The organism is Sinobaca sp. H24 (assembly GCF_023845525.1).
The window spans coordinates 1-53172 of the sequence record NZ_JALBWT010000038.1 but is presented as its reverse complement, the minus strand read 5'-3'; the positions used below and the strand labels follow the sequence as shown (position 1 = coordinate 53172).

52 protein-coding genes and 4 pseudogenes are annotated in these 53172 nt (G+C 49.8%); 46 read left to right on the top strand and 10 right to left on the bottom strand.

Features of this window, described 5'->3' with window-relative positions:
* Positions 1-257 precede the first annotated feature (257 nt).
* Both MMY81_RS28110 and MMY81_RS28105 read left to right on the top strand, forming a co-directional pair.
* Positions 258-575 carry a four-helix bundle copper-binding protein gene (locus tag MMY81_RS28110; protein ID WP_252315407.1) on the top strand — a complete coding sequence of 106 codons (318 nt, stop codon included), beginning with the start codon at positions 258-260 and terminating at the stop codon, positions 573-575.
* Between the two features lie 141 nt (positions 576-716).
* Positions 717-2717, top strand: a complete 2001-nt coding sequence (locus MMY81_RS28105; protein WP_252315406.1) for a copper-translocating P-type ATPase — start codon at positions 717-719, stop codon at positions 2715-2717.
* Between the two features lie 282 nt (positions 2718-2999).
* Here the strand turns inward: MMY81_RS28105 and MMY81_RS28100 are convergent, their stop codons facing one another.
* The gene (locus MMY81_RS28100; protein WP_252315405.1) at positions 3000-4076 is read right to left on the bottom strand and encodes a DUF418 domain-containing protein; all 1077 of its coding nucleotides are present in this window, start codon (positions 4074-4076) and stop codon (positions 3000-3002) included.
* A 198-nt stretch (positions 4077-4274) separates the two neighbouring features.
* A complete protein-coding gene (locus MMY81_RS28095) occupies positions 4275-5981 on the bottom strand; it encodes a gamma-glutamyltransferase family protein (RefSeq protein WP_252315404.1) in 1707 nt (568 codons plus the stop codon).
* Positions 5982-6185: 204 nt separating this feature from the next.
* Between MMY81_RS28095 and MMY81_RS28090 the strand changes: the two genes are divergently transcribed.
* The 4 genes from MMY81_RS28090 to MMY81_RS28075 are packed head-to-tail and all read left to right on the top strand — an operon-like array spanning position 6186 to position 7632.
* Positions 6186-6416, top strand: coding sequence for a hypothetical protein (locus tag MMY81_RS28090; RefSeq protein ID WP_252315403.1), 231 nt, complete (start codon positions 6186-6188; stop codon positions 6414-6416).
* A 1-nt stretch (position 6417) separates the two neighbouring features.
* The gene (locus MMY81_RS28085) at positions 6418-6660 is read left to right on the top strand and encodes a glycine/sarcosine/betaine reductase selenoprotein B family protein (RefSeq protein WP_252315402.1); all 243 of its coding nucleotides are present in this window, start codon (positions 6418-6420) and stop codon (positions 6658-6660) included.
* 39 nt (positions 6661-6699) lie between these two features.
* Positions 6700-6924: a hypothetical protein gene (locus MMY81_RS28080; protein WP_252315401.1), complete on the top strand. Its 225-nt coding sequence runs from the start codon at positions 6700-6702 to the stop codon at positions 6922-6924.
* A 48-nt stretch (positions 6925-6972) separates the two neighbouring features.
* Positions 6973-7632 carry a haloacid dehalogenase type II gene (locus MMY81_RS28075; protein WP_252315400.1) on the top strand — a complete coding sequence of 220 codons (660 nt, stop codon included), beginning with the start codon at positions 6973-6975 and terminating at the stop codon, positions 7630-7632.
* A gap of 33 nt (positions 7633-7665) precedes the next feature.
* On the opposite strand, the gene MMY81_RS28070 is transcribed toward MMY81_RS28075, so the two are convergent.
* Positions 7666-7971, bottom strand: coding sequence for a hypothetical protein (locus MMY81_RS28070; protein ID WP_252315399.1), 306 nt, complete (start codon positions 7969-7971; stop codon positions 7666-7668).
* A gap of 196 nt (positions 7972-8167) precedes the next feature.
* Here MMY81_RS28070 and MMY81_RS28065 point away from each other — a divergent pair, with 196 nt between their 5' ends.
* Positions 8168-8638, top strand: coding sequence for a GNAT family N-acetyltransferase (locus MMY81_RS28065; protein WP_252315398.1), 471 nt, complete (start codon positions 8168-8170; stop codon positions 8636-8638).
* A 12-nt stretch (positions 8639-8650) separates the two neighbouring features.
* Here the strand turns inward: MMY81_RS28065 and MMY81_RS28060 are convergent, their stop codons facing one another.
* Positions 8651-9079 carry a DMT family transporter gene (locus MMY81_RS28060; RefSeq protein WP_252315397.1) on the bottom strand — a complete coding sequence of 143 codons (429 nt, stop codon included), beginning with the start codon at positions 9077-9079 and terminating at the stop codon, positions 8651-8653.
* 119 nt (positions 9080-9198) lie between these two features.
* Here MMY81_RS28060 and MMY81_RS28055 point away from each other — a divergent pair, with 119 nt between their 5' ends.
* The 3 genes and pseudogenes from MMY81_RS28055 to MMY81_RS28045 all read left to right on the top strand — a co-directional run bounded on the left by MMY81_RS28055 (position 9199) and on the right by MMY81_RS28045 (position 11217).
* Positions 9199-10065, top strand: coding sequence for a LysR family transcriptional regulator (locus tag MMY81_RS28055; protein ID WP_252315396.1), 867 nt, complete (start codon positions 9199-9201; stop codon positions 10063-10065).
* A gap of 383 nt (positions 10066-10448) precedes the next feature.
* A pseudogene (locus MMY81_RS28050) lies at positions 10449-10993 on the top strand (DUF1697 domain-containing protein).
* 83 nt (positions 10994-11076) lie between these two features.
* On the top strand, positions 11077-11217 hold the full coding sequence (locus MMY81_RS28045) for a hypothetical protein (RefSeq protein ID WP_170146809.1): 141 nt from the start codon (positions 11077-11079) through the stop codon (positions 11215-11217).
* A gap of 195 nt (positions 11218-11412) precedes the next feature.
* On the opposite strand, the gene MMY81_RS28040 is transcribed toward MMY81_RS28045, so the two are convergent.
* A complete protein-coding gene (locus MMY81_RS28040; protein ID WP_252315395.1) occupies positions 11413-11709 on the bottom strand; it encodes a substrate-binding domain-containing protein in 297 nt (98 codons plus the stop codon).
* Positions 11710-11756: 47 nt separating this feature from the next.
* The gene (locus MMY81_RS28035; RefSeq protein ID WP_252315394.1) at positions 11757-12347 is read right to left on the bottom strand and encodes a LacI family DNA-binding transcriptional regulator; all 591 of its coding nucleotides are present in this window, start codon (positions 12345-12347) and stop codon (positions 11757-11759) included.
* A gap of 280 nt (positions 12348-12627) precedes the next feature.
* Between MMY81_RS28035 and MMY81_RS28030 the strand changes: the two genes are divergently transcribed.
* From MMY81_RS28030 to MMY81_RS27895, 30 genes and pseudogenes are all read left to right on the top strand, one after another.
* Positions 12628-13905: an ABC transporter substrate-binding protein gene (locus MMY81_RS28030; RefSeq protein WP_252315393.1), complete on the top strand. Its 1278-nt coding sequence runs from the start codon at positions 12628-12630 to the stop codon at positions 13903-13905.
* A gap of 45 nt (positions 13906-13950) precedes the next feature.
* Positions 13951-14811, top strand: a complete 861-nt coding sequence (locus tag MMY81_RS28025; RefSeq protein WP_252315392.1) for a carbohydrate ABC transporter permease — start codon at positions 13951-13953, stop codon at positions 14809-14811.
* Positions 14811-15638 carry a carbohydrate ABC transporter permease gene (locus MMY81_RS28020; RefSeq protein WP_252315391.1) on the top strand — a complete coding sequence of 276 codons (828 nt, stop codon included), beginning with the start codon at positions 14811-14813 and terminating at the stop codon, positions 15636-15638. The genes MMY81_RS28025 and MMY81_RS28020 overlap by 1 nt, the downstream gene beginning before the upstream one ends.
* 13 nt (positions 15639-15651) lie before the next feature.
* On the top strand, positions 15652-17142 hold the full coding sequence (locus MMY81_RS28015; protein WP_252315390.1) for a glycoside hydrolase family 32 protein: 1491 nt from the start codon (positions 15652-15654) through the stop codon (positions 17140-17142).
* 24 nt (positions 17143-17166) lie between these two features.
* Positions 17167-18846 (top strand): glycoside hydrolase family 13 protein, encoded by a 1680-nt coding sequence (locus MMY81_RS28010; RefSeq protein WP_252315389.1) that lies wholly within the window; start codon positions 17167-17169, stop codon positions 18844-18846.
* A 215-nt stretch (positions 18847-19061) separates the two neighbouring features.
* Positions 19062-19343, top strand: a complete 282-nt coding sequence (locus MMY81_RS28005; RefSeq protein WP_252315388.1) for a hypothetical protein — start codon at positions 19062-19064, stop codon at positions 19341-19343.
* Positions 19240-19482 carry an MHYT domain-containing protein gene (locus MMY81_RS35950; protein ID WP_374562963.1) on the top strand — a complete coding sequence of 81 codons (243 nt, stop codon included), beginning with the start codon at positions 19240-19242 and terminating at the stop codon, positions 19480-19482. The genes MMY81_RS28005 and MMY81_RS35950 overlap by 104 nt, the downstream gene beginning before the upstream one ends.
* Positions 19412-21490, top strand: a complete 2079-nt coding sequence (locus MMY81_RS28000; protein WP_374562961.1) for a putative bifunctional diguanylate cyclase/phosphodiesterase — start codon at positions 19412-19414, stop codon at positions 21488-21490. The genes MMY81_RS35950 and MMY81_RS28000 overlap by 71 nt, the downstream gene beginning before the upstream one ends.
* A 183-nt stretch (positions 21491-21673) precedes the next feature.
* On the top strand, positions 21674-22867 hold the full coding sequence (locus MMY81_RS27995) for a cation:proton antiporter (RefSeq protein WP_252315386.1): 1194 nt from the start codon (positions 21674-21676) through the stop codon (positions 22865-22867).
* 206 nt (positions 22868-23073) lie between these two features.
* Positions 23074-23784 (top strand): FadR/GntR family transcriptional regulator, encoded by a 711-nt coding sequence (locus tag MMY81_RS27990; protein ID WP_252315385.1) that lies wholly within the window; start codon positions 23074-23076, stop codon positions 23782-23784.
* 14 nt (positions 23785-23798) lie between these two features.
* Positions 23799-25043 (top strand): L-2-hydroxyglutarate oxidase, encoded by a 1245-nt coding sequence (gene lhgO, locus MMY81_RS27985; protein WP_252315384.1) that lies wholly within the window; start codon positions 23799-23801, stop codon positions 25041-25043.
* Positions 25000-26405 (top strand): annotated as a pseudogene (locus tag MMY81_RS27980) (FAD-binding oxidoreductase). Before lhgO ends, MMY81_RS27980 begins: the two are co-directional and overlap by 44 nt.
* Entirely contained in the window at positions 26398-27696 is a 1299-nt protein-coding gene (locus tag MMY81_RS27975) for a (Fe-S)-binding protein (protein WP_252315383.1), read from the top strand. The pseudogene MMY81_RS27980 and the gene MMY81_RS27975 overlap by 8 nt, the downstream one beginning before the upstream one ends.
* Positions 27697-27979: 283 nt before the next feature.
* Positions 27980-29171 (top strand): annotated as a pseudogene (locus MMY81_RS27970) (acyl-CoA dehydrogenase family protein).
* A 35-nt stretch (positions 29172-29206) separates the two neighbouring features.
* Entirely contained in the window at positions 29207-31207 is a 2001-nt protein-coding gene (locus MMY81_RS27965; RefSeq protein ID WP_252315382.1) for a TRAP transporter permease, read from the top strand.
* A gap of 40 nt (positions 31208-31247) precedes the next feature.
* Complete coding sequence (locus MMY81_RS27960; protein ID WP_252315381.1) at positions 31248-32333, top strand: TAXI family TRAP transporter solute-binding subunit; 1086 nt, start codon at positions 31248-31250, stop codon at positions 32331-32333.
* 87 nt (positions 32334-32420) lie between these two features.
* On the top strand, positions 32421-32840 hold the full coding sequence (locus MMY81_RS27955; protein WP_252315380.1) for an FAS1-like dehydratase domain-containing protein: 420 nt from the start codon (positions 32421-32423) through the stop codon (positions 32838-32840).
* Positions 32837-33226, top strand: a complete 390-nt coding sequence (locus MMY81_RS27950) for a MaoC/PaaZ C-terminal domain-containing protein (protein ID WP_252315379.1) — start codon at positions 32837-32839, stop codon at positions 33224-33226. The genes MMY81_RS27955 and MMY81_RS27950 overlap by 4 nt, the downstream gene beginning before the upstream one ends.
* 18 nt (positions 33227-33244) lie before the next feature.
* A complete protein-coding gene (locus tag MMY81_RS27945) occupies positions 33245-34999 on the top strand; it encodes an IlvD/Edd family dehydratase (protein ID WP_252315378.1) in 1755 nt (584 codons plus the stop codon).
* Positions 34999-36261 carry a hypothetical protein gene (locus MMY81_RS27940; protein WP_252315377.1) on the top strand — a complete coding sequence of 421 codons (1263 nt, stop codon included), beginning with the start codon at positions 34999-35001 and terminating at the stop codon, positions 36259-36261. The genes MMY81_RS27945 and MMY81_RS27940 overlap by 1 nt, the downstream gene beginning before the upstream one ends.
* Positions 36258-36389, top strand: coding sequence for a hypothetical protein (locus MMY81_RS33530; protein WP_256498018.1), 132 nt, complete (start codon positions 36258-36260; stop codon positions 36387-36389). The genes MMY81_RS27940 and MMY81_RS33530 overlap by 4 nt, the downstream gene beginning before the upstream one ends.
* A gap of 127 nt (positions 36390-36516) precedes the next feature.
* A complete protein-coding gene (locus MMY81_RS27935; protein ID WP_252315376.1) occupies positions 36517-36732 on the top strand; it encodes a hypothetical protein in 216 nt (71 codons plus the stop codon).
* A gap of 176 nt (positions 36733-36908) precedes the next feature.
* Entirely contained in the window at positions 36909-37049 is a 141-nt protein-coding gene (locus tag MMY81_RS27930) for a hypothetical protein (protein WP_252315375.1), read from the top strand.
* Positions 37036-37203, top strand: a complete 168-nt coding sequence (locus MMY81_RS27925) for a hypothetical protein (protein WP_252315374.1) — start codon at positions 37036-37038, stop codon at positions 37201-37203. The genes MMY81_RS27930 and MMY81_RS27925 overlap by 14 nt, the downstream gene beginning before the upstream one ends.
* Positions 37204-37303: 100 nt before the next feature.
* Positions 37304-38287, top strand: coding sequence for a DUF2088 domain-containing protein (locus MMY81_RS27920; RefSeq protein ID WP_252315373.1), 984 nt, complete (start codon positions 37304-37306; stop codon positions 38285-38287).
* Between the two features lie 12 nt (positions 38288-38299).
* A complete protein-coding gene (locus MMY81_RS27915; protein WP_308215514.1) occupies positions 38300-39178 on the top strand; it encodes a fumarylacetoacetate hydrolase family protein in 879 nt (292 codons plus the stop codon).
* A gap of 23 nt (positions 39179-39201) precedes the next feature.
* The gene (locus MMY81_RS27910; protein WP_120191699.1) at positions 39202-39993 is read left to right on the top strand and encodes an SDR family oxidoreductase; all 792 of its coding nucleotides are present in this window, start codon (positions 39202-39204) and stop codon (positions 39991-39993) included.
* A 24-nt stretch (positions 39994-40017) separates the two neighbouring features.
* Positions 40018-41202 (top strand): CaiB/BaiF CoA transferase family protein, encoded by a 1185-nt coding sequence (locus MMY81_RS27905; protein ID WP_252315372.1) that lies wholly within the window; start codon positions 40018-40020, stop codon positions 41200-41202.
* A gap of 25 nt (positions 41203-41227) precedes the next feature.
* Positions 41228-41857: a fumarylacetoacetate hydrolase family protein gene (locus MMY81_RS27900; protein WP_252315371.1), complete on the top strand. Its 630-nt coding sequence runs from the start codon at positions 41228-41230 to the stop codon at positions 41855-41857.
* A gap of 27 nt (positions 41858-41884) precedes the next feature.
* Positions 41885-42784 carry a dihydrodipicolinate synthase family protein gene (locus MMY81_RS27895; RefSeq protein WP_252315370.1) on the top strand — a complete coding sequence of 300 codons (900 nt, stop codon included), beginning with the start codon at positions 41885-41887 and terminating at the stop codon, positions 42782-42784.
* A gap of 242 nt (positions 42785-43026) precedes the next feature.
* On the opposite strand, the gene MMY81_RS27890 is transcribed toward MMY81_RS27895, so the two are convergent.
* From MMY81_RS27890 to MMY81_RS27880, 3 genes are all read right to left on the bottom strand, one after another.
* Entirely contained in the window at positions 43027-44172 is a 1146-nt protein-coding gene (locus tag MMY81_RS27890) for a mandelate racemase/muconate lactonizing enzyme family protein (protein WP_252315369.1), read from the bottom strand.
* A 69-nt stretch (positions 44173-44241) separates the two neighbouring features.
* Complete coding sequence (locus MMY81_RS27885) at positions 44242-45297, bottom strand: Ldh family oxidoreductase (protein ID WP_252315368.1); 1056 nt, start codon at positions 45295-45297, stop codon at positions 44242-44244.
* A gap of 21 nt (positions 45298-45318) precedes the next feature.
* Positions 45319-45981, bottom strand: a complete 663-nt coding sequence (locus MMY81_RS27880; protein WP_252315367.1) for a GntR family transcriptional regulator — start codon at positions 45979-45981, stop codon at positions 45319-45321.
* Between the two features lie 284 nt (positions 45982-46265).
* On the opposite strand from MMY81_RS27880, the gene MMY81_RS27875 reads away from it, so the two are divergent.
* Together MMY81_RS27875 and glaH are read left to right on the top strand one after the other, a co-directional pair.
* Positions 46266-46595: a DUF3870 domain-containing protein gene (locus tag MMY81_RS27875; protein ID WP_252315366.1), complete on the top strand. Its 330-nt coding sequence runs from the start codon at positions 46266-46268 to the stop codon at positions 46593-46595.
* A 265-nt stretch (positions 46596-46860) separates the two neighbouring features.
* Positions 46861-47793: a glutarate dioxygenase GlaH gene (gene glaH, locus MMY81_RS27870; RefSeq protein ID WP_252315365.1), complete on the top strand. Its 933-nt coding sequence runs from the start codon at positions 46861-46863 to the stop codon at positions 47791-47793.
* 83 nt (positions 47794-47876) lie between these two features.
* Here glaH and MMY81_RS27865 read toward each other — a convergent pair whose 3' ends face one another.
* The gene (locus tag MMY81_RS27865; protein WP_252315364.1) at positions 47877-49694 is read right to left on the bottom strand and encodes a putative bifunctional diguanylate cyclase/phosphodiesterase; all 1818 of its coding nucleotides are present in this window, start codon (positions 49692-49694) and stop codon (positions 47877-47879) included.
* Between the two features lie 230 nt (positions 49695-49924).
* Here MMY81_RS27865 and MMY81_RS27860 point away from each other — a divergent pair, with 230 nt between their 5' ends.
* From MMY81_RS27860 to MMY81_RS27845, 4 genes and pseudogenes are all read left to right on the top strand, one after another.
* The gene (locus MMY81_RS27860; RefSeq protein WP_252315363.1) at positions 49925-50272 is read left to right on the top strand and encodes a hypothetical protein; all 348 of its coding nucleotides are present in this window, start codon (positions 49925-49927) and stop codon (positions 50270-50272) included.
* Between the two features lie 54 nt (positions 50273-50326).
* Complete coding sequence (locus MMY81_RS27855; protein WP_252315362.1) at positions 50327-51718, top strand: aldehyde dehydrogenase; 1392 nt, start codon at positions 50327-50329, stop codon at positions 51716-51718.
* 288 nt (positions 51719-52006) lie between these two features.
* On the top strand, positions 52007-52780 hold the full coding sequence (locus tag MMY81_RS27850; RefSeq protein ID WP_252315361.1) for a tyrosine-protein phosphatase: 774 nt from the start codon (positions 52007-52009) through the stop codon (positions 52778-52780).
* Between the two features lie 243 nt (positions 52781-53023).
* Positions 53024-53172 (top strand): annotated as a pseudogene (locus tag MMY81_RS27845) (aminotransferase DegT); the annotation flags it as partial.

Below are 53172 nucleotides of genomic sequence, written 5' to 3'. Positions count from 1 at the left end.
ATCCACGAGTTGCCGCATGTTTGCTTCATCATCCACTATTAAAATAGAAGTCTCCACTAGTTTCGGCCTCCTTTACTGTAAATACTCCTTACATTTTAGCAGGGGTGTATGGTTTTTGTGTGAAGTTCCGCTTTTATTACTCTCTAAATAGAAGGAGAAAAACAAAAAATATCCATATCTACATATTTTCTTCACAATTAAAGGGTATGGCTGTTATGTACCCTAAAAAATAATCATCATAAAAGGAGGAAACGAACATGAATCACGAAAATCTTATTAATGCACTTCACGAATGCATGACAGCCTGCAACCATTGCTTTGACGCGTGCCTGAACGAAGAAGATCCGGGAATGATGAGTGAATGTATCCGCCTGGATAGAGAATGTGCGGATATATGCGGCTATCTTGAACAGGCGATTGCCAGAAACAGCCCGTTTGTAAAAGAGCTGGCTGCCGTTTGTGCGACCATCTGCGAAGCCTGCGGAAAAGAATGCGAGAAGCACGATCATGACCACTGCCAGGAATGTGCCAAAGCATGCTTTGCATGTGCAGAAGCCTGCCGCCAGACAGCTTAATAAAGAAAAGCAAAGCCTGAACGCTCGTAAGAAGCTTCAGGCTTTTTTTAATGATATCAAAACAACGGTTGAAAATATACCTATATGGGGTATATAATACACATACAGTGTAAGGGTATATATTTAAAGGAGGGCTGTTAAATGGAACACGAACATCAGCATGATCAGGAGCACAGCGATTCTGCACAGGGTCATTCCCATCATGGACACGGGGAGGATTTTAAGAAACGCTTTTATATTTCACTAATTATTACTATTCCCATCCTCTTACTGTCGCCGTTGATTCAAACGTTTATAGGCGTCGACTGGCGTTTTACAGGGGATATGTATGTGTTGTTTGTGTTAGCGAGTATCGTCTTTTTTTACGGCGGATGGCCTTTCTTAAAAGGCACGATAGAAGAACTCAAGCAGAAAAATCCCGGCATGATGACGTTGATTGCACTTGCCATTTCGGTAGCTTATTTTTACAGCACGGCGGTTGTATTCGGAATCGGAACCGGCGGCCACAATATGTACTGGGAAGTCTCGACGCTTATTGTAATCATGCTGCTGGGCCACTGGATTGAAATGCGCTCCGTTATGGGCGCATCGAGCGCCCTCGAGGAATTAGTGAAATTTATGCCCTCTGAAGCTCATTTGGTGCAGGAGAATGGAGAACTTAAGGAAGTCGAGATCTCTGCATTAACTGCCGGCCAGAGCGTTCTCGTTAAACCCGGTGAAAAAGTACCGGTGGACGGCGTGATACGCAAGGGAGAATCAGAGGTGGATGAATCCAGCTTAACCGGAGAGTCCGTACCTGTGAACAAAACGGTGGATGATACGATTATCGGCGGGTCAATTAATGGGGAAGGATCTCTTACCGTTGAGGTGGAAAAAACAGGCGAAGACAGCTATTTGTCCCAGGTGGTTACGATGGTGCAGGAAGCACAGGAATCCAAGTCCCGCACGCAGAATCTGGCCAACCGTGCTGCGAAGTTTTTGTTCTACGCAGCTCTTGCCGCGGGTGCCATTACTTTAACGCTGTGGCTTGCCTTTGGCTTTTCCGTTAATTTCGCGATTGAGCGGATGGTTACGGTAATGGTTATTGCCTGTCCGCATGCCTTAGGTCTGGCTGCTCCTCTCGTGACGGCTGTTTCCACAAGCCTTTCAGCAAAAAAGGGGCTGTTGATACGCAACCGCACCAACTTCGAAGAAGGACGTCATGTGGATGCAGTTGTATTTGATAAAACAGGTACGCTGACTAAAGGGGAATTTGCCATTACCGACTTTATAGCGGTAAACGGGGAAAAGAATGAGTTATTAAAACTGGCGGCATCTGTTGAAGCAGAGTCCGCTCATCCGATTGCCCAGGGAATCGTGCGCGCGGCCCAGGAAGAACAGATCACGATCGCATCGCCTTCCTCGTTTTCCTCTCTTACCGGACAGGGACTCGAAGGAACGGTGGACGGTAAAAATGTGAAAGTAGTCAGCCCCGGCTATATAAAAGAAAAGCAGATCTCCATGGATGAAAAAACATTCAGCGGTCTGTCCGATCAGGGGAAAACCGTTGTATTTCTGTTAGTGGATGAAGAGCCCGCAGCCATGATCGCCCTTGCCGACCAGGTACGGGAGAGCTCAAAGCAGGCGGTAGCTGAACTGCAGAAAATGGGTGTTCAGTCGATTATGCTGACGGGAGACAACCAGAAAGTTGCTTCCTGGATCGGTGGTCAGATCGGCTTGGACCAAGTGTTTGCGGAAGTACTTCCGCACGAAAAAGCAGAGAAAATTAAAGAACTGCAGAAGGATGGCTTGAAAGTAGCCATGACAGGAGACGGAGTCAATGACGCTCCGGCTCTTGCCAACGCAGATCTCGGCATTGCGATTGGCGCCGGAACGGACGTAGCGGTGGAATCTGCCGATGTAATACTGGTGAAAAGCGATCCGCACGACGTAGTTGCGCTCTTAAAGCTGTCCCGCTCCACCTACCGCAAGATGATCCAGAATCTATGGTGGGCGGCAGGCTATAATATTATCGCGCTGCCTTTAGCGGCCGGAGCGCTCTATGCGTTCGGCATCCTATTAAGCCCGGCTGTCGGAGCCGTATTAATGTCGATAAGCACCGTTATTGTAGCCATTAATGCAAAACTGCTGAAAGCAGAGTAATATGGCAGGTATAGAAATGGAGATATTTCTAACCTTATTTTGTAGATTTTATGCTGCGTTATAACTAGAATAAAAGAAGCCAAACAAACACCCTCGTAATCCTTTTAAAAGGAATACGAGGGTGTTTTTACATTGCTGTAACCAGGCGGAGACTCGAACAGACCAGCCATAGGTGAAGATAAAGAGAGTGCCCTTCTCTTCTTTAGCTTAAGGCTCGGCCTGCCGAAAGCTTCCGCCTGGAACTGCCCCTATCTTTTTATCCAAGTAGAGAGTTTAGCTCGTTTAAGAGCGTCTGCGGAGCAGAGGGACCCACTTGCCGTAAGTACCCATTCTCCAGACCCACTCAAACGGTCCGTAATAAAAGTATTTTAACCATAAAGGGCTCACAAGCAGCTGAAGACCGAACAACAGCAGCCCAATAGTCAGAGCAAATGCATAACTCGGAGCGGTCCAGATGCCAAGTTCGATAAAGATCGTCCGGCCGCTGTCCTGAAACAGGCTCACCATAATAAGCGACTGCATTAAATAGTGGGTGAAGGTGAGTTTTCCGACGGCGGCAAAAGGAAAAAGGATTCCCTTTCTGCTGCCGGTACCAAGCAGAAACAAAGCCATATCGAGTCCAATAGTGACGAGAAACGAATAAAAATCATCCAGAGAATGAAAGAAAAAAGAATTCACATTAAAATAGATGCCGGCTTTTCCTATCAGTCCGAGCACAAGGAGCCCGAAGCTGATCATCCATTTCTGCTGCCGTCCGCTCCATTCCCTTAGAAAGACGCCGCTTCGGTAGGCATACATGCCGAAAAAGAAATAGCCGAGATGATCAATCATGGAAGAAAATTCAAGCAATAAATAATCTATTCCGAAAGGATAGGATGATGCATTAACGGCATCCTTAAGCCAGCTGTCCGGCGACAAATGAAAAGCAGTATAGTAGGTCAGCAGATCAATGCCGGTCGAATACCCGAGCCAGAAGAAAAATCCCAGCCCAAGCAGCCACTTGGCCGGAAGCCTGAGGCACAGCAGCAGAACAAATCCTGCTGCGGCGTACAAAAGTAAAATATCGCCCGCCCATACAAAAAAACCGTGCAGGGCCCCGATGAAAAACAACAGCCCCATCCGTCGTATCAGCGTAGGGTAAGGATTAAAATCTTTAGCGCGCAGCCTATCATAAATAAGCACGAGGCTGATGCCGAACATAAATGCAAATAAAGGCCTGGCGCTGTCTTCGAGAACAACGGCCAGAACAGCCTGCAGCGCGCTGTTTATCGTAAATGGCCCGGCCTCTGCCACCGAGGCAAGACCGGGAATATTCACTAAAAAAATAGCAAATAAAGCCACTCCGCGTATTTGGTCCAATATGTCTATTCTCTTTGTCTGCCGGGCAGGGAGCGTCACGGGAAAAACCTTCTTTCTGAAAAGGGAAACTTCTTGTGCGTTGCGCGTAAAAGGTAGTTGAAAGAACCCTTATATAGGATAAAAGAAAGATGTGAAGAAACGATGAAGATCTTTTTTCAATTTGCATACAATCAGGTAACAGCGAACAGCCCGGCCTGTTTAATCATTAACGGTAACCTGAAAGTCCGCTTCGCGCCGGGTATCCCGGGCGCCTGAAAGTTCCCCGGTTTCCCTGTCCAGTGCCAAAGCCTGGATGGAACCGAAATAAAGGGGAGTAGGCGGTTCCTCGATCCCGCTGTATCCGATAGAAAGCAGTTCTTCCCGCTGCTCTGCGCCGGGGGCTTCTTCCATAATAAGTGCGCTGTCATCGAGATGAAAACGCGGAGATTCGACGGCATCCTCCAGGCTTGTTCCGTCAGAGGCCCAGTCGGCGATCACCTGCGTCAGCATGATCGGAATCCGTTCGCCTCCCGGGCTTCCAATCCCAAGTACCGGTCCTTCCTCATCTGCTACGAGCATAGGAGAGGACCATGTGACGGAGCGGCGCCCCGGCTCCGGTTCATTCATGCTGTTTTCGCCGATGCTGAACCGGTCCATCTGGTTATTCAGAAAAAATCCGTCCGCATATTCTCCGGATCCCCAGAAATTTGTGAGCGTATTGGTCATCGAAACAAACGTGCCATCCTCGTCCACGACCGTAATATGGGTAGTATTGGGATCCCCTCCCGCATAGGAAGAAGGCTGTCCGGAAGCCAGGCTGTCACTGGAAATATCCTCAGCCAGATCAGCGTTCTGTTCTGGATCCGTTAACTCGTCCACCGGTACGTCAACGAAATTAGGATCACCGTAGTCTGTTTCAATAAACTGGGAGGTCAGCCTCCAGGACATAGCGGTATCATGGACAAATTCCGTGCTGTCGCGTTCCGCTTCAGCGCTTCCCCGTTCTTCGAGAATCTGCAGCATTTGAATAACGCTGATGCCCGGCAGCGGCGGGGCGGCTCCGATGACGTCATATCCTGCAAACGTTCCGATTGACGGCTCATGGCTGCCTACTTCAAAATCTGCAAGGGAAGTGGCATCCAGTCCTTCTATCTGCTCGGCCAGTGATTCTCCGGCCGTTCCTTCATAAAATGTACTGCTCCCGTTATCCCGGATATCCCGAAGCGTCTCTGCCAGTTCGGCCTGTTCCACCGTGCTGCCTGCTTCTAAAGGAACGCCATTTGGATAGAGATGAGGGAGCTGACTGATGGGCAGACTGTCTGCTCCTGACTGCAGCTGATCGGCCAAAAGGTCTGAAACTTCGGAACTGTCGGCGAGTGCAACTGCCGGGTCAAGCAGATCCTCCCATTCGGCGTTCCCGTAGTCTGCATGAAATTCATTCATTCCGGCCGTGAAACCGGGAACTCCTATGTCAGAAGAAGGAATGCCGGTTTCAGGTACGACTTCCCGGTAATCATAAGCCTGAGGCTCTTCTCCCTGTTCATGGATTAATACCGAACCGCCGCCGCCGATACCAGAAGCAAATGGTTCCACTACCGATACAGCATAAGCTGCTGCAATAGCGGCGTCCGCTGCGTTTCCGCCCTGTTCGAGAACTTCCATGCCGGCATCAACCGCATCCGGATGGCCGGCGCTTACCCCGTAAGCCGAAGGAGTATCAGGCTCACTCGTTTCTTCTTCGGGCTGCTCCTCATTTTCGTCTGTTTCGTTCTCCTCTTCGGAGGAAGGGCTTTCATTTCCGCTCTCTTCTTCCGGCGCGCATCCGCTGATCAGAAAAGCGGACAGAAGAGCCGCAGCGGGTACGAAAGGCCGGACAGGGGAGCCCGTTCTTTTTCTGGAAAAAAGTATCTTATGTTTATAGAGCATTCATCATTCTCCTTTCCTATTTTAACTGGCTGGTACCTTGTTTCAACGTGATAGGAATAAAATAATGCCTGAAATATCTATGTGCTTTGTGACGGATCTATCTACAGTCTACCGTTTATCGGAATAGTATGCACTTTTTAAATGTTAGTTGATTGATGCTGGAGGGAATAGAAAGAGAATGCTGAAAAGAGAGGAGCCGTATAGATGATTAAAAAAACAGAACAAGTCGTGCAGGAAAAATGGGTGCCTTCTTTTCAATTCGAAGAACACTATGATCGTCCGTTTACGGCTTTAAAAAAACCTGTGTCCGAATCCAAAGGGGTGCTTATCTCCACCGGCGGATTTTACCCGCGCGGAGCCTCGCCGTTTCAGGACAACTACGGACTGGGCGACCCGTCCCTACCGGGAGATTGCCATCCAGGAGGATCCGCATGATTTGTCGATTTCGCATCAGCACTATGATCATACAAATGCCAAAGCAGATCCCAACGTGGGCTTTCCGATTGAACGTCTGCAGGAGATGACGGCAAACAAGGAGATCGGATTCCTTGCAGCTTTCCATTACAGCTTTATGGGATATGTACCGATTGCCCATACCTTGAAAACAATGGTTCTTCCCGGCCTGATCAGGCGTTTAAAACAGGAAGAGGTTGATTTCGCAGTACTCTCTCCGTCCTGACCTGTCTGTCAACAGACGGCCGGTCTGGTCGCCCGCGAATTGGAAAAGGCAGGCATTGCTACCGTATCGCTGTGCCTGTCTAAAGAAATAGCCGAACAGCTGAATATTCCACGTGCGCTCTACAATCGCTTTCCATTTGGAAGCCCCGTGGGACAGCCGAATAACAAGGAGCAGCACCACCAGGTGCTGCAGGCAGCCCTGCAGCTGCTCGAAGAAGCAGAAGAAGGCGGCACTGTCAGAGAATCAGGCATTAAATATAAATAATAGTCCTTTTTTAGAGAGTAAGAACAAGATAGACAAAGGAGAGAGACGATGAGCGAAACATTCGTATTTGACGTATACGGCACGCTGTTTGATGTGACCTCGATCGGGAAAGCCTGTGACACGCATTTTCCGGAAAAAGGAGAAGCAATCAGCGCCACGTGGCGGCAGAAGCAGATTCAATATACCTTCCTGCGCCAGGCGATGGGGAAATACGTCCCGTTTTCCGAGGTAACAAGGGATGCCCTGCGTTTTGCGGCAGACGAACAGGACTGCAGGCTCGATCAGCAAACAGAAGACAAACTGCTGGAAGCCTATCAGTCGCTCACGTTATTCCCGGAGAGCCGGGACGTGCTGAAGCAGCTTAAAGAAAAGGGCCATACGTTAATTGTGTTCAGCAACGGGGACCCGGTGATGCTGGAGCCGCTGTTAAAGGGTGCACAGATTGATACGTACCTGGATCATGTGTTGAGTATCGACACGGTGAAGCAGTATAAGCCGACGCCGGCAGCGTACAATCTGATTCTCGACACGATTGATGAACCGAGACAGGAAATTACGTTTTTATCCAGCAACGGTTGGGACATCAGCGGCGCGAAAGCCTTTGGGTTCAACACGGCCTGGATTAACCGCAGCGGACAGCCGGTGGAAGGCCTCCACCAGCCGCCCCATCATGAATACGATACGCTCGAGCCTTTAATAGAATGGTAATACCGGCTCCCTGAAAAATTCAGGGAGCTTTTTTTATGACTGCAGGTACGCCAGCCGTGCCAAAATTTCTTCTTCATTAACAGCGGCGGAGGGATTAAGAATGTGGCCGTTATAGAAAAGCGTATTTGGATGAGCCTTCGTCAAAAATCGATGGAGTGCCTGGAACAAGCCAAGGGAGGAAAATCGCCAGTGGCGGAGAAAGTAAATAAGAATAGCCGAAGTGTTGCGTGGATCTAAATACGTGATCGACACAGAGTCTCCATAAGTCTCGTAAATGGCCCGGTATACGGATCCGAGCTGTTCCATGCTTACGCGGACGTCCTGAAATGTATCTGTCATATTGATGAACCCGTCATCAGCAAGACCTCCGCATCAGTCCCCTCCTATCTGCGGGCTGGTACGGATGATATCATTATTTCTTTTTTCATGGATAACCCTCCTTTTCTTTCTTTGTTATCTATTATAAAAGAAAACAATACGTAATGACGTAAGTTATCTTACATTTCTGAAAAATAATCAGGAGGAATGAGATGTCATGGAAATCAAGGATCTGGAATTCCATCATCTGTGCGCCGACAGCATCGGGCTCGATCAGATGAGGCAGGTAAATGAGCTGTACGCCGTGGCATTTGCGGAAGAGGAAATGTATCGGCATCACCGGCCGTCGGATGAATACCTGCTGAAGCAGCTGAAAAAGGATCATGTTATCGTCTGTACGGTTGTTACGGAAGGAAAGGTAATCGCTGCGCTCACCGCCTATGTGTTCGACAAGCTCGAGCGGGAAACGACAGAAGTGTATGTGTATGATCTAGCGGTGGACGAAAGTTACCGCCGGAAGAAAGCCGCCACCCGCCTGCTCCGGTTTCTTTTCCAGGAAGCGGAGAAGTTCAACGTATCTGCCATCTTTATTCAGGCGGACAAAGAAGATAAGCCGGCCATAGCGCTGTATGAAACCATGGGGATAAAAGAAGACGTGTTTCACTTTGATATTTATACGAAGCCATAAGGATAACTTGGCTTAACGGTAAAAAAGCCATAAAGCAGAAAATATGAATGCCAGACCGGTTAATCGGGACATATCAATAGGTATTTTAGGCGTGCCAAATGCCCCAAAATGATCCAACAGTAGTGCCAGCAGCAGCTGGCCGGCGATACCTGCGGTAATAGCTGCCGATGTACCGATTCGTGGAACCGACAATATAATACAGAAAATATAAAAAGCACCGAGGGCGCCGATTAACCATTTCCATAAAGAGATGGATGGCATGGAGAAGGAAAAGCCTCCCTGTGAGAGAACAGCAGCTAATAAAAACAAAGTTCCAACAAAATAGGCTAAAAAAGCCGTCTCGACGCCTCCTAACTTATTGCTTATCTCTCCATTAACTCCTGCTTGAAGGGCAAGTGCGGCTCCTCCCAAGAAGCTTAAAATAATAAATAGCCAGGACATATTCATTTTCTCCTTTTCTTTAATAATTGTCTTTCTTTTTATCATAGTTGATATAATAGATCATGAGAAATGATTATAAATTATCTATATATATCACTTTTAATGATGGGAGAAAAATAATGGAATTACGGGATTTAAAAATATTTCATTCAGTCGCACAGACGAAAAATCTTTCTCAGACGGCGAAAGCGCTCGGATACGTACAGTCCAACGTAACGGCAAGAATTCAGCGTCTGGAAGAAGAGTTTCAAACGCAGCTGTTATACCGTACTCCGAAAGGCGCTTATTTAACCCCTGCGGGTTCCAGGCTTTTGGAGTATGCGCAGCAATTTCTTCAGTTGGAGCAGGAGGTACACCAGTATGTTTCTAATCGAACAGATATAGAAGGCAGTATCACGATTGGTTCGATTGAGTCCGCGGCTTCAACTTATTTACCAGGTATCCTTCAGCAGTTAATGAAACAATATCCGAAGCTGCATATTAATTTAGAAATTAGTGAAACAAAACATTTAATTCAAAAAACGGTGAATTATCAACTTGATGGTGCTTTTATCGCTGGGGAGTACGATCGCCCGGAAATGCATGTAGTCCCAATGGTGGAAGAGCAGCTGATGCTGGTTACAAAGCGCACGACCTCTCCCATCGACATGTTACAAACAGAAAAATCCGCTTTGCTGCTCGTTTTAAAGGATGGATGTGTATACCGGAAAAAGCTGCTGGAGTGGCTTACTATAAACGAGTATCATTCTTGGAATATAATGGAATGCCCCAGTCTGGATACTATTATCGAGCTTACAAAAGCCGGGATGGGAGTGTCATTATTATCTGAATCTTATCTAAATCGTAGAAACATCGATCAGAATTTAACGCTTTATCCACTGGAGGCGCCTTACCACATGGCGGAAACAAAGTTCATTTTTCGAAAAGACAACCTGCAGAAGCGTGCACTGGATAAAGTATCGGCTGTCCTGCCATTTTGCACCTGAGACCAGGGAACTTTCCTGCTAAACAGCAAAAAGACCGGTCTGATTAGGCCGGCCTTCTTTTTGCTCTCTGAAAACTAACATTCTTTTATGTGTGTCTCCGATGTAGATATGTCTTGTTAGGCTTTCGGCTTCCAATGCTTTTCGCTGCCGATATAAGCTTCTGCGGTGTGTAAGGAATCATAAGGTGCGGTTTCTTTTTTGGTCCAGAATCGGTAAAGAGCCATAAGAAATTTCACTATAAAACCCCCTTTGTATTAAAATGTGAAGCATAGTCTTTACCTTAGGGGATAATAATAAAGTCTGCAATTAGCTTGTAAGATAATGTACTGTAAATAATATGTATTTAAAATGCATATTAAATAAAAACGGAAATGAGGATGAGTATGGTTTACGTCGCGCTTCTAAGAGGGATTAACGTAGGCGGTAAAAATAAAGTGGACATGAAAATGCTGAAGCAGACGTTTGAAAATGCCGGAATGACTGATGTAGTAACGTACATTAACACGGGCAATATCATTTTTTCGCACCATAACCTCTCAAAAGAAGAACTGCCCGTGTGCTGGAAGAAGCCATCTATAAGGATTTTGAATTGCACATTAGAGTAGTCATCCGCAGCATCGATGAGATCAAACAGATCATGGACGCGGTCCCGGACACATGGCAGAACGACAAACATATGAAAAGCGACGTGCTGTTTTTATGGGATGAAATCGATGAAGAGTCGATTCTGGAACAGCTGGTGATTAAACCAGCAGTGGATACAGTAAAATATGTGCCGGGAGCCGTACTCTGGTCGGTGGCTAAAAAAGACGTAACGAAAAGTGGATTATCGAGGATCGTGGGAACGAAGTTATACAAGCAGATGACGGTACGAAACGTGAACACGGCCCGTAAAATATACGAACTCATGCAGACAGGGCAGAGATAAAGCACAGACTGGCTATTTGAATGAAAGCATATTAGAATAGACCTAAGACACAAAAGGTTTTTTAGAAGGGAAGCGCGGTATAAATGGCATTAAAAGATAAATTCGACCAGCTGAAAGGTAAAGCTATGGAAAAAGGAAAACTTCACTGGGAGGAAAACAAAGACCAGTATAAAGAGAAAGGCCGGCATTTGAAAGATACGATACAAAAGAAAATGTCCAAATAAGGCGATGCTGAAAGCGGAGCTGTATCCACATTTATTTTTGAAGCCATCCTCCTTTCAGCAGTGAAATACGAAAATAAACGAAGAACCCCGCATTCCTTTTAATGGAATGCGGGTTGATTTTTTATGTAAAAACATCCGCTTACGTCGTATTTCCCTTTATTAATTCAATATCTACAATCATATTGTCTATTTCCTTCATCCTTTTTTTTGTTCAATCTGGGTAATCAATGTGGAACAGAGTAATTTTCCAATGCGGTCCATCGGCTGGCTTATGGTAGTTAATTTAGGGTCCTGAAGCATCTTTGTGAAACTGTGATAATCATAGCCGACAATTTTTAACTGTTCCGGCACATTGATGGAGTGGCGTACCGCATACATATAGAGGGCGTAAGCTATCAGATCATTACTGCAGAAAACACCGTCATACTTATCGAGTATAGGAGCTACTTCGTTTTCGATAAACGCATAGTTGTCTTCAAACGTTGCCTTCACGTGGGCGCCTTCTATAAAATGCCAATCTATCTGCTTGTTCAGACAGGCTAATTGAGAAGCATCTTTCTGCGGTTGGCAAGCATGTCATATTTCATCGGGCCGGATATATGCAGCACGCTCGATACGCCTTTTTCTATCAGGTGGTTCGTAGCAAGCTCTCCTCCCTTGAAGTTATCGCTTGCCACATAGGGTATGTCCGGAGAAATAATCCGATCAAAGGAAATAATAGGCATGTCCGCACTCGTATAATCTTCCACTTCGAGGTTGTGGCTGCACATAATAATGCCATCGACTCTGTTCTGTCTCAGCATGCTTATATAATTCGCTTCTTTCTGCTTATCCTGAAGAGAATTGCAGACGAGAATTTTGTAGTTTTTTTTACTGGCATAATCTTCGATCCAGTTTATCATTTCGGAAAACAGCGGATGGCTCAAATCCGGCACAATCACGCCAATCACGAAAGATTGATTCTTTAAAAGGGCCCGGGCTATCTGGTTGGGCTGGTAATCGAGTGCCTTCATAGCTTCCTCTACTTTTGTCCTCGTTGTTTTGCCGATATATCCTTTATTGTTCATTACTCTGGAAACAGTGGTTACCGATACGCCAGAATGTTTGGCTACATCTTTAATACTTGCCATTGTGCTCTCTCACACTCCATTTTCGAATATCCGCCTATTTATCATTGTAAATTATAATGATTTGTTGTGTATTATATGTTAAACGTTTTCATATGAATATATTATATATAATACGGCATGAAACCCTTTATTAAAAGAGTTTTATCTAGTTTTAGATCAGTAAATAAAATATGATAACGGTTTTATGTGTAATTTTATGAAAACGATTGACATATTATTTATCTAACGTATAATTCAATTTGAAAGCACTTACAAAATAATGTAATAAGGAGTGTGGGAGATGAGAAAAGCAGCACTGAGTGTTATGACTCTTTCTATGCTGGGGTTAGCAGGATGTTCCTTTGAATCCTTTAGCGCCGATGATGATAGAACCCAAATAGAAATTATGAGCGGAAAAGTGGAAATTAACGATCAATTCGAAGCTTTGGCGGACAAATACGAAGAAGAAAATCCGGACGTCGACATCAGGATTATAAGTGTAGGGGGCGGATCCGATTATATTGGCACCTTAAAATCAAGGTTTGCCTCCGGAGATGCGCCGGACGTATTCAGCGCTTTTGGTCCGGTGGAGCTTGAACAATTTGATGCCTACTTAACAGATTTATCGGATATGGAATCAGCTGAAACAGCTTTGGACGGTACGCTTGAAGATGTAACGTATGGAGACAACATTTATGGACTCCCATTTAACTTAGAAGGATATGGTCTGATCTACAATAAGGAGATTTTCGAGCAGGCGGGTGTGGATGCGGAAAGCATTCAATCATATGAAGACCTGGAAGCGGCGGTGCAGACAATTGACAGTCAAAAAGAAGAGCTTGGTATTGAAGCGGCATTTGCTTATCCAGGAAGGGAAGCATGGGTGACGGGCGGTCATTTAGCCAACGCATTTTTAGCACCGGAATTTAACGAAAGCTCAAAGGAGGCATGGGAGTCGGATACTGTGGAATTTGAGCGGGGAGACGAATTTAAACGGATGTTTGACCTGCAGACGGATTATTCAATTAAACCGGTACTTAGTATTAACTACTCTCAACAGGTAGAGCAGTACTTTGCCCAGGGAGATGTAGCGATGATTCAACAGGGAAATTGGGTGTATCCTTCTCTTGCCCAGTCGGACGAAGAATTTGCGAATGAAGGAATTGACATGATGCCTATTCCGGTAGAAGGACGGGAGGGAGATATGCCGGTAGGTGTACCAAACTATTGGGCCGTTAACAATGATAATGATGATGAAACCATTCAAGAGGCTAAAGATTTTCTGGATTGGATGAACAATTCTGAAACAGGAAAAGAGACGGTGCTCAATGAATTTAATTTTGTCCCTGCTTATGAAGGATACGATACTTCAGAAATTTCAGATCCTCTTTCGCAAAAAGTAAATGAACATTTTGAAGAGGATAACGTAATAAATTGGGTGACGTCGGGATATCCAAGCGCATTTGATTCTTATCTTGGTTCTCAGGCGCAGAGGTATCTAAGTGAGGACTATACATGGGAAGAAGTATTACAGGCAGCAAGAGATGAATGGGAGAGAAAAAAGGAGTCACAGCGGTAGCACCAGCTTTCATAAATAAAGAGAAAGATCGAAAGGAGCAATCATATGAATAATCGCAGTATATCCTATTGGTTATTTTTGGCACCTGTATTAATTGCCCTGGGATTGGTTGTAGTAACACCATTTATGTACGGGTTTGGCCTTTCTTTTACAAATTGGAACGGGGTTTCTATCGGCCAGTTTGTCGGCATGCAGAATTATATTGACCTGTTCCGGGACGGGGAATTCCGAAACGCGTTCTGGTTTACGGTGCTTTTTGCAGTGGTAACGGTAATACTGCTTAACGTGTTTGGTCTTGGTCTTGCCCTGCTTGTCACGCAGAGCTTAAAAAGCAGTAATCTGCTGCGGGCCGTTTTTTTCATGCCTAACTTAATTGGCGGGCTGATTCTCGGGTTTATCTGGCAGTTTATTTTTGTGAATGCCTTCAGCCAGGCGGGCACCCTATTGAATATAGAAGGACTTCAGGGCTGGCTTTCCACAACGGGTACAGGTTTTTGGGGACTGGTAATCCTGACAGCCTGGCAGATGGCCGGATACATAATGGTCATTTATATAGCATTTCTACAGAGCATTCCCGGAGATGTGGTGGAAGCAGCCAAGATCGATGGGGCCGGCTCGTGGCAGCGGTTCAAAAGTATTATCTTTCCACTGCTTGCCCCGGCTTTTACAGTAAGCATGTTTATCACGCTCTCAGCCGGCTTTAAAATCTACGACCAGAATCTTTCTTTAACGAACGGCGGTCCTTTTGATTCTACCCAAATGCTGGCAATGGATATCGTGCGTACCGCATTTGTCGATAATGAGATGGCCTATGCGCAGGGAAAAGCCGTTGTGTTTTTCCTGATCGTAACGGCTATTGCATTGGCACAGGTTTTCTATAATAAGCGCCGGGAGGTTGAAATGTAATGAAATTAACAAAAGCAGAAAAACGACGTCTGCTCCCTTTAGAAATTTTAGGTATTGTGCTGGGAATTCTTTGGCTGATTCCTTTTTATCTTATGCTGACGAATGCATTCAAAAATCCAGATGAAATATTTGCGGGTGTGATGGGGCTTCCTTCCAGCTTGATATGGCAGAATTTCGTAGTCGCTTTTCAGGAATTGGAGTTTTTAAAATCGTTATTTAACTCTGTGATGATTACAAGCTTGAGTATTGCTGTTATCGTGATTTTTTCCTCAATGGGAGCTTACGCCCTGGCAAGAAACCCGGGACGTTTGAGCACTATATTATTGTTTTTGTTTGTTGCGGCGATGCTTGTGCCCTTTCAGGCCGTCATGATTCCGCTGACTACTATATTTGGACAGGCCAATATGCTCAATGGCGCTGGATTAATATTTATATATCTTGGTTTTGGGTGCAGCTTGTCGATTTTTCTTTATCACGGTGCCCTCAAAAGCATTCCAAAAGTACTCGATGAAGCTGCCACGATTGATGGAGCCAACCAGTTTCAGATATTCTGGCATGTTATTTTTCCACTGCTAAAGCCCATTACTGTCACCGTTGCTATTTTAAATGTTATCTGGATTTGGAATGATTACCTGCTTCCTTCCCTGGTGCTGGGACAGGCTAATGCAACGATTCCGCTGAAAATGTTTTACTTTTTCGGCCAGTTTACAACGCAGTGGCATTTAGCATTGGCAGGACTTACGATTGCGATTATTCCTGTTATTGTGTTCTATTTCTTCGCTCAAAAACAAATTATTAAAGGTGTCTCGGAAGGCGCTGTTAAATAAAGGAGGATTCTGTATGCCGCATCAGGAACTGGTGGAACAAGCAACAGCTTCCGTGTTGGAAGAAAATAAAAGACAGGCCGCAGGGGAGTGGCGTCTGGATTATCATATTACCGCCCCGGCTTTCTGGATCAATGACCCGAACGGATTTTGTTATTACAACGGAGAGTATCATTTGTTTTATCAGCACCACCCCTATTCGGTGAAATGGGACAACATGCACTGGGGCCATATTAAAAGCAGGGATCTGACCCACTGGGAGGATCTTCCTGTCGCACTAGCGCCGAGTGAACCGTACGATAAGGATGGCTGCTTTTCAGGCAGCGCGATCGAAAAGGACGGCAGGCTGTACTTATTTTATACAGGCAATATCTGGACCGGGCCGGACCCGGATACAGATCTCAAACAGTCACAGTGCCTGGCTATCAGCGACGACGGCATTACGTTTACAAAATATGAGCACAATCCCGTCATAAGTGAAGCGCCGGAAGGAAATATTGATCCTGCTCATTTCAGGGATCCGAAGGTGTGGGAAGAGGACGGAATGTACTACTGCATCCTCGGCTCCAAAAGCAGGGAAAATACAGGACAGGCCCTGCTTTATAAATCCAGCGATCTGCTGAACTGGGAGTATATCAGCATCGTGGCAAAGGGTACCGGGAACATGGGCTATATGTGGGAATGCCCGGATCTGATTACCGTAAACGGACAGGACATGATCGTTATGTCTCCGCAGGGCGTTCGCCCGGAAGGGGATTTATACCACAATCTGCATCAGGCCGTTTATCTTCCGGGAAAGCTGGAAGCGGATAAGGAGAATTTCCAATTCGAACAATTTAAGCTGCTGGACTACGGGTTTGATTATTACGCCCCGCAGACGACGCTGGACGCAGAAGGCAGAAGGCTGATGGTAGGCTGGATGGCGATGTGGGAAAGCCCGATGCCGGAAGAAAAAGAGCAGTGGACGGGGGCGATGACGCTTCCCCGGGAGCTGTGGATGGAAAAAGGACGCCTTTACAGCTTTCCGGTTCAGGAGCTGGAGGCGCTAAGGCAGAAGCAGGTTTCCTACAACAATGTGCACATCCATAACGCCCTGCAGCTGGACGGGATCAATGGAAAAACTCTTGAGCTCCGTCTTACGATAGACGCGAAAAGAGCCGGCCATTTTGGTCTTTCTTTTCGGGGGGATGACGACGGCACAGAGAAGACAACGTGGAGCTATGACGTGGGGCAGCAGAAAGCAGTGCTGGACCGATCGTCTGCGGGAGAAGGACCGGGCGGCGTGAGGAAAGCAGAGGTACCTCTGCAGGATGGATTAATGGATATCTGTCTGTATATTGATAATTCTTCCGTAGAAATTTTTATGCAGCATGGTGCCGCATCGATGACGGCACGAATCTATCCTAAATTCACATCAACGGCGATTATGTTCTTTTCGGATGAACCGGCTGAATTAGTAAAAGTAGAAAAATGGGAACTGAAACCTTCTATCACAACACGCCTGTAACAGGTGACAGGGAGAGACAGCATAATGAAAGAAAGCGAATGGAAAAATGCCGTCGTGTATCAAATATACCCGAAGAGCTTTAACGACACGAATGGAGACGGCATCGGGGATCTGCCGGGAATCATCGCCAAGCTGGATTACCTGAAAGATCTTGGGATTGATATTATCTGGCTCAGTCCATTTTTCCCGTCTCCGATGGCGGATAATGGATACGATATTTCTGACTATCAGGGAATTGAGCCCTCTTTTGGAACGATGGAGGATATGGACAGGCTTCTGTTTGAAGCGTACCGACGTGATATCCGCATCGTTATTGACCTGGTGTTAAATCACACTTCGGATGAACACGACTGGTTTAAAGAATCGTCCGCTTCGCTCGATAATCCGAAACGGGATTGGTACATATGGCGCTCCGGAGATGGAAATGGAGGGCCTCCCAACAATTGGCGTTCGAACTTTGGCGGGTCGGCCTGGGAATGGGATGAACGGACGAATCAATATTACCTCCATGTGTTTGACAAAAAGCAGCCCGACTTAAATTGGGAAAATAAAGATATGCGCAAAGCCATCTATCAGATGATCCACTGGTGGATGAAAAAAGGGGTAGCCGGCTTCCGGGTGGACGCGATCACCTACATTAAAAAAAATAAAGAGTTTCCTTCGTTCGAAGCGGATGGCAGCGACGGCATGGTTACGATTGATAAAGGAAGCCTGAACCAGCCGGGGATTAAAAAGCATCTTCAGGAGCTGAAAGAAAAAGGATTCAGGCACGATGAAGTGTTTACCGTAGCGGAAGCACCGGGCGTGCCCGCAGATGAAATAGAAGATTATATTGGGGAACACGGCTTTTTTACGATGCTGTTTGAATTTGATCATGTAGACTTGGACCTGACGGCCAGTGCCAAGTGGTATGAAATGAAAGAATGGACGGTACATGATTTTAAAAAGCCGCTGTTTGACAGCCAGCGCCGTCTGCAGGAAGGCTGGTCGGCGCTGTATATTGAAAATCACGATCAGCCCAGATCCCTGAGCCGTTTTATACATGAAGGATTCCGCCATACGCACAGTGCGCAGATGCTGGCGGCCGTTTATTTTCTAATGAAAGGCACGCCCTATATTTATCAGGGGCAGGAAATAGGAATGACCAATGTAGAATATCCTGATATTTCTTCCTACAATGATGCCGTCAGCCGCCACCAGTATGATTATGCACTGGCTAACGGATGTTCCGAGGAAGAAGCACTGGCTTTTATTTGGAAAAGAAGCCGCGACAACACGAGAACACCGATGCAGTGGGATGATTCGCAACAGGGAGGGTTTACAGAAGGGAGCCCCTGGCTGGAGACAAATTCGAACTACCCGGAAGTGAATGTCAAAACGGTAAAGGCTGCATCCAATTCGCTCTATACCTTTTACCAGAAGCTGATAGCCTTTCGTAAGCATACTGCGGTAGCGCCAATTATCGAAAAAGGAGCGTTCCAGGCACTGTTCGAAGAGGATGACCATATCGTTGCCTATAAAAGAACGTATGAAAATCAGGAGATCACGCTGTACGCGAATTTCACAGCGGAAAGGGTACCTGTTTCTTTTAATGAAGAAAACAGGCAGGTCATTGTATCAAACAACGACGGGCTCGGACCTGATTCCCTATGGCTGGAACCGTATGATTTTGTTATTTTCTCCAACGTACATTATGAGTGGTGATCGTTTTTAGGAATTTCAGTAATAAAAGATGTAGAACAAACGAAATAAAAAATTAAATGGTAGTATTAGTAATGAGTCTCTACATAAAAAAAGAGGCTCGTTTTTTTTATGGAAAAGAAAAAGCCTCAACGGCATAAACAAAAGGGTCGTGAGGACCGATAGAACAAGCACATGCTCTTTCTAACGGAGCGGCTTACGATAGGAGGATAAGGGTCATGGCTGAAATAATAGAAACATATCAATTAGAAACGGCGGCGATATCGGTGCTTGTTGCTGTGCTGGCCTCCTACGCGGCACTGCATGTTTCCGCTCAGATGATGGACTCCAGAGGCATGCGCCGGAAGCTTTGGCTTATCAGCGGTTCTTTAGTGATGGCTGTCGGCATTTGGGTCGATGCATATCATTGGAATGATGGCTGTTCATTTAGGAATTCCTGTCGAATACCAATCCAGGCTGCTGATTGTATCGTTTGGCGCGGGCCTGGCTCGGTGCTTTAATAGCTTTTTGGGTCGTTTCCGTCTCCTCTTCACTGCATGGTCTTCGTCTTTTTTCTGCCGGGGTATGTATGGGCAGTGCGATTGCCGCCATGCATTATATCGGAATGGATGCTATGGAGAACGTAACGATTACATATGATCTTCCGCTTCTGCTTCTTTCCATTTTTGTATCTATAGGGGCATCGATCATAGCACTTCGGTGTTTTTATGTGTTTCCTGCCTGGCCTGATTCCAAAAAGAAATATGTATTAAAAGCAGTAAGTGCGGTTGCTGCTCGGGGCAGCGATAAGCGGAACACATTATATTGGTTTAAGTGCCGCCGGTTTTCGGATAGACGCCGGTTCACCGACAGTCGGCGAAATGACAAGTCTCACCATGGCCGTTGTGATAGGCCTGCTGGTTTTTTAATTCAGGGCATTTTTATTCTGGTAGCTTTTTATGATCGGCGTGTAGTATCACAGGCGGTGAAACTAACAGATAATGAGCAGCGCTACCAGTCCTTGATTGCGCACAGCGTGGATGCTATTTTTACGCTGGACCTGCAGGGGAGATTCCGTAAAATGAATCAAACAGGAGTGGAGTGGTCCGGTCTCTCTCGTTCCCAATGGCCGCTGACGAAGTGGGAGCAGCTTTTTCGTGAAGATACGGTCGATTTAACGGTCAAGTATTTCCGGCAGGTGGTCACCGAAGAACAGGCAGTGAATTTCAATACTGCCATTACAGCAAAGGGCAGAGCGCTTCATCTGAACGTAACGCTGATCCCTTTGTATTTGGACGGGAAGCTGGACGGAGTGCAGGGGATTGCCCGAGATATCAGCGAACAGGTCGTGGGTGAACAGCAGCTGCAGCAGGCGGCCTATCATGATTTATTAACCGGTCTTCCCAACCGCCGTTCTTTTGTACATCACCTAAAAGAAAAATTCCAGTACTCTGATGAGGGCTACGCATTACTTTTTTTGGATTTGAATCGTTTTAAAGTGATTAATGACTCCATCGGTCATACAGTAGGAGATCAGCTGCTGGAAGCCGCAGCCGGCCGTCTGAAAAATAAAGTAGGGGGCTCGGGGTTTCTGGCACGGCTCGGAGGAGATGAATTTACTATCTTTCTGTCGGACTATACATCCAAAGACCGCCTGGAGAGCCAGGTGGAACATCTGCTTGAAGCGTTCAGCACTCCTTTTTTGATAGATGGTTATACTCTTTCCACTTCAGCAAGCGTGGGGATCGCGCTGGCTCCGCAGGATGGCAGAGATCCGGATACGTTAATAAAACATGCGGATCTAGCGATGTACGAATCAAAAAAAAGAGGGCCGAACAGCGTTACCTTTTTTCATCCGCAGCTGGCAGAAGCTTCGCAGTTCCTGCTTCAAAAAGAACTCGATCTTCAGCTGGGCATCGACCGGGAAGAATTTTTTCTTGAGTATCAGCCGCGTATCGGCTGTCATCACCGGCGGATTGCCGGAGTGGAAGCGCTGGTGAGATGGAGAAAAAGCGATGGATCGATTGTGCCGCCCGGTCAGTTTATCCCTCTTTCCGAAGAAACCGGGCAGATTATTCCGCTAGGAGCCTTTATTCTGGATCAGGCCTGCCGGCAGGCAAAACAATGGCAGGAAAACGGAACGCCTATTCTTGTATCGGTTAATTTGTCGGCCAGGCAGTTTCAATCAGTGGAATTAGTGCCTTATATAGAAGCTCTTTTAGAAAGATATCAGCTGTCTCCCTCTCTGCTGGAACTCGAAGTGACGGAAAGCATGACGATGAATTGTACCGATCACTCCATTCAAATGCTTCATCAGCTGCGCGCATTGGGAGTGTCGCTGTCGATGGATGACTTTGGCACGGGCTATAGTTCCCTCTCCCACTTAAAAGATTTCCCTATTCAGCGGTTGAAGCTGGACCGTACGTTCGTCCAGGGAGTCTATGAAAACAGCAAAACCGAAAAAATCACCCAGGCAATTATTGCTCTCGGACGCTACCTTGACCTCGAGATCACGGGGGAGGGCGCAGAAACCGAGGAGCAGGTCGCCTACCTGGAAGCGCATCACTGCTCCGACATTCAGGGGTTTTATTTTAGTAAACCGTTATCGGTCGAAGAGCTGGAGGAACGTTATTTAAGCCGTATGGTTTTTTCAGAGCAGAGGAGATAAAGAATCTACAGTCCGGGATGTATGACCGGAATATACAATCGTTTTAAAGGTTTAAAAAAACAGGTTTGGTGTAACATAGAATAAACAAGGTAATTATCCATTCCTATATAAGCCGGAAAAAGGTTCATATCTTTTTTCGGCTTTTTTAGTGTGAAAAATCTGCCATAGAAAGGAGAAAGACTCATGACAGAACAGCTTCATCTTCTTTTCATTCTGCTTTTTATTGGATTTATTATTCTGGTAATAGATAAGAAAAATAAACAGTTCCCGGTGCCGATGGTACTGCTTCTGCTGGGGATCGCTTTATCCTTTGTTCCCTACTTTTCTTCCTTGTACTTAACGAAAGATATTATTTTTATGGTGTTTCTGCCGGCGCTGCTGTTTGCTTCTGCTTATAAATTTCCGGTAAAAGATTTAAAGAAAAATGCGGGTACAATAGCCGTACTGGCCTCTATCGGCCTTATATTGACGACGCTGTTATTTGGAGGAGCCATTTATGCGCTGGCTCCGGCTTTTGCAGATATTTCTTTTGTAGGGGCCCTGCTGATTGCGGCGATGTTAACTCCTACCGATCCGGTGTCGGTGACCTCCATTTTAGAGAAAACATCTGAAGATAAAAATATTTCCACTATCGTAGAAGGGGAATCCATGATTAATGATGGAACGAGTGTGGTTGTATTTACGATTGTGTCAGCAATGTTTGTTCACGGAGAGACGTTTTCCGCCGGTTCATTCCTGGGAGAGTTTCTCCTCGTTTCCCTCGGTGGAACAGCTATTGGCCTGGCAGCAGGATGGATCATTACCAAAGCGGTTCATTACATGCATCAGCATGTATATCAGGTGATGCTCAGTCTCCTTGCGGCTTATGGAAGTTTTTACATCGCAGAGGCGGCCGGTGTTTCCGGAGTGCTTGCTACTGTATGTACAGGGATTATGGTCTCCTATGCACTGACGTCTACGGAGAATGAGGATAACTTGCGCTCCTATCTGGACGGATTCTGGAATGTGCTGGAGCCTATTATTCTGTCGCTTCTTTTTCTGCTGATTGGTATTCAGGCTGCAGACTATCTCGTCTTTGACGGCTGGCTGTTTGCTGTTGTTATTTTTATTTTGTCGCTGCTGGTCCGTTTTATCGTACTGGGAGGAGTGCTCCATAATCCGCTTTCCGTTCCGGCTTCGTTCAGCTGGACCTCTATTTCCATTATTACCTGGTCGGGGCTGAAAGGAACCGTATCCGTTGCCCTTCTGCTCAGTATTGAAGCAGATACGAACAGCCAGGCAGATATGATTGTATCCCTGACTTTTGCTGCCATTGTGCTCTCCCTTGTTATTCAAAGCCTCGGAGAATACCCCATCATGAAGAAGCTGGAAAAATAGAGAGGGCCGGTATGGCGAAAACATTCAAGCAAAACTTCATGACATCCGGCAGCATTAAGCCTGAATTCTCGTTATTAAAATAGAGAGTTCGGGTTTTCTTTTCTTTTTTTTATAGAAGAACTTCTTGCCAAAAGGAAGCGATTTCAGCTAAACTTGTCATACAACATGACAAGTTTATTTTGCGTTATAAGAAAGGGAGGCAGAGGATGGATTCCATGATTGACCGAAAGAAAGTCTCCAGCCAGGTGCTGGAGCGGATTAAAGAAAAGATCAAAAGCGGGGATTTTCCGGCGGGGGAAAAGCTGCCGTCTGAAATGGAGCTTGCCCGTCAGTTCGGCGTGAGCCGGGCGCCGATCCGCGAAGCGCTCAGTATTTTGTCGGCGAGCGGAATCGTGGAATCAAGACAGGGCGGCGGCAGCAGGGTGCATCCGGTTCCGCTTGTCGATATGCTCGAGCAGATTCCATATGACGTAGTGAAAATTGAAGAAGTGCATGACCTTCTCGAAATGCGGAGCGTGATTGAAGTAGAAGCGGCCGCTCTTGCCGCGGTGCGCCATACGTCGGCAGAAGAAGATGAGCTTAAGCTGGCGCTCGAAGAGTTTTCCAAAACCGTAGCGGATGAACAGGAAGTCGGGGCGCGGGCGGATTTTTCCTTTCACCGTGTGCTGCTCAAAGCCGCCCGCAATCCTTTCCTCGAACAGACGATGAACAACGTCAGCGGCCTTCTGCAGAAAGCGCTCGACTATTCGCTCTCGCAGAACGTGGGCAGGCAGGAAAAGCGGGAAGAAGTGTACGCAGAGCATCAGATTATTTATGAGGCATTCTGCCGACGGGACCCGGAGGCCGCCCGCGCCGCCATGCGAACCCATCTGGAGAACGCCCGTCGCAAGCTGGGAGACACGAGAGTAGATCACTAAAAGGAGGAAATGATATGGCAGACTATATTATTATCGGCGGAGGGATTGTCGGATTATCGACAGCCTACGCTTTAACAAAAGAGAAGCCGGAAGCTACAATCGTTATTCTGGAAAAAGAACAGCAGGTGGCGTCGCATCAGACCGGGAACAACAGCGGCGTGATTCATTCGGGTATTTACTACAAGCCGGGCAGCTTAAAGGCAAGACTTGCCAAATCGGGCAACGAGTCGATGCGGCTGTTTGCCGAAGAGCATGGCATCGACGTCGACATCTGCGGCAAGGTGATTGTGGCCTCCGAAGAAAAAGAGCTGCCGTTTCTGGAGGATTTGTATGAGCGCGGCCTGGAAAACGGTTTGAATATAAGAAAGCTCAATCAGGAGGAGCTGCGTGAAAAAGAGCCGCACGTCAACGGTATTGCGGCGATTCACGTGCCAACGGCCGGAATTATCAATTACAAACAGGTGTCCAATAAGCTCTCAGAACTCGTTCAGGCAGCCGGAGCCGAAGTGAAAAGCGGAACGGCCGTGACGGGAATTGCTGAGCATGAAGCCGGGGTGACCGTTGATACCGATAAAGGCCGATTTGAAGGAAAGTACTTAATTAACTGCGCCGGCCTGCAGAGCGACCGGATGGCAAAGCTCGCAGGCTATCATCTGGATGTGAAAATCGTGCCGTTCCGCGGAGAATACTACAAGTTTGTGGAAACGAGCCGCCACCTCGTTCGCAATCTGATTTACCCGGTGCCAAATCCGGATTTCCCATTTCTGGGCGCCCATTTTACCCGCATGATTGACGGCAACGTGGATGCCGGGCCGAACGCGGTGCTCGGGTTTAAAAGGGAAGGCTATAAGAAAAGCGACATCAACTGGAAGGATTTGTCCGAAGTGCTTCTCTATAAAGGCTTCTGGAAGCTGGCGCGTCCGTATTTAAAAGAAGGCACCGGCGAAATGATCCGCTCGGTAAACAAAAAGAAATTTGTAAAGAACCTGCAGAAGCTTCTGCCCGAGGTGAGGGAAGAGGATCTGATTCCGGGCCCGCGCGGCGTCCGGGCCCAGGCGCTGAGCGTAGACGGCAAAATGGTCGATGACTTCTATATCGTACCCGGCCGGAACAGCCTGCACGTCTGCAACGCCCCGTCTCCTGCCGCCACAGCAAGCCTCGAAATCGGCAAAGAGATTGTGAAACGCGTGGATGAAGGAAGGAGGAGGACAGATCATGGAAGCTCAATGGATCACAGCGCTGCAGCAGCGAATCGATAAGGAACGCGTTCAGACCGGCACGGCGGACCGGCACAGCTACAGCTACGACGGATCGTTCGGTGAATTTCTGCCGGAGGCGGTCGTGCAGGTCAGGAGCACCGCAGAAGTGGTCGCAGTGATGGAAACGGCGAACACGTACCGCGTTCCGGTTACGCCAAGAGGTCAGGGCACATGTTTGAGCGGCGGGCCTCTTCCTGTAAAGGGGGGGATCGTGCTCGATATGAGCCAGTGGCCGTCGTCCATCGATATTACGCCCGGTGATTTAACCGCCCGCGTTTCCCCGGGAACGCTCACCGCGGCCATTCACGCAGCGGCGGAAGAGCACGGCCTGATGTATCCACCGGACCCGAGCAGTGCGCATGTGTCCACGATCGGCGGCAACCTCGCGGAGAATTCCGGCGGGCCCCGCGGCTTGAAGTACGGCGTAACGAAGGACTACGTGATCGGTCTGGAAGTCGTAACGCCGGAAGGCAAAGTCATGCAGGCCGGCGGGAGCACGATTAAAAATGTAACCGGGTTTGATCTGACCAAGCTGATCGTCGGCTCGGAAGGAGTGCTCGGCGTGATTACGGCAGCCACGCTCAAGCTGATCCCGAAGCCTCAGGCTGTACAGACAATAATGGCGTCATTTGCGTCGATGGAAACCGCCGGGAGGCGATTTCTACAACACTTACCTCCGGCATTCTTCCTGCCAAAATGGAGTTCATTGACCAGGCCTGTGCCCTTGCGGTGGAAGCTTATCAGCCGTCCGGACTGCCAACCGATGCGGCCGCAATTGTTATGATTGAGCTGGATGGCAATGAAGAATCGATTCAGGTGGAAGCCCGGCAGGTAAGTCAAATTATGAAAGACCTCGGCGCTTTGGAGGTCATCGAGCCGAAGACGCCGGAAGCGGCCGCTGCGATCTGGAAGGCGAGAAAAATGGTCTCACCGGCCATTGCCAAAATTAAGCCGACGAAAGTATCCGAGGATGCGACCGTGCCGAGAAGCCAGATTCCGGCGATGACGGCGCGTCTTGCCGACATACGGGAGAAGTATGGTGTTTCGCTCGTCGTGTTCGGCCATGCGGGAGATGGCAACCTGCATCCGAATATTCTCTGCGACAAGCGCGATCAGGAGGAAATGAAGCGGGTGGAGCTTGCCGTCGGGGAGATTTTTGAAGCCGCGATTGAGCTTGGCGGCACGCTGTCCGGGGAGCACGGCATCGGCACGATGAAATCGTCGTTTATGGAGCAGGAGCTGGGCGCGGTCGGTGTAGATATGATGCGCCGGATTAAGGACGCCTGGGATCCGAACGGCATTATGAATCCGGGCAAAATATTTGCTGAGCCCGGGCAGAGGCTGGTGTTAACCGATGAGTAATCCCGGTACGCTGAAAGAGCGGATGAACTATGAGAAGTCCTTTGACTGCGTGCAGTGCGGCTACTGCCTGCCCGCGTGCCCGACCTACGAAACGATGGAAACCGAAAAGCATTCGCCGCGCGGCCGGATTCAGCTGATGAAGCTCGCGGCGGAAGGGAAGATCGGTCTTGAAGAGCTGGAGGAGCCCGTAGGTAAGTGCCTCGGCTGTATGGCCTGTATGCCGGTCTGTCCGACAAACGTCCAGTATGATCAGATGCTGGAAGGCGCGAAGCGGGTCATTGAAGACAACAAACAAAAGCCGAAGCTGCAGCAGGCGGTGGAGCACTCCCTGCTCGATACGCTGATTCCCTCAACAGGCGGCATGAATACGGTGGGCAATCTGACCTGGCTGTATCAGAAAACCGGCCTGCAGAAAGCGGCGCAGAAGCTGCGGCTCTCCACGCTCGCGCCGCTTGCGATGGGGGAATTTGAAAAAGTACTGCCTCCGCAGCCGTCTCCAAAAGAACGAAGCGCCCGTCCGGCATTCCGTCCGGCCCGTCAGCCCGAGAAAGCCCGGGTCGCTTTTTTCACCGGCTGTGTAATGGACAGCATGTTTTTTGCGATTAACGAACAGTCGATGGAGCTGCTGGCGATTGCTGGAGCGAGTGTGGTCGTTCCTGAAGAACAGACTTGCTGCGGGGCGCTGCACGCCCATTCGGGCAGACATGACAAAGCGGTGGAGCTCGCGAAGCAGAATATTCAGATGCTCGAGGAGCTCGATGTCGATTACGTCGTGAACAATGCCGGAGGCTGCGGCGCGCAGATGATCCGCTACGACCACCTTTTTGAAGAGGGGACCGTCTGGCATGAACGGGCGCTGGCTTTTACAAACAAAGTAAGAGACATTACCCAGGTGCTGGCTGATCTCGACAGCCTGCACTTTACAAAACCGGTTCATGAACGGATCACCTATCAGCCGTCGTGCCACATGACGAACGTGCAGCGCGTCACGGAAGCGCCGCGGGCACTGATGCAGGCGGTTCCAGGTGTGGAGCTCCAGGAAATGAATGATCCGAATTTCTGCTGCGGATCGGCCGGGGTATATAATCTCGTCCAGCACGAATCCTCTATGAATATTCTCGACGTGAAAATGAAGGATGCCGGCAGCACCAGGACGTCCACTATTGTAACGACCAACCCCGGCTGCCTCCTGCAGATGAAGTACGGAGCCCAAAAAGCAGCCACCGGCCAGCGCGCTGTTCATTTAGTAGAGCTGCTGATGGAAGCCGGACCCGTACCAAAAGACGCGTAAGCGGTAAATTGGATCCAATATCCAATTTAAAAAAAGTATAAATATTCAGATTCATATTGACATGTTTGCCGGAATTGACTATCATTGTAACTATTAAAGACGATTATGGATTGTTAAGTTCCGACTTACTTCTTTAGCCGGAAGTGAATCTCGGATCCAAACGCCAGTCCGCTCTGTCTTCTTGCATGATCTATTTTGCATGGGAGAATTAGGAGAAGACTGGCGTTTTCTTTTTTGTCTATATATGTAAGCGCTTTATAATACGATTGCAGGGAGCGATTCGATGGATTTTAACTATTCAGAGGAACAGGTAATGGTCAAGAACATGCTTCGGGACTTTGTAGATAAAGAGATTATTCCCCATATTCAGCAGTGGGATGAAAAAGGTGAATTTCAGCCGGCGATTCTGGAAAAACTCTCCGGGCTTGGCATGATGGGAATCTGTATCCCGGAAAAATACGGCGGCAGCGGAATGGACTACAATACGCTCGCGATTGCCTGCGAAGAGCTTGAACGCGGCGACACGGCCTATCGGACCGCTGTTTCTGTACACACCGGCTTAAACAGTATGACGATTCTCCCAATGGGGAACGGAAGAACAGAAGGAACGAATACTTACGCCTCAAGCCAAAGGCGAAAAAATCGCCGCATTCGGCTTAACTGAACCAAACGCAGGCTCAGACGTGGCGGCGATGAACTCCACGGCGGTCAAAGACGGCGATTCCTACATTTTAAACGGATCGAAAACGTGGATTTCCCTATGTGACTATGCAGATCATTTTCTCGTCTTTGCCTATACCGATAAGAGCGCCGGCCACAAAGGGTTATCAGCGTTCGTGATCGACCGGAACATGGACGGCTTTTCGTCCAAGGCGATTAAAGGAAAGCTCGGTATCCGTGCAGGAAACACCGGTGAAATTTTCTTTGAAGACATTAAAGTGCCAAAAGAAAATCTGATCGGAGAAGAAGGGGAAGGCTTTAAAATAGCGATGAGCGCGCTTGATAACGGCCGGTTCACCGTGGCAGCCGGCGCCTGCGGGCTCGTAATGGCTTCCCTTGAAGCAAGCGTGAACTACTGCCACGAACGGAAAACCTTTGGAAAAGAAATCGGGAAACACCAGCTCGTGCAGCAGATGATTGCGAATATGGAAGCCGGCCTGCAGATGGGACGCGCTCTTGTGTTTAAAGCAGGCAGCTTAAAGAATGCCGGAAAACGCAACACAAGAGAAACGTCGATGGCGAAATGGCAGGCCTGTAATTTTGCCAACGAAGCCGCCAACGATGCCGTGCAGATATTCGGCGCCTACGGCTATTCCAACGAATATCCGGTGGAGCGGTACTTAAGAAACTCCAAAGCGCCTGTGATTTATGAAGGAACACGGGAAATCCATACGGTCATGCAGGCCCGCTACGCATTAGGCTATAACGAAGACAAGCCGCTGCGCAAAACGCTTCCGGCCTGGCCGTTCGAATAACATAAAAAAACCACAATCGAAAGGGGGACATGAACATGAGTGAGAAAAGCACAGAAACACTGGAAGAAGAGCACAAGCAGATGGAAATACTGGATGAAGAGGGCAAGATGAGAAGCTACACCGGCTTTATGAAGTGGGGTATCACAGCTATATGTATTGTCTGGGCCTTCATGCTGATGTACTTTAACAGCTTCGGAAACATGGAGGCGCTTATTCTTAGAGCCTATACTCTCGGCTTTCTATTCCTGATGGCGTTTCTGTTATTTCCTGCTTCAAAGAAAAGTGGAGGCAAAAGAAGACTTCCTACGATTTGGGACATGATTTGTATCATCGGTTCCATCGCTGCCATCATTTATTTCGTCTCTATTTATGAAACATTTGCCAGAGAATGGGGAGGCTTTCACCGTACGGACTGGAACTACGTGGCCGGAGCGGTAGGAACGTTGTTTCTGTTTGAAGCAAGCAGACGGGTGGTAGGAAACACACTCTCTATTATTGCAGCAGTCTTTCTTGCGTATATATTTCTCGGGCCCTACATCCCGGGAACCTTCGGACACGGAGGCTTTACGCTGACAAGAACAATTTCCACAATGTTCTGGGGCGCTCAGGGAATATTCGGGATTGCGCTTGGTGTTTTCACCACATTCGTTTTTATGTTTGTCCTGTTTGGGGCCTTTTTGAAAAACAGCGGATTTACCGACTTTGTTAACGATTTAGCCCTTACGATAGCGGGGAGCACGGCCGGAGGGCCTGCGAAAGTAGCCGTACTCGGAAGCGGTCTGATGGGCATGGTAAATGGAAGTGCGATCGGAAACGTCGTAACGACCGGTACCGTGACTATCCCCTTAATGAAAAAAACGGGTTACAAGAAGCATTTCGCCGGAGCGGTGGAAGCCGTAGCCTCTACCGGTGGATTATTCGCCCCGCCTGTTATGGGTGCTGCCGGTTTTATTATGGCAGAGTTTATCGGTGTGCCGTATACAACGATCATGCTCGCTGCGGTTATTCCGGCGCTTCTGTATTTTATTACTGTTTTCATGGTCGTTCATTTTGAAGCAAAAAACCTCGGGTTGTCAGGGATAAGCAAGGAAAATATCCCTTCAGCTATAGGCGTGTTAAAAAGCAAAGGACATTTGATTGTCCCGCTGGCTGTATTGGTTTACCTACTGGTTATCGGTACGACGCCGACCTACGCCGCGGTATTTGCCCTGTTTGCCACGATTCTGGTCAGTGCATTTAGAAAATCGACCAGAATGAGCTTTAGAATGATTATCCAGTCGATTGAAGACGGCTGTAAGGCTGCCGTAGCAGTTGGTGTAGCCACTGCCATCGTCGGTATTATCGTCGGTGCGGTTACGCTTACAAGTCTCGGTCTGGTAGTAGGAAATAACATATTGAACCTCGCAGGCGACAGCCTGTTAATCGCCGGTATCTTCACGATGGTGATCAGCATCATCATGGGTATGGGCGTGCCGGCGACAGCGGCGTACATTATCGTAGCGACCGTATCGGCACCACTTCTTGTGGAACTTGGTGCTTCGGTACTTGTAGCGCACATGTTTGCTTTCTTTTACGCCGCTTTATCCAACATTACGCCGCCGGTGGCGCTGGCCTCGTACGCCGCAGCCGGTATAGCCAACGCGTCGCCGAACAAAGTATCGATGACGGCGGTGAGGATAGGAATAACCGGCTTTATCATACCGTTTTTCTTCCTATTCAATCCGGTGCTGTTGTTTGACGGCTCCAGCTACTCGGCAAGTATTCTCGCCGCCATTACAGCGATTATTGGTGTTATCGCTCTGGCAGCCGGCCTGCAGGGCTGGTTATTGACCAGAGCTAATATAGCGCAGCGTCTCATTCTTTTTGTCAGCGCTTTCCTTCTTGTCGAACCGACATTTCTTTGGGATCTGGTAGGAATTGCCCTGCTGATCGGCATTATGGCGTGGCAGAAAGTGAAGCCGACCCAAGCGAAGCAGCCTAAGAAAAAAAAGGAACCAGCCGATCCTATGTCAGACAATGGGAGAGTAAAACTGTAGGCATTCAGAAACATAAAAAAAGAAAAAGGGGAGTTTTATCATGAAAAAGATGTCCACGAAAAGAGTATTTCCAGCAGTGACCATGGCGGTAGGACTGACGTTCATCGCAGGCTGCGGAGGAGGCGGCGGTGGAGAAGAGTCCGGCGGCAGTGGATCAGAAAGCGAATCCTCTGAAGGAAGCGAAGCATCCGGAGAAGGCGGCCTGGACGGCGGCGAAGGAAACAATGAGGCAGAAGAAGGAGATACGCAGGTGAACCTGGTAACAGCCAGTGAAACCGGCCTTTACTACCCGCTTGGTGCAAGTCTTTCCAACTTCTGGTCCAATGAGGTGGACGGCGTGTCCTCCTCTTCCCAGTCCTCCAATGGAAGCGTACAGAATATGATCTACATGTCCCAGGGAGAAGCGGATGTCGGCTTCGTAATGGGTAACATTCTCCAGGATGCCTATGCAGGCGAAAATGGATTCGAAGGCGAGCAGTATGAAGACGTAAGAATCCTTGCTGGTATTTATCCAAACTACAATCACGTTGTGATGCGTGAAGGCGCCGGAATTGAGTCCATCGGTGATATTGAAGGCGAAAGCTTTGCACCGGGAGCGACGGGAAGTGGAACGGAAATTGCGTCCCAGCATATTCTCGGCGCATACGATCTGACGTTTGATGACATTAACGCCAACTTTGGCGCATTCCCGGAAGCAACGGATCTGATGAGAAATAATCAGGTAGTCGGCGCCAACATTAACGGCGGCCTCCCGACATCTGCCGTAAGCGAAATGCTGAGCACGGCCAACGGGGTTCTGACAAGCATTGATGATGAACAGCGCCAGGAAATGCTCGATGAGTATGATTTCTATATTGATGAAACGATCCCGGCTGGAACATATGAAGGCCAGGAAGAAGACGTTCATACGACGGCGATGCAGAACTTCCTCGTAGTGGATGCGTCCATGTCCGATGAAGTGGTCTACGATCTCACGAAAGCAATGTGGGACAATATTGAAGACCTGCACACAAGCCATGAGACGTTCCAGCAGTTCCAGGTAGAGAACTTTGATGAAGGTTCCGGAGATATTCCATTCCAACCCGGCGCAGAGCAGTACTATGAAGAGGAAGGTCTTCTTGACTAATACAGGACATCTGTTCCAAAGAAGTGAAGGCTGTTTTTCTGAACAGCCTTTTCCTTTTTTCTTCATAAAAAAAGGAGGGTGACAGCCGTGTATTGGGAAGATTTTCTGCATGTATCTGCAGCGGAAGTGGAAAATACGGTCTCCTCTGAAAGGGTGGATCAGTTTAAGGAAGCTCTCGGCTTTCCCGGTATGCCGGAGGGTCACGTCCCGCCGACTTTCGTTCGGACGTTTTCGTTTGGAGACATCCAGGGCCTTATCTGGCCGGATGCCGGAATGATTCACGCCGAACAGGAATACGACTATTACAGGCCTCTCGTGCCGGAAGAAACGCTCTTTTGTTCCCAGCGGATCGACAAGGTCGTCCGCAAAACCGGCAGAAGCGGAGAGATGGCATTTATTTATTTAACGCAGACAGGAAAAGACAGCGCAGAACAGACGGTGTTTATCTCCCGGCGTGTGCTCGTCTGGAAAGCAGCCGGACGGCGCTCGGAAGGAGTGCCTGAATGAACATTACTACTATTCATGAAAATTGTATAAAAATATCCGGCTTCAGCAGAGAGCAGGTACAGGGTTACGCCCGGGCTTCCGGCGACCTCAACGGCATACATATCGATGAGGAGGAAGCGAAAGCGCATGGCCTTCCCGGCGTTATCGTGCACGGCCTGCTGACGATGGCGTATACATATATGCCGTTTCTGCCACTCCTGGAAAAAGACTGGTACGTCTCGCATTTTCAGACCAGATTCACCGGCCGCGTGTTTCTCGATGAAGCGCTGCTTATCGAGTGGATGCCGGCGGAAAAAGAGAACACCTTTACGCTGAAGGTATCAAAGGAAGACGGAACGCAGGTAACCGAAGGAATCATCGAGCTCTCACAGAGCAAGTCCATGTAACAGAAAGGGTGCACGCTTATGGCAAAGGATCGCAAACAAACCGCTTCGTATGGAGATGAAGGATTCAGCGTATTTTTAAGACAGGCGTTCGCCCGCCATATGGGGCACACAAAAAAGGACTGGGAAAAGCCGACGATCGGCATCTGCAACACACAGAGCGAGGTGAATCGATGCCATACCCATTTTGGCCCAATTGTCGAAGCCGTCAAGCGTGGCGTGCTGATGGAGGGCGGCATCCCGCTGGAGTTTCCGACTATCTCTCTCGGCGAAAGCTTTACGAGCCCGACGACGATGATGTTCCGGAATCTGGCTGCGATGGATACAGAAGAAATGATCAGCGCCCAGCCGCTGGACGGTGTCGTATTAATCGGCGGCTGCGACAAAATGACGCCGGCCCAGCTGATGGGGGCGGCAAGTGCTGATATTCCTTCCATTATGATTACCGGAGGCGGCATGGACAACGGAGAATACGAAGGGAAAACGCTCGGTGCCTGTTCAGACTGCCGCTTTTTCTGGCAGGAGTACCGCAGCGGCAGCGTGTCGGAAGAAGAGCTCGACAATATTAACCAGGCGCTCGCACCTTCCGCCGGCCACTGTATGGTGATGGGGAGTGCGAGCACGATGGCGGTCGTTTCAGAGGCGCTCGGCATGATGCTTCCCGGCGGCGCAGCAACGCTTGCCACCGATAACAGAAAGCTCGCCGAAGCCCAGGAAGCCGGAAAGCAGATCGTGAACCTCGTGGAAAAAGATATCGTGCCCTCGGATATTATGACGGAAAAAGCATTCGACAATGCGATCCGGATGATTATGGCTGTCGGCGGATCCACCAATGCGGTGATTCATCTGACCGCTATTGCCGGCCGGCTCGGCATTAAGCTGCCGCTGTCGCGCTTCGACACGCTCGGACAGGATACGCCGTTTATCGCCAATCTCCGCCCGGCAGGGGAATACCAGATGAAGGAATTCAGCCATGCCGGCGGGGCGCGTGCGGTAATGAAGGAAATAGAAACGTATCTTCATACCGATGTACTGACGGTTACCGGAGAGTCCCTGAAAGAAAACCTGGCGGATGTAACCGTGTCTGACAACTACCGCCACGTGATCCGCCCGCTGTCTGATCCGCTCCATGAAGGAGACGGAATCGCCGTTCTGACAGGAAATATTGCGCCAAACGGAGCGGTCATTAAGCCTAAAGCGGCTTCCGCTGCTCTGTTAAAGCATGAAGGCCGCGCGGTCGTGTTTGAATCCACCGCGGACATGGAGCAGAAAGTAAACGATCCGGACCTGGACGTCGAAGCCGACGACATACTGGTGCTGAAAAACACCGGGCCGCGCGGGGCACCGGGGATGCCGGAAGCAGGCATGCTGCCGATCCCGAAAAAGCTGCTCGAGCAGGGAGTGCGGGATATGGTCCGCATCTCGGACTGCCGCATGAGCGGTACCGCCTTTGGGACAATTGTGCTGCACGTTTCGCCTGAATCAGCCGTCGGCGGGCCGTTTGCGCTCGTCGAAACCGGGGATACGATCCGGATGGATGTGCAGGCACGGGAGCTGGAGCTGCTCGTCGACGAGGCGGAGCTCGCCCGCAGGCGTGAAAACTTTGCCCCTCCGGAAAACGGAGCAGAACGCGGCTACAAAAAGCTGTTTCAGGAACATGTGCTGCAGGCCGATCAAGGCTGCGACTTTGACTTTTTAATGCCTCCGTCCCTTCGTTTGGCAGATAAGACGAAAGACGGCAGAATCATACAGGAGGAGAAAACGAGGGGAGGCTGATGGATACCGTAAACAAATGGCCGGAGCGGATTTCAATTTCCAGAGGGTATCTGCTGCTGACGCTGACCGTTCTTTTTATCCTTTTCAGCTTTACCGGCTGGCCGGGAGAACAGGTGCTGATGGTGCTTACTGTAGGGTTGATTCTTTATTCGCTGCCTTTTATGGCATTTTTTCCGAAGATCATGACGAGTATTCTGCTGATTACCGGCCATTTGGTATTTTTTGCCCAGGGTCTCGGATTTTCCTACTGGCGGGAATCCCTGATTGAAAACCTGCCTCTCGTGGCGCTGTTCGTATCCGTACCGCTGTTTGCCTATCCGTTAAAAAACGGCGGCTACGTTGAATATATTTCCATCATCGCCCACCGGTTTTTAAAAACGCCGGTTAAAATCTTTTCGAACATTGTGATTCTCACAAGCATATTGTCTTCGTTTATGAATCTGGGCTCTGTGCGCATCTCCTTTGAGCTGTTTCACAGCGAAATTGAAAAGAATCCGAAGTTTTATACAAAAGCGATATCGCAGGGATTTACGCTCGCGATGTGCTGGTCCCCGTATTTTGCCGGGGTGGCGATTGTGCTCAGCATGCTCGGGCTGCCGATTTTTCCCTTTATTTTCTGGGGGCTGCTGCTTGTGCTGATCGGCACCGCCGTGTCGGTGCTGCTGATTATGAAACAGCCTCCGGAAACAGAAGAGCTGGCCGCTGCGATGGATAAAGAAATGCAGGCGGCCCGGGCCGCGCCGATTACCGCCGGTAAAGGGATAGAGCTGCTCGTCATATTCGCCGGAATGTTTGCGGGAATTTTTATTCTCGAGCGGCTGCTTGATGTTAATCTGGTGATCCTGATCAGCGTGATCGCGATTGCCTACCCGATACTCTGGTCGGTGTGCATCAACAGAATACAGGCATTCGGGCGCTCGCTGCAGCATTACAAAAATACGATTCTTCCGAATATACACAATGAAGCGGTGCTCTTCATAGCGGCCGCTTTTTTCGCCAAAATGGTTGAAACCACACCGGTATCTCCGTTTATCGCTTCATTTTTTGCAGCGATTAACCAGCTGTCGCCGCTGCTCGTTATTGTCATGACGATTGGCGTGATCGTTCTGCTCGGTGCCGGCGGCATTCACCAGATTCTGACCGTTTCTTTAATCGGCGCCAGCGTCTCCACGGCTGATCTGATGATAAGCGTCGAAGCGTTTGCGCTTGCCCTGATGGCCGGCTGGTCGTTGTCGACCGTCGTGTCTCCGCGGCGGCGTTGAACTTAACGCTGGGCACCCTGCTTCACCGCTCGCCGTTCAAAGTGGGAATGTGGAACCTGCCCTATGTGCTCGTGACGGGCGCTTTCGTATCCGTTGTAATTTATGGTATCAGCTATTTGACTATGTAACAGAAAGGAGGCGGTGGTATGAAAGTTGTATGCGTGCATGCGCTGAAATCCTCGCTCCAGCCGATTGAAGACGCCTTTCAGCGGCACCGGAAGAAACGGAGCTTCATCATTTTATGACACGACGCTCTTGTCGCTTTTTGAAAAAACAGCAGACGCTCTCGTCTACTATTTTGTACCGTTCGTGAGTTCTGCCCGCCGGGCGAAGAGGAGGAACGCAGATGTGATTCTGCTCACCTGCTCGGCGTTCAACGAAGCCCGCGATCTGATTCAGCCGCTCACGAAGATTCCCGTGCTGCGTTCCGATGAAGGCGTCATGAAACAGCGGCCGCATATAAAAGAGTAGGACTGATTGCGACGGTCAAAGAAACGCCGCCTCCGCTGGAGCGCTACTTAACCAGTCTTGCCCGGACGTGACATTCATACGAAGTCGACACCGAGGCGATGGCCTGCCTCGCCGCGGAGATAAACGGGGCATGACACAAGAATTCAGCAAATGGTCCAGCAGATTCAGGGGTCGATGTGATCGTGCTTTCCCAGTACAGTATGGCGCACACCGCCGGAACGGTACCTGCCGGAAATACACCGGTATTGACCGCCCCGGAAGCGAGCGTGCAGCATATTCTCGGACGAAAGGAGGCGGTACGCGATGGAGCTGATTGAAGTTACGCAGCATTTTCCGGAGGAGCGCCTGGAGGATATTGAAGCGGCCGTCACTGAAGAAGTCACGCTCATCTGCGCGAGCAGAATTTTCCGGAAGGAAGCCGGATTGCGATTACGGCCGGCAGCCGGGGCATTTACCGGATTGACCAACTGATTGCGTCCGCCGTCGCCGCGGTTAAACAATTTGGCTGCGTGCCGTTTCTCGTTCCTGCTATGGGCAGCCACGGCGGTGCGACGGCAGAAGGCAGCGGAGCGTGCTCGAGCATTTAGGCATCACCGAAGCCGCAGCCGGCGCGGAGATTCTCTCCTCCATGGACGTAGAACACATTTCTGATACCGCAAACGGTATTCCCGCCTACATGGACAAGCACGCGTTCGCCGCAGATGGCATTATCGTGATGAACCGGGTCAAAGCCCATACGGCATTCCGAGGCAGTGTCGAAAGCGGGCTGAGCAAAATGGCCGCGATCGGACTAGGAAAAATTAAAGGCGCCGCTTTTATCCACAGCCACGGCTCCCTGCAGATGGAAAAAAACATTAAAGATATCTGCCGCACGTGCCTTGAGAAGGGGCCGCCGCTGATGGGCATCGGCATCGTGGAAAACGCGTTCGATCAAACCGCGGTAGTGAAAGCCGTCCGGAAGGAAAACTGGTTTGAAGCAGAAGCGGAGCTTCTGGAGCTGTCCAAGCAGCTGATGCCGTCGCTTCCCGTGCAGGAACTGGACGTGCTTGTCGTCGAAGAAATGGGCAAAAACTACAGCGGCACCGGCATGGATCCGAACATTATCGGCCGCTGGCGGATTGATGGCGTACCGGAGCCGGCTTCACCTGTCATCAGGCGGATCGCAGCACTCGAGCTGTCGGAGGAATCATTCGGCAATGCTCAGGGGGTGGGGCTGGTTGATTTTATTACCCACTCGCTTTTTCAAAAAATAGACCGGCACACCACCTACACGAACGCGCTCACGAGCACCTTTCTGCGCCGGGCGATGATTCCGTTTATTTACGACACGGAGCAGCAGGCCGTGGAAACCGCTCTGAACAGTCTGAGCGCAGAAGATACCGATGCACTGACATATATTCAAATACCGAATACGCTTCATCTGCACCGGCTGTACGTCAGCCCGGCCGTGCTTAAGGAAATGGAAAAGCAGCGGATCAGCTTTGATACAGGAGAGCGGTTCACGCTGGCATTTAATAAAGATGGGCAGCTTTCCCGCCGCCTCCTGAGGCAGTAAATAAGAAAGGACGTGACCGGAACAATGAGAACCGCTTCGATACGCGAAAACGGCGCCGACAAAGGCGTGATCGTTTTAAAAGAAGGCAGACAGGTTAAAATAGAAGCTATCAACGAGACGCACCAGACGTTCTTTCCCACCCAGGTGGAGGACCTGATTGTGTCGGAAAAACTCGAGGAGCTCCGGAGCTGGGCGCAGTCGCACCCGCAGGAGCTTGAGGAACTGGCAGAACAGACAGACGGCAGCTACAGCCCGCTGATGCGCACCCCGGGAAAAATATGGGGCATCGGCCTGAACTATCAGGATCATGCCGCTGATTTAAAAGAAAAAGCCCCGAGCACGGAGCCGGCCAGCTTCATGAAGCCGCTCACCTCAATCATCGGCCCGGGGGATACGATTGAAATTCCGCATCAGTCCGAACGGACGACCGCGGAAGCGGAGCTCGGCATAGTGATCGGCCGCACGTGCAAAAACGTCTCCGAAGCCGACGCGATGGACTATGTCGCCGGCTACACGACGATTATTGATATGACGGCGGAAGACATTCTCGAGAAAAACCCGCGCTACTTAACGCGCTCGAAAAGCTTTGATACCTTTTTCAGCGTCGGACCGGAGCTCGTTACGGTCGAAGAAGTCGACAACGTGGATGAGCTTAAAGTGGCGACCGTGATCAACGGCAGCGTCCACCGCGAGAACGTCGTCTCCAATATGACGTTTACGCCGTGGAATCTGGTGTCCTTTCATTCCAAAGTGATGACGCTCAAACCGGGCGACATTATTTCCACCGGCACCCCCGGCGCGATTCACATTCAGGACGGCGATGAAGTGGAATGCCGGATTGAAGGATTCACGTCGCTTTCGAACCCCGTTACGGATTTAAAAAAACAGTAATCAATTAGAGGAGAGATGTTTCTATGGATCTGCATTTACAAAACAAATCGGTCGTGGTGACCGCTTCAAGCAAAGGACTCGGCAAAGCATCAGCCCTCGAATTCGCAAGAGAAGGCGCCAACGTACTGATTTCGAGCCGGAACGAAGACCAGCTCCGCCAGGCAGTGGAGGAAATCAAAAAAGAGACAAATAACGAAAACGTGCACTATCAGGTGTGCGACATTACCGATCCGGCTTCGATTAAGGCACTCGTAGCAAAAGCGGTGGAGCTGCACGGCACGGTCGATGTGCTCGTGAATAACGCCGGCGGCCCGCCGGCCGGCACCTTTGAAGCGTTTGAAGATGAGGCGTGGGAATCGGCGTTTCATTTGAACCTGCTGAGCTTTGTGCGCCTGATCCGCGAAGTGCTGCCGCATATGCGCAGCCAGAAAAGCGGGCGGATTATTAATTTTGCCTCGTCCTCGATTAAACAGACGCTCGACAATCTTGTACTTTCCAACACGTTCCGCGCCGGCATCGTCGGCCTGGCGAAAAGCCTCTCCCAGGAAGTCGCGGATGACAATATTCTTATCAATACCATCGGCCCGGGCCGGATTGACACCGAACGTGTCGCGCAGCTCGATACGATCCGCGCCGACAAGCAGGGCAAAACCTACGACGAGATCCGCTCGAATACCGAAAAGTCGATTCCGATCGGCCGCTACGGCCAGCCGGAAGAATTCGCCAAGCAGGTCGTGTTCCTCTGCTCCGGCGCAAATACGTATGTCACCGGACAGACCTTTGTCGTCGATGGCGGCCTCGTAAAGGCACTATAGTCTATTTAGTGGAGTGATGCAGACATGAATAAGCCATTGCAAGGCATCAAGGTTCTCGATTTATCGCGGGTGCTCGCGGGTCCGCTCGGCTCGATGCAGCTCGCGGATCTCGGTGCCGAAGTGATCCGGGTCGAAGCGCCGAACGGGTCGGATGATATCCGGCACTGGTGGCCGTTTATCGAAGAGGAAAGCACGTACTATCTGGCGGCCAACCGCAACAAGAAATCGATAACGATTGATTTAAAAAATACAGAAGGCGTCGCCCTGTTCAAGCAGCTCGTTAAAGAATCAGATGTGGTGATCGAGAATTTCAAAACGGGAACGCTCGAGCGTCTCGGGCTCGATTATGAGACACTTAAAAGTGTAAAAGAAGACATTATTCTCTGTTCGGTCACCGGCTACGGCCAGACGGGTCCGTACAAGGATCTGCCCGGCTATGATCCGGTCATTCAGGCGGTGGGCGGCTTAATGGACATTACCGGCCATCCCGGCGCAGAGGCGACGAGAGTCGGGACCCCGGTCGTGGATATTATGACCTCACACTACGTGGCGATCGGGGTGCTGGCCGCGCTCCGCCACCGCGATAACGAAGGGGAGGGCGAGCATATCGATCTGTCCCTGCTCGACGTGCAGGTAAGCTCGCTCGGTAATATTGCCAGCAGCTATCTGTTGAATGATCACGTGTCCGAGCGCGTCGGCAATGCGCACGGCAACATTACTCCGTACGAAACGTTTCCGTGTAAAGACAAGCCGATTATGGTGGCCGCGGGAAACGACCGCCTGTTTCAGCGGATGGCGGACGCGATGGGGCACCCGGAGTGGAAAGACAACCCCAAGTTTGTGACCAACGGCGACCGGGTTGCCAACCGGGCCGAGCTCCGCGCTCTCCTCGAAGACGTGTTTACCGAAAAGGGCGCGGACGAATGGGAGGAGCTGCTGTCCTCGCATGCAATTCCGTGCGGACCGGTGAACAACGTCGAGCAGGTGTTTGATCATCCGCAGGTTGTGGCCCGGGAAATGACGCAGGAGGCCGATCATCCCGGCGTCGGACGCATGAAAGTCGTCCGCAACCCGATTAAATACAAGAATATTAACGTGAAAATGGAAAGCGCGCCGCCGCAGCTGGGCGAGCATACGTCGGAAGTGCTGCAGGGCTACGGCTTATCCGAAAAGGAAATTGCGGCCCTGCGTGACAGCGGAGCCATTTAACAAAACTGACACTAAAGAGGGATACATGATGACAACTATTAAGAATATTTACTGCGTCGGGCGCAACTACACCGAGCACGTCTCCGAGCTGAATAATGCGATGCCGGAAGCGCCGATGCTTTTTCTGAAGCCGACGCACGCCTGGGTGGAAGCAGACGGCCGCGAGATTGAGCTGCCGGGCGGCAAAGGCGCGGTTCATTTTGAAGCGGAGCTGGTTATTCGTATCGGAAAACCGTATGAAAAGGGGATGAGAGCCGACGAGCTGATCGACGGTCTCGGGCTCGGCCTTGATTTTACCCTGCGTGACGTGCAGAGCACCTTAAAGGAAAAGGGACATCCGTGGCTGCGGGCGAAAGGCTTTCCCGCCTCCGCACCGGTAACGCCGTTTATTGAATTTCCGGGCGTGGAAGCGCTGAAAAGCATGGACTTTACGCTGATTAAAAACGGCACGGAAGCCCAGCGCGGCAACAGCCAGCAGATGATATTTGATCTGCAGCACATTATCGACTACACGGCGGAATCATTCGGACTCGGCGAAGGAGACCTGATTTTTACCGGCACGCCAAAAGGCGTCGGTCCCGTGGCGGACGGGGACACGTTTTCCCTGCGTCTGGGTGACAACGTGCTCGGCGGCTGCCGCACGACTTTAAAATAAAACAGGAAAATACAAGGAGGAGTACAGATGGCAGGTTTGACGCTTCAGGGGGTTATTCCTCCGGTGATTACGCCGTTTACAGAAAACGGGGACGTAGACTATGACAGCTACCGCGCCAATATTGAAAAGTGGAACGAGGACGACCTGTCCGGGTACCTGGCGCTAGGGTCCAACAGTGAAACGATCTATCTGACCGAGGAGGAAAAGCTGGAGCTGATCAGCATCACCGTCCGGCATGCTAAAAAAGGGCGTGCAGTGCTGGCGGGAACGGGAATGGAATCAACGCGGGAGACGATTGCACTGACGAACAAAGCCGCCGAAATCGGGGCGCACGCCGCGTTGATCCTGACGCCGTTTTACTACGGAAAAGCGATGTCCGACGAAGCGCTGGCAGCGTACTTTACCGAAGTGGCTGACCACAGCGACATTCCTATTCTTGTCTACAACGTACCGAAATTCACGCATATTAATGTGAGCGCGGCGCTCTTGAAGCGATTGAGCGGACATCCTAACATTATCGGCATGAAGGACAGCAGCGGAAATGTGCCGCAGCTGGCTACCTTTAAGCGCGAATTGCCGGCCGATTTTACGATTATGGTCGGAACGGCATCGGCGTTGTTTCCGGCACTTGCCTTGGGCATTGATACCGCGGTCATGGCGCTTGCCAACAGCCATCCGAATGAATGCAGCCGTATTATTAACTACTTTAAAGACGGAAAAGTGGATGAAGCGAGGGAGCTGTATCAGGCCGTATTCCCGATCAACACAGCCGTCACGGAGACGTACGGCATTGCCGGACTCAAACATACCGCCACCCTGCAGGGCTACAAGGGCGGCTGGGTCCGGAAGCCGCTTCTTGACAGCACCGACCGTCAGAAACAGGAAATCGAGGAGCTGCTGAAAAAGCAGAGCCTGCCGGTGCATTAGCGCAGGCGGCAGCCGTTTAGTAAATAAGAACATAACCGAACGTACGCTTTCGGCAGGCCATGCCTCAGCTAAAGAGACAAGAACATTCTCTTTATCTTCACCGATGGCTGTTCTGCCAGAGTCGACGTCCGGTTATTCACATGCTTCCATCTATACTCTGTATTAAAAATAACCTTGTCTGTTTTTTATAAAACAGACAAGGTTATTTATTACTTTTATAAAAGGGAAACAAGCTGATATGGTTAGATGCTCGTGCTCATCGCGTGCTCAATCGTTTCTTCTTCCACGAGATACTCCTGGATGGCTTCTTCGTTCCATTCAATGCCAAGGCCGTCGCCTTCCGGTGGCACGAGCGTACCGTGCGGGGTGACGTCTCTCGGATTGTTAATAATAAGATCGAAGTTTTTCACGTTCGTGCCGATAAACTTCTCGAGCACCGTGACTTCTCTCGTGGCGCAGGCAAGATGAACATGAATATCCCAATGGTAGTGTGGCGCAATCGACACACCCTGGGCACCGGCGAGCGCAGCGATTTTCAGCCACTCTGACACGCCGCCGCACTGCGTGGCATCCGGCTGCACGTAATCAAGCGATCCGCGGCGCATAAACTCCTGAAACTCCCAGCGGGTGGCGCCGACTTCACCGGAGGCGAGCGGAATCGATGTCTGCTGCTTGAGACGGGCAAAGCCGTCCATCATATCAATCGGGAGCGGCTCTTCAAAGAAGGCAATGTCATACTGCTCGACTTTGCGGCAGAAGCTCAGACATTCATTCACATCAAGAAAGGACGCGTTGGCATCAATCATCAATTTCACATCCGGTCCGATAATATTGCGGACAACCTTCACCCGTTCCGCTTCTTCCTCTGAAGAAAGCCGGCCGACTTTCATTTTCATCGCTTTAAATCCCTGCTTCACGTAGCCGCGGACTTCTTCTTCCAGCTTGGAGAATACCTCCAGCCCATCATAGTAGTAGCCGCCGGACGCGTAGCACGGCACTTCCTCGCGGTAGGCACCGAGCAGCTTATAGAGCGGCATGCCGGCAAGCTTGGCCTGGTGGTCCCAGAGCGCAATATCTACCGCCGAGAGGGCGTGCATCAGGCTGCCTCTTCGTCCGGCGCGGACCGTCTGCCAGTAGAGCTTTTCCCATATTTTTGCGATGTCACGTGGGTCTTCGCCGATAATCATCGGCGCCAGCAGCTCATCCACCGCCGCCTTGGCGGCTTTTCCGCTCACGTCCTGCAGGCAGAAGCCGATGCCTTCAACGCCGGCGTCCGAGTGGACGCGCACAAGCAGATGATCGCGGTGCGTTAACGTTTTGATCGAAAAGCCGACCGGCCGTTCGAGTGGAATCTGTATCCATTGTGTGACTACTTTTGTAATTTTCATCCTATCTCTCCTTTTTGATAGCGCTATCATTATTAAGTAAAAAAATTTAATCTTCTGCTCGCGGCCTGATCAGTCCAGCGGATCGACGCCCAGTTCCAGTGCCAGCTCTCTCAGCTCGGCTGCGAGAACCGGGGAGAGCTCCACGCCTTCTGCCTGATGCTTCTGCAGCTTGGCATGCTCCAGTTCACCCGGCAGAAGTACGCGCTCGATTCCTTCCTGGGTGGAGACGCTCTGAACTTCCGCAGCCAGCTGATCGATACGGTCGTGGAACACGTCGATATCCTCGAACAGGTCGGGGCGGAACGCCAGAAAGAAGTGGCCGTTATTCTGCTTTTTCTCAAAATCATTATACAAATCGCCCATGTGCGGACCGGTGGCGGCACCGCTCAATGCCGTGGAGAGCATTTCTACGAGAAACGCAATCCCGTATCCTTTCGGTCCGCCGACAGGGAGAAGCAGGCCGTCCAGCGCTTTCACCGGATCGGTTGTCGGTTCCCCGTCTTTCGTAATCGCCCAGCCGAGAGGAATGGACTCCCCATTGTTTTTGGCGGCAATAATTTTACCCTTCGCGACAGCGCTTGTTGCCATGTCGAACACAATGTTGGGGCTGTCCCTGCGCGGCACGGCGTAGGAAAAGGGGTTCGTGCCGAAATACTTTTCCAGGCCGCCCCATGGCGCAACAGCGGAAGGGGAATTCGTAAAGGCGAGCGAAATGCACCCCTGATCGGCTGCGTAATTCGTATAATCGGCAAGCATCCCGCAGTGGTTGGAGTTAGTCACGGCTACCATGCCGACGCCGGACTGCTTTGCCTTCTGGACAGCAAGCTTGATACTCTCAGAAGCGATGGGAATGCCGAGTCCGTTCCCGCCGTTCACGGTTGCGCTGACAGGCGTTTCCCGTTCAATCGTGAAGCCGTCCTTTTTTTCGACGACTCCTTTAAGTAAGCGCTTAATATAAATGCCGGTGCGAATCACCCCGTGTGACGTGACGCCCCTCATATGCGCAGTGACTAAATGCCGGGATACGAGCGAAGCGGAGTGTGCCTCCACGCCGGCGGAAGTGAACAGTTGCTGCAGAAATGGCTGCAGCTGCTGCTCGGTGTAGCGGACTTGAACGGTTTCCATTATCCTGTCTCCTTTCCGAACCTACAAATTAATATTCTGAATCAGGTCGATCTTATTTCGTTCAATATGGTATTCCACCATTTTTTTCAAAAGAGTGGTTTCGCCGGAACGGGCGGCGGCTAAAATCTGCCGGTGCTCCATCTTGGCTTTGTCGGTGTAGCGGGTCAAAATCATCGGACTCTTAATCGCGAGGTAGTGATTGCGGAGAATTTCCGTATTGTGAAGCACCCGCTTCCACGGGCATTTCTCCATCAGCTTCTTGTGAAACAGCTGATTGAGGGAGGAATAATGGTCAAAGGTTTCTCCTGTCAAAGGCATCGTTTCCATTTCGGTAAGAATCGCATCCATCTCTTCAAAATCGCTCTCCTCCAGATAGGGCAGAGCCTTTTCCACCGCAATGCTCTCGTTCATCGAGCGCAGCGTGTAGATCTCCTCAATATCATTGATTGAAATCGGATATACAATCGCGCCGCGCCGGGGCTCGTTTTTGACGAGTCCTTCAAACTCCAGGCGCTTCAAGGCTTCCCGGATCGGCATCCGGCTCACCTGCAGGCGTTTGGCCCAGTCCTCCTGCACGATACGGTCGCCTCGCTGGAATTCTCCGTCCAGAATAGCGGACCGTAGCGTTTCCGTGACGAGGTCTTCGCTTGTCTGGTTCGTTTTTTTTGTGTCGGTACGTTCCATCGCTTGCCCTTCTCTCTTTAGGTACATCTTTAAATGGGATCCAATATATGATTGTATAGTATCATAAAATAATCCATTTAGTAAGTATAATCTTGATAAATAAAGATATTTTCTATTTTAATTTTCAGATATTTGTTATAATTTATTTGTATTGGATCCAATATAAGATGACCGGATCCTTTTAGAAAAAATAAGTTGCTCTGTCTGCCTATTCGCCCTACGATAAAATAGGAACACAAAGGCTGGCTTAATCAGCCTGAATAACAGCTGGGAGGATGAACCACATGAATGGAAAAAACATTATTTTTATTGCAGGCCACTCCAGGCTGCCGGAAGGGATGGCCGCACAGAGCATGTTTCAGACGCTCACGGTGACCGCTGAAATTGATCGGCAGTACGGGGTGATTCTACAGTGCTCCTGTACTCTTGCCACCGAAACACGGCAGAGAATTATTAACCAGCTGTTCCGGGGCTACAGCTTGAAAAATGGAATAGAGGAGCCGATCAAGGCGATACAGTACAGCTATTCCGGCAAAGCCAAAAACGCAATTATTGCGGCATTAAAGGACTTATACACCCAGTTTAATGAAGTGCAGAAACGAGAAAGCAAATAAGCTGCAGCCGTACCGGGTTGACAGAAAAGGAAATACCCTCTATATTATTGGTAACGCTTACCTTGATTAGGAGCAATCCTTACCAAATCGTAAGTGCATGATGAAAACCAATAATGCTGTTTAATAAGGCGTGGACTCCTCCTTTAAGGGAAGAGCCGGTCCGCCTGTTAGAGCCAGCCGTTCACATGAGCTTTTTTACGTGTGCACCGGCTGGCTTTTTGTATGCGCTGGAACTGTATCACCCAATTTGAAGGAGGAATATAAGATGAGTATTACAGAAAAGAACGTCACGGATTTTGCCCAGGAAACGAAGCATGTAAGTATTAAGAAGCACCCGCAGAACGACCGGATGTACCACATTGATATTAAGGAAACCGAGCTTGATGCCTTTTTCGACAAGGTAAAACAGGTGGAAGTGCAGGAGTTGGAATACGTTCCCTACATGCGTTTTATCGCCGCCAATGCGCTGCAGGAGGTGCTCGGGGAAGGGTTCACGAAAACGGTACAGTCCATCCTCATGGACCGCAGAACGGGCGGTTTCACGATTGGGCTGAATGAAGAGCGCAAGAATACGGATGAATTTGTACTGTTTTCCACCGCGCTTACGCATCTGATCGGGGAGTGCAACTTCGATGCGATGTCGGGAAAATACTATGCCCGTTTCACCGTGAAGCATACGGATGCGAGTGACTCCTATCTGCGGCAGGCCTACCGCCTGTTTACGATGCATACGGACGGCACGTTCGTGGGCGACCAGACCGACTGGCTGCTGATGATGAAGATGCATGAAGAAAATGCCGTCGGCGGCGAGTCCCGGCTGCTTCACCTGGACGATTGGGCGGAGCTTGACCATTATGCCAACCACCCGTTCGCGCAGAAGGAAATCCTGTATAAGTCACCGGCCAGCAAGAACGTGAGTGAAGAAATCAACCGCAAGACGTTCTTCCTGCACAACGGTGAGCCGTGCATCTGCTTTATAGACCAGTTTGCCAATCCGGCTTCGATCGCAGAAGCCCAATACCTGCGCGATATGTCTGCTTCGCTGGAAGCAGACAAAAGCGTGACCGAGCTGAACCTGCCGGTCGGCCACCTCGTGATGGTCAACAACCTGTTCTGGCTGCACGGACGCGCGGCGTTCGAAGAAAACAAAGACCTCGACCGCGAGCTTCTCCGCCAGAGAGGAAGATTTCAGGAATAATATCTCTCGGAGTCGCCGTCTGATATTTTCTTTAAAATAATATGTCACACGAAAAGCCGCCCATCTGGACGGCTTTTTGTCGTTTACATCCCTGCACCAACCGGCACGTCTCTCGGGATCTGGTAGTTTTGAAGAGTGGTTTTCAATGCGTCGGCGGCAAGGGGGCGGGCGAAATAATAGCCCTGATAAGTGAGGCAGTTAAGCTCTTTGAGCATATGTACCTGCTCGATTGTTTCCACGCCTTCTGCCACTATGTCGAGGCCCGTCTGTTCAGCAAGATAGACGACGGTATGAACGACATTAAGGGCGGACGGGCTGACGGCAATATCATCAATAAAGGATTTATCGATCTTCAACCGGTCCAGCGGCAGGGAATGCAGACGGCTCAGGGAAGAATAGCCGGTGCCGAAGTCATCAAGAGCAATCGTTACGCCAATTTCCTGCAGCTTTTCCAATACATCAGTGAGGCGGCTGCTTTCCTGCATAATTGATTCAGTAATTTCGATTTCCAGGCAGGCTGCCTTCACCTGATAGCGGTGAAGAAGCAATTCCAGACGTTCGGCGAAATCGGGCTGTTCGAGCTGAATGAGCGAGACGTTTACGGCGATCTGCTGCAGCGGCGTGCTGTTTTTCTGCAGCTGATGGAACTCACGCAGGGCTTCTTCCATTACCCACCAGCCTATCGGCACGATCGTTTCCGCCTCCTCGGCAATCGGGATAAACTCAAGCGGCGATATCGGTCCCAGCTCAGGGTGATTCCAGCGCAGGAGAGCTTCGGCACTCACGATGCTGCGGTCGGTCAGGCTCACCTGCGGCTGATAGTGCAGCTCCAGCTCCTGCTTACTTAAAGCCATTGGCAGGTCGGCTTCGAGTTGAAACATTCGTTCAATATGGTTCATCATCGACGTATCAAAATAAGACACCGATGTATCCTTGGTTTGCTTGGCCTGTCGTTTGGCGACGTACGCATGCTGCAGAAGTAATTCTGCGTTCTTTCCGTCCTGTGGATAAAAGCAGACGCCGATGGAGAGCGGGGCATACAGATGTAGGCCGTGAACGGAAAAAGGCTGCTTGAGCTTTTGGCGCATCTGTTCCCAAATGCCGGCCAGCACCACATCCTCGTCCGGCAGAATCAGTGCGAAAACGAAGTCGCTCCAGCGGGCAAGAAAAGCACCGTTTGGCAGGACGATCTGTAGACGGTCCGTCATCTCAAGCAGTAGTCTCTCCGATGGCTTTTGACCGAGTGCTTCGGCCAAGCGTGGAAAAGAATCAACCGACAGAAACGAGACGGAGAAAGCAAAGGTTTCGATCGTTATCTGCTCCTCCAGGTAGGCAAGAAAGGCCGTGCGGTTGGGCAGGCCGGTAAGAGTATCTTTGTCTCCGTGCAGGGTTGTTCCTGCGGTAACCGGCTTGAGCTCATCGAACCGAAGCGTTGCCGTATAGAAATGCTCATGCGGCTGCAGGGTGAGCAGCAGATTAATCGTCCGGTCGTCTTTATGCCGGGCTTTCAGCGGCAACAGCATTTCCTGCCTGCAGCGGTCCAGCGCCTCCTGAATCAGTCTGCGGTCGCCGGGGACTAATCTGGCGGCTGGCTGCTGGAGCATCTCTTCTTTGGAATAACCAAGCAGCTCCTCCGCGGCCCGGTTCCATGATAGTATCGTGCCGCGGCCGTCCAGTATAAGTACCGCATCGGTCGTGCGGTCCATTGCCTGTTCATAGAGGTTATGCAGGGAAAGCATCCACTTTTTGTGGCGCAGCTGCATCCACTCCCTGCTGAGAAGCGCCATTACGCCGGTCAACAGGAAAGTTAATACCAGAATACATACGAGAAACAGCCACGGTCGTGCCAGTACCTCCTGAAACAGGCCGGTGCCTGTGGAATAAATCAGTTCAACTGTCATACGCTTCGCCCCATATTCTATGTAGAAAATATAATCTTTTTCATTATATCGTCAGAAGCGGCAGCGCGTGAACTGTTTTTGGAACATTATTCCTTTTGTTATAAAAAAGAAACCGGTCTATCACGTTGTACTAGTTTCTTCTATTATATAGCGCTCGTAAATAGAAAGCGCTCTCTTGATAGAACAGACGATGGTACGGTATAGTGCAGGAAGAAAAAAGGAGGGGGCTTATGAAACGAACAGCGGAACGAACGTTAATTATTATAGCAATGGTGCTGCACGGACTGGCTGTGCTGTCCTTTGGTTTTCAGTGGATGCTGGCGGAGGTCAATATGGAGATGCCGGAGGAGCTCGCGTTTGGCCCGCAGATAATAGTGGCGCTTGTCGCAAACGTTGCAGCAATCCTGCTGGCGGTGATGGTACTTACTCTAATTAGTACAAAGGCAAAGAAAGCGGGGTACTGGCTGATAGGGATGGCTGCGGGGCTGCTGCTTGCTACACTGGGCGGATCGATCATTCCATCCGTCCTGTATGTAATAGCTGGAATACTGTGTCTCAAGCGTCGTCCTGAAGCTTAACGACTCCTTCTTTCGGGTACTGATACTAAAATAGCAAAAAGGAGACATGGGTTTATGCAGACGATGGAAACAACGGACGTCCAAAAGGTTCTTGATGCCCAGCAGGCGTACTTTTACTCAGGGGAAACGAAAAGCACGGACTTTCGGCTGCGCCAGCTGAATACGCTCGAACAGGCAATTAAAGCGTATGAAGACCGCATTATCGAAGCAATGAAAGCCGATCTTGGAAAGCCTTCATTTGAGGCATACCTCACCGAAATCGGCGTGCTCTTGATGAGCTTAAAGGACATGAAGAAAAAGCTTCCGAAATGGGCGGAGCCGAAAAAGGTAAAAGGCACCATCATGCAGGTGGGCTCAAAAAGCATGATCTATCCCGAGCCGTACGGTACCGTACTCGTCATCGGCCCGTTCAATTATCCGTTTCAGCTGTTAATCGAGCCGCTTCTCGGCGCAATCGCAGCCGGCAACACCGCCGTGCTGAAGCCGTCGGAATTCACGCCGAACGTCGCCGCCGTGGTGCGCGACATGATCGCCGAATACTTTGACCCGGCCTACATTACCGTCGTAGAAGGGGAAAAAGAAACCACCTCCGCGCTCATCCATGCGCCGTTTGACTATATGTTCTTTACCGGCAGCACACCGGTCGGCAAAATCGTCATGGAAGCCGCCTCTAAGAACCTCACGCCGGTTACGCTGGAGCTCGGCGGCAAAAGCCCGGCGATCGTCGATGAAGACGCGGACCTGGATAAAGCCGCTGAGAAAATTATCTGGGGCAAATGCATGAACAACGGCCAGACGTGTATTGCGCCGGACTATGTGCTCGTCGCCGAAGAAATGCAGACCGCACTCGTGGCACGGCTGAAAACTAAGATCCGCCACTTCTACGGGGACAACCCGCAGGTAAGCCCCGATCTGGGACGCGTCGTGAATGACAAGCACTGGCAGCGTCTCGAGAAGCTGCTGGATCCGGAGAAGGTCGTCCACGGCGGAAGCACTGATCAAACGGATCTGTATATCGAGCCGACGCTCATGACCGGCGTGACGATGGAGGACGCGGTGATGCAGGAAGAAGTCTTCGGCCCGATTCTGCCGATCCTAACCTACCGCAACCTGCACGAAGCGGTGAATATCGTCCGTTCCTTCGACAAGCCGCTCGCGCTGTATCTGTTTACGAACAACCCAACCGTGGAGGAGCACATTCTCAGCACGCTCTCCTTTGGCGGCGGCAGCGTGAACGATACGATTCTGCATCTCGCCAACCCGAACCTGCCGTTCGGCGGCGTCGGAAACTCCGGTATTGGCGCATATCACGGCAAAGCAAGCTTTGATACGTTCACCCACTATAAGAGCATTTTGAAAAACAAAAGCCGGTTTTCTCCATCGGTTATGTATCCTCCCTATAAAGAGAGCCGGCTGAATGCCGTCCGGAAATGGTTCTCCAAATAAGTGAAGGAGCTGCCTTTAAACAAGGCAGCTTTTTTTCTATGTAATCCCGTACTTATAGGGTATTTGGAATGTATTATCTGAATGTTCCATTATTTTTGTGAAAAAATAGAAGGTATTAAGTAGCTTTTAATAGTGAAAAAAAAGCAGTGATTAGTACAAGTGGCACTTCAAAATAGGTAAAAAGTAGACTATAGTGAATATCAGGCATTTTTGATACGTATTTAGAATATACACAGCCGATCATTATGACACAGCACATCTTTACCATATTTAGAGGGGGTCATACGCATGATTGATATTCATACGCACGTACTGGCCGGACTCGACAACGGGCCGGAAACGATAGAGCAGAGCGTCGCGCTCGTTCAGCAGGCAGAAGCGTCGGGCATTCGTACGATCATAGCGACACCTCATCATAATGACGGAACCAGCTATCATACCGGTGCTGCCGTTCAGCAGCAGGTGAAAAAACTGAACCGCCGCCTGAAGCAGGAAAACATCCAGGTGGACGTGAAAGCCGGACATGAAATCCGTTTAAACGGAGATACGATGGCCGAATTAACGGAACACTATGCTATTCCTTTATGCGATAGCCGCTATGTGCTTTTGGAATTTCCGGAGCATTCCGTACCGCTCCTCAGCAAAAATGTCCTGTATGACCTGCAGGTAAAAGGCTACCGGCCGATTATTGCCAATCCGGAAAAGGTGATGGAATTTATCAGTGATCCGGATCAGCTGTACACGCTCGCCACAAACGGTGCGTTAATGCAGCTGAACGCAGGTGCTGTAATCGGTGAACACGGAAGAGACCTGCAGCAGTTCTGTTTTTCTCTACTGGAAGCCAACCTGGCTCATTTTATCGCCACAAGCGCAAGCGATCTGGAAAGTAACCCGTTTGTTCTCAAAGAAGCATACGATCTGATAGAAGAAGAATTCGGCCGCAGCGCCGTGGATACCTTTAAAACAAATGCCTTCGCCGTTATCGAAAACGAAACGGTGCTGGTCGATAAGCCCGAACATATCAGCCGGAAGAAGCGCAGAAAACGCTTTGGTTTGATATAATACACCCAGACAGCCTGGACAGGAGAACATACCGTTCTGCCCCTGTCCGGGTTGTCCGTGCGTGAAAAAGGACAGCCTATTTCCATATACGTCTTGAATAAAGAGGAAGGAAATGGGACAATAGCTTGGTATTTGTATACAATAAAAGGAAAAATTATCTAATAGTTAAAATACATATTGCTTTACATAGAATTCAGAGAATTACAATGATAAGCATTGTAAGCGGGAAAGGATATAAACAATATGCAGGACAGAATATACTTATCTTCACCTCACATGAGTGAAGAAGGATACGAAATGGAATACGTCAAAGAAGCATTTGATACCAATTGGATTGCGCCTTTAGGGACCAATGTAAATGAATTTGAAAACGAACTTGCTGCTAAGGTTGG

Bases quoted from the DNA above. Each gene is read 5' to 3' on its own strand.
- MMY81_RS28110 (WP_252315407.1), top strand. From the start codon at position 258: ATGAATCACGAAAATCTTATTAATGCACTTCACGAATGCATGACAGCC.
- MMY81_RS28105 (WP_252315406.1), top strand. From the start codon at position 717: ATGGAACACGAACATCAGCATGATCAGGAGCACAGCGATTCTGCACAG.
- MMY81_RS28095 (WP_252315404.1), bottom strand. From the start codon at position 5,981: ATGCTCTATAAACATAAGATACTTTTTTCCAGAAAAAGAACGGGCTCC.
- MMY81_RS28090 (WP_252315403.1), top strand. From the start codon at position 6,186: ATGATTAAAAAAACAGAACAAGTCGTGCAGGAAAAATGGGTGCCTTCT.
- MMY81_RS28075 (WP_252315400.1), top strand. From the start codon at position 6,973: ATGAGCGAAACATTCGTATTTGACGTATACGGCACGCTGTTTGATGTG.
- MMY81_RS28070 (WP_252315399.1), bottom strand. From the start codon at position 7,971: ATGACAGATACATTTCAGGACGTCCGCGTAAGCATGGAACAGCTCGGA.
- MMY81_RS28065 (WP_252315398.1), top strand. From the start codon at position 8,168: ATGGAAATCAAGGATCTGGAATTCCATCATCTGTGCGCCGACAGCATC.
- MMY81_RS28060 (WP_252315397.1), bottom strand. From the start codon at position 9,079: ATGTCCTGGCTATTTATTATTTTAAGCTTCTTGGGAGGAGCCGCACTT.
- MMY81_RS28055 (WP_252315396.1), top strand. From the start codon at position 9,199: ATGGAATTACGGGATTTAAAAATATTTCATTCAGTCGCACAGACGAAA.
- MMY81_RS28045 (WP_170146809.1), top strand. From the start codon at position 11,077: ATGGCATTAAAAGATAAATTCGACCAGCTGAAAGGTAAAGCTATGGAA.
- MMY81_RS28035 (WP_252315394.1), bottom strand. From the start codon at position 12,347: ATGGCAAGTATTAAAGATGTAGCCAAACATTCTGGCGTATCGGTAACC.
- MMY81_RS28030 (WP_252315393.1), top strand. From the start codon at position 12,628: ATGAGAAAAGCAGCACTGAGTGTTATGACTCTTTCTATGCTGGGGTTA.
- MMY81_RS28025 (WP_252315392.1), top strand. From the start codon at position 13,951: ATGAATAATCGCAGTATATCCTATTGGTTATTTTTGGCACCTGTATTA.
- MMY81_RS28020 (WP_252315391.1), top strand. From the start codon at position 14,811: ATGAAATTAACAAAAGCAGAAAAACGACGTCTGCTCCCTTTAGAAATT.
- MMY81_RS28015 (WP_252315390.1), top strand. From the start codon at position 15,652: ATGCCGCATCAGGAACTGGTGGAACAAGCAACAGCTTCCGTGTTGGAA.
- MMY81_RS28010 (WP_252315389.1), top strand. From the start codon at position 17,167: ATGAAAGAAAGCGAATGGAAAAATGCCGTCGTGTATCAAATATACCCG.
- MMY81_RS28005 (WP_252315388.1), top strand. From the start codon at position 19,062: ATGGCTGAAATAATAGAAACATATCAATTAGAAACGGCGGCGATATCG.
- MMY81_RS35950 (WP_374562963.1), top strand. From the start codon at position 19,240: ATGCATATCATTGGAATGATGGCTGTTCATTTAGGAATTCCTGTCGAA.
- MMY81_RS28000 (WP_374562961.1), top strand. From the start codon at position 19,412: ATGGGCAGTGCGATTGCCGCCATGCATTATATCGGAATGGATGCTATG.
- MMY81_RS27995 (WP_252315386.1), top strand. From the start codon at position 21,674: ATGACAGAACAGCTTCATCTTCTTTTCATTCTGCTTTTTATTGGATTT.
- MMY81_RS27990 (WP_252315385.1), top strand. From the start codon at position 23,074: ATGGATTCCATGATTGACCGAAAGAAAGTCTCCAGCCAGGTGCTGGAG.
- lhgO (WP_252315384.1), top strand. From the start codon at position 23,799: ATGGCAGACTATATTATTATCGGCGGAGGGATTGTCGGATTATCGACA.
- MMY81_RS27975 (WP_252315383.1), top strand. From the start codon at position 26,398: ATGAGTAATCCCGGTACGCTGAAAGAGCGGATGAACTATGAGAAGTCC.
- MMY81_RS27965 (WP_252315382.1), top strand. From the start codon at position 29,207: ATGAGTGAGAAAAGCACAGAAACACTGGAAGAAGAGCACAAGCAGATG.
- MMY81_RS27960 (WP_252315381.1), top strand. From the start codon at position 31,248: ATGAAAAAGATGTCCACGAAAAGAGTATTTCCAGCAGTGACCATGGCG.
- MMY81_RS27950 (WP_252315379.1), top strand. From the start codon at position 32,837: ATGAACATTACTACTATTCATGAAAATTGTATAAAAATATCCGGCTTC.
- MMY81_RS27945 (WP_252315378.1), top strand. From the start codon at position 33,245: ATGGCAAAGGATCGCAAACAAACCGCTTCGTATGGAGATGAAGGATTC.
- MMY81_RS27940 (WP_252315377.1), top strand. From the start codon at position 34,999: ATGGATACCGTAAACAAATGGCCGGAGCGGATTTCAATTTCCAGAGGG.
- MMY81_RS27925 (WP_252315374.1), top strand. From the start codon at position 37,036: ATGGAGCTGATTGAAGTTACGCAGCATTTTCCGGAGGAGCGCCTGGAG.
- MMY81_RS27910 (WP_120191699.1), top strand. From the start codon at position 39,202: ATGGATCTGCATTTACAAAACAAATCGGTCGTGGTGACCGCTTCAAGC.
- MMY81_RS27905 (WP_252315372.1), top strand. From the start codon at position 40,018: ATGAATAAGCCATTGCAAGGCATCAAGGTTCTCGATTTATCGCGGGTG.
- MMY81_RS27900 (WP_252315371.1), top strand. From the start codon at position 41,228: ATGATGACAACTATTAAGAATATTTACTGCGTCGGGCGCAACTACACC.
- MMY81_RS27895 (WP_252315370.1), top strand. From the start codon at position 41,885: ATGGCAGGTTTGACGCTTCAGGGGGTTATTCCTCCGGTGATTACGCCG.
- MMY81_RS27890 (WP_252315369.1), bottom strand. From the start codon at position 44,172: ATGAAAATTACAAAAGTAGTCACACAATGGATACAGATTCCACTCGAA.
- MMY81_RS27885 (WP_252315368.1), bottom strand. From the start codon at position 45,297: ATGGAAACCGTTCAAGTCCGCTACACCGAGCAGCAGCTGCAGCCATTT.
- MMY81_RS27880 (WP_252315367.1), bottom strand. From the start codon at position 45,981: ATGGAACGTACCGACACAAAAAAAACGAACCAGACAAGCGAAGACCTC.
- MMY81_RS27875 (WP_252315366.1), top strand. From the start codon at position 46,266: ATGAATGGAAAAAACATTATTTTTATTGCAGGCCACTCCAGGCTGCCG.
- glaH (WP_252315365.1), top strand. From the start codon at position 46,861: ATGAGTATTACAGAAAAGAACGTCACGGATTTTGCCCAGGAAACGAAG.
- MMY81_RS27865 (WP_252315364.1), bottom strand. From the start codon at position 49,694: ATGACAGTTGAACTGATTTATTCCACAGGCACCGGCCTGTTTCAGGAG.
- MMY81_RS27860 (WP_252315363.1), top strand. From the start codon at position 49,925: ATGAAACGAACAGCGGAACGAACGTTAATTATTATAGCAATGGTGCTG.
- MMY81_RS27855 (WP_252315362.1), top strand. From the start codon at position 50,327: ATGCAGACGATGGAAACAACGGACGTCCAAAAGGTTCTTGATGCCCAG.
- MMY81_RS27850 (WP_252315361.1), top strand. From the start codon at position 52,007: ATGATTGATATTCATACGCACGTACTGGCCGGACTCGACAACGGGCCG.